Genomic DNA, 57,671 nt, shown 5'->3' with positions numbered 1-57,671 from the left:
TAAAAATGTTAATTCGGCTCATAAAGTAGGTGATCCCGCTCATAAAAGCATCAACCCCGCTCATAAACCCCCCAACCCCGCTCATAATCCCCATAACCAGCCCTATAAGCCTATTAAAAATTCCTCAATCTTTAAAATTGTTTGATTTTTTTACAGTTTCATTGTACGCTAGTTAATGTAAGTGCTTACATTACATATAAAGGAAAGGGAGGAAGAACATGAATTCTACTAAAAATCGGTGGTTGATTGCTTTATCGGCGATTGCCATCCACCTTTCAATCGGCGGGGCCTATGCGTATAGTGTCTACACGAAGCCAGTCAGCGAGCAGATGGGCTGGTCAGCAACAGAAGTAACGATTGCTTTTACGATTATGATGGCACTTGCGGGGACATCGGCTGCTTTTTTTGGAAAGTTTGTTGAAAAGAATGGTCCTCGGAAATCGGCTTTGGTGGCAGCTGTATTATTTGGTTTAGGTCAGGCGGGGTCAGGGGTCGCAATTGCGATTGATTCACTCCCGATGTTTTTACTTACATATGGTTTACTAAGTGGTTTGGGTCTAGGGATTGGATATATTTCTCCGGTATCAACCCTTGTTAAATGGTTCCCAGACCGTAGAGGTTTAGCAACGGGGATGGCTGTACTTGGATTTGGTTCTGGTGCTCTACTTACCGCCCCTGTCGCAGCAAATTTGATGAATTCAATTGGAATTGCTAATACATTTTACGTACTCGGTCTTTCATACTTTGTTCTGATGACGCTCGGTGCGATGTACATTGCACCACCGACAGAGGGTTGGATGCCAGAGCGGATGAAAAGGGATATTGCTTCAGGACAAAAAGTCATCAAAAAAGATCTACAACAGCTCACATCTAAGGAAGCGGTTAGAACAAAGCGCTTCTGGATGCTCTGGACAATGATGCTGATTAACACAACAGCCGGGATCATGATGATCTCAGTGGCGTCTCCAATGGCTCAGGAAGTTGTCGGACTCTCTGCTGCTGCGGCTGCAACGATGGTAGGGATCATGGGAATTTTTAACGGTGGTGGACGGATTGGTTGGGCGGCAGCCTCTGACTATATCGGCAGGCCAACAGTGTTTATCATTTTCTTCATCATCCAAATCATCGCCTTCTTCACATTACCTTTCACAACAAATATCTTCCTGTTCCAACTGCTTATCCTACTTGTGGTTAGCTGTTACGGTGGGGGGTTCTCTAATCTACCTGCCTTTATCGGTGACCTTTTTGGGACTAAGCAGCTCGGAGCCATTCATGGTTATCTTTTAACAACCTGGTCTCTAGGTGGGGTGTTTGGGCCAATGCTTGTTTCGACAATTCGAGATCAAACAAATAGCTACACGCCTGTTTTCTTTACATTCCTGGCGTTGATTATCGCCGCTTTCATTGTATCGCTCATGCTGAGAGCTGATATTAAGAAAACAGAGAAATCACTTGGGAAGCAACAAGGAGTGCAGGTATCATAGTTTGATGAGAAAACAGGTAGGAGCCTTTCCTACCTGTTTTCTTTATTTTTTGCGATTTTCAGAGCGTTGAAGTACAATCAATACAAGAACTACTAGGGGAGCCGGTTAGTCCGGCTGAGAAAAAAGAAGCACTTTTTGACCCTTGGGACCTGATCTGGATCATGCCAGCGTGGGGAAGTAGAAGCAGCATTTGTCTAGCCTACTTCGACCAGGTTCCTAAGTGGAATGAGGTCTTTTTTTGTTCCCGAAAAATGGAGGAGGATGGCAGATGAAGATTTCAGAACAGACGGTATTAATTACAGGGGCGAGTCGCGGATTAGGTGCCGATATCGCGAGAAGCTTTGCAGGAGAAGGGGCAAACGTGATTGTAAATTATTATCAAAGCGAAGACCTTGCCCATAAATTAGTGGAGGAGCTAGGTGAACGAGCAATCGCGATCCAAGCTGATGTACGTGATCAGGAACAGGTCAAGGCGATGGTTACAAGAGCGAAGGAGCATTTTGGACAAGCGATTACAACGGTTGTTAATAATGCTTTAGTTAATTTTAAATTTGATCCTGTTGCTCAAAAGAGTGCGGATGATTTAGAGTGGTCTGATTTTCAAGTGCAGTTAGATGGTAGTGTGAAGGGTGCACTGAATACGATTCAAGCATGCCTTAAGGATATGAAGGAAGCGAAGTTCGGACGAATTATGAATATCGGCACTAACCTAGTTCAAAATCCAGTGGTTGCCTACCATGAATACACGACAGGCAAGGCAGCCTTGCTTGGACTAACAAGAAATATGGCGAAGGAGCTTGGAGCATATGGTATTACCGTTAATATGATTTCAGGCGGACTTCTTCGTGAAACAGATGCAAGCAGTGTGACTACAGCGGAGGTTTTCGGGATTATTGAAGCAACAACACCATTGCAAAAAGTGACCAACCCAGCGGAGTTAGCAGATGTTACCTTATTCTTTGCCTCACCATGGTCAAGAGCCGTAACAGGACAGAATTTGGTTGTTGACGGTGGACTTGTAATGGATTAATAAAGGAAAATAGCCAGCAGCTCATTATGAGTTGCTGGCTGTTTCTTGTCTATTTTTCCTTCAAATGCTCATTTCTACCCTCTGCCCCAACACTCATCGATTCACCAGAATTTGCGTTATCTTTAGGCTCAGCGAATGTTTCATTCTTAGAATCACCTAGGTATGGCGATTTGTGCTTTTTCTGAAGATCATACAACTTATCATAATCTTGATTAATCATTATGTACCTCCTCATCGGTTTATTTGATCCAAGGATAGTTTTCTTCTTATTTTTGTATTTATGCTTTAAAGGAAATTAAGAAGGGGGAGGGAATGAAATGTGGATGAAGCTGGTGAGGTTCATAGAGTAAGGAATTTGGCTCATAACTAAGTGAGTTCGGCTCATAAAGTAGAGGATCTAGCTCCAAACTAAGTATATTAGGCTCATAAAGTAACAGAATCCAGCTAAAAAAGGATCCTACAGAAGAAGAGGCTGGGACAAAAGTGATTTAACTAATAGAAAACCCGAACAATGGTAGTTAGCGGACATAAGCCGCTCCTGAAATATACTTCGCTTTCCGCGGGAAGCCGGTGAGCCGCATCACGCTACGCCTGTGGGGTCTCACCTTTGGCTTTTACATCCCGCAGGAGTCTACGTATATTTCATCCGCTACATGATTGCTTTGTTCGGTATTTCAGTTAGACACTTTAGTTATGTCCCAGCCTCATTGGACCAGTTGGAAAAATCACACAAAAAATTATGACATTATTCACCAAACTTTTACACTTTTCACACTGCGTTAGTATTCCTCAATTAAAATGAAAGCGTACAAAAAAAGGAGGAATGAACTTGTCTAGAATACGTTTATTACTTGTTCTTTTAATCATTTTTAATGTTGTCAGTCCTGCGTTTTCAACTAATGTAGTAGAGGCAAATGCAGATGGTTCTCGTACGGTGCAAGGAACTGAGGAGATCCAGTTAAGTTTAATTGGGCGCTATAACGGTGGTGCTGGAATTGATAATGGTGGGGCAGAGATCGTTGCTTATGATAAGAAGTCGAAGCAGGCTTTTGTTGTAAATGGTGGTCGTAGTTCGATTGATATCGTTGACCTATCCAATCCTCACAACTTAAATTTGTCGAGTAACAATCGAATTGATGTAACAGGACTCGATTTAGGTAATGGATTTGCCATTGGAGATATCACGAGCGTAGCTGTTGCTCCGGGTGGTGAGTTTATTGTCTTTTCAGTACCGGCTAAACCAAAGAGTAATAATGGACGAGTTATTCTAGCTAAGGCTAACGGAGATGTAATTAGTCATGTTGAAGTTGGTGCACTGCCTGATATGGTAACATTCAGCCCAGATGGCAAGATGGTTTTAGTTGCTAACGAAGGTGAGCCGAATGATGATTATACGATTGATCCAGAGGGCTCTGTCTCGATTATTAACGTTGAGAATGGTCCGACTGTCAGCCAGTCTGCCGTAACAACAGTTAGTTTTAATCAATTGTCACCTGACCATATTGATAAGGATGTTCGCATTTTTGGACCAGGTGCAGACGCGACAAAAGACTTTGAACCTGAGTATATTACTGTATCTAGTGATAGTAAGTTGGCATATGTCTCCTTACAGGAAAACAATGCAATTGCTGTCTTGGATCTGGAAGCAAAGCAGTTTAAGCATGTACATGGCTTAGGATTTAAGGATCATTCATTACCAGAAAACGCACTCGATGTATCAGACAAAGATAAGCAGGTTAATATTAAACCTTGGCCCGTCCTAGGTATGTATCAGCCTGATGGTATTACAATGTATGAAGCTAATGGAAATAGCTATATCGTAACGGCTAATGAGGGTGATGCCCGAGATTATGATGGCTTTTCAGAGGAAACACGTGTGAAGTCATTAAAAGATAAGGTGAAATTAAATGCGGACAAGTATCCTAGTTACACACAAGAAGAGCTTGACGAACTAGTAGCAAATGGCTTGTTTGATGATGATCAGCTTGGGAGACTACGTGTAACAAGTGAGATGGGACAAAATGAGGATGGTTTGTATGAATCTCTTTATAGCTATGGAGCTCGTTCATTCTCAGTTTGGAATGCAGATACAATGGAGCTTGTGTTTGACAGCGGAAGTGATTTTGAAAGAATCATACTAGAGAGAGTAGGTACAGAAAATTTCAACGCAAATCACACTGAAAATACAGGTGAGAGTCGTAGTGACGACAAGGGTCCAGAGCCAGAGGATGTCAAGATAGGGCAAGTTGATGGTCAGCGGTATGCATTCATAGGGATGGAGCGCGTTGGTGGAATTATGGTCTATAATCTTTCCGACCCGTCGAATCCAGCATTTACGACATATTTCAATAGTCGTGATTTTTCGAAGGACCCGATGAGTGGGGAAGCAGGAGACTTAGGCACAGAGGGGCTTATGTTTGTTGCAAAGGAAGACAGTGCAACAGGTAAGCCATTACTTTTAGCGACAAATGAAGTATCAGGAACAATGTCAGTATATGAGATTTCATCGTCTACACCTGTCGAGCAGCCTGGAAATGAACCATTCGAATTAACGATTATGCACACAAATGACACCCATGCCCATTTAAATGATGTAGCTCGACGCGTCACAGCTGTGAATTCAGTCCGTGCCGAAGTGGAAAACTCTTTGTTACTAGATGCGGGAGATGTTTTCTCTGGAACATTATTCTTTAATCAGTATAATGGTTTAGCTGACGTAGAGTTTATGAATATGATGGGCTATGATGCGATGGTACCGGGGAATCACGAGTTCGACAAAGGACCGGCAGTCTTTGCGGAATTTATTAAAAAGGCAAACTTCCCAATTGTAAGTGCGAATATTAATTACGATCAAGAACCTGCATTTAATGATTTGTTTGTTGATGCAGTCGGCCAGTCAGCTGAGGATGGCAAGGTGTATCCTGCGATTGTAAAGGAAGTTGACGGAGAACAGGTTGGGATTTTCGGTTTAACAACAGAGGATACAGCATTTATCTCAGGTCCAGGTAAAAACATTGTGTTTGAAGATTATATTGCCAAAGCAAGTGAAACGGTAACGATGCTTCGTGCTGCTGGAATCAATAAAATCATTGCATTGACTCATCTTGGTCATCGTTTTGATTTACAATTAGCTGAGCAAGTTGAAGGAATCGATATTATTGTTGGTGGCCACAGTCATACTGAGTTAACTGAGCCAGTTGTACTCGGTACTGATTCAGAACCAACTATCGTTTTACAAGCAAAGGAATACGGTGAGTATCTCGGTCGTGTCGATGTTACATTTGGCACTGATGGAGAGCTACAAAAGTGGAACGGTCAGTTACTTGCTGTTGCTGGTTTTGAAGAAAATGCCGACGCAGCTGCACGCTTGAAGGAGCTTGAACAGCCGATAGAAGACTTAAAGAAAGAAGTAGTTGGCAAGACAAATGTCTTTCTTGACGGAGAACGCGAAGCCATTCGATCAAAGGAAACAAATCTCGGAAACTTAATTACTGATGGAATGCTTTCGAAGGCAAAGGAAAGTGGCCCTGCGACAATTGCTTTCCAAAATGCGGGTGGCATTCGTGCGTCAATTGATGAGGGCGATATTACGTTAGGTGATGTGTTAACAGTATTACCTTTTGCGAATAATCTTGTCACTCTAGATTTGACAGGAGCTGAAATAATCGAAGCCTTAGAAGTCAGTGTTAGTACAGCAGGCGAAGGGCACGGACGTTTTCTGCAGGTTGCAGGTCTACGCTTCGCCTACGATATTGAAAAACCAGCCTTTGAGCGAGTAACGGGTGTTGAAGTGGAGACGGAATCTGGCTACACGCCAATTGTTCCTAGTGACATGTACACTGTTGCAACAAATGCTTTCATGGCAGATGGTGGCGATGGTTACTCGATGTTAAAAGAAGCAAAGGATGAAGGCCGGATGACTGAGCTTTACATACCTGATTATGATGTATTTACAGAGTATGTAAGTGAACTAGGTATCGTTGGCAGCGACTATGCTGAGGTTGAAGGTCGTATTATTGAAGGCACTCTTCCAGTTGAAACAGAGGTTCCGGTTGTTGAACCAATAGACGGCGAAGAGGATCCGACAAGCGGAGAAGAAAAGGATAACAACAAAGATCAGGATCAGGATACTTCTGCTGGTACAGACAAATCAGAGGGTTCTAAGGGAGAAAAACTTCCTGAGACAGCAACGAACTTCTTTAACGGATTGATTATTGGATTTTGGATCATGGCAGTCGGCTTGAGCTTGTACTTTTACCAAAGAAGAAAGCAGCAGATGCTTTTATAGAATTCTAAAGAGAGTATTCCTTTTACAAAGGGATGCTCTTTTTTGTTGGGTTGTTATGGGCTTTTATTTTAGGGAAAGCCAGCCAGTGTGGGTGCGGCTCATAACCTAGTGAATCTCGCTCATAAAGTAGCAGATTCGGCTCATAACATAGCAGATCCCGCTCATAAAGTACGAGATCCGGCTCATAACAAGAGCCACCACCTCAATATGACAGTTGCATTAGCTGGAAAGAGGGGTTGCCTCTATGAGAATGAGAGAGAATCGGCTGGAATTTCATTAAAATCGTTTATTTTTGGAAGTTTATTTAATGAAAAGCCAGCCGGTGTGGGTGCGGCTCATAACCTAGTGAATCTCGCTCATAAAGTAGCAGATTCGGCTCATAAAGTACGAGATTCGGCTCATAACAAGAGCCACCGCCTCACTATAACAGCTGCATTAGCTGGAAAGAGGGGTTGCCTCTATGAGAATGAGAGAGAATCTGCTGGAATTTCATTAAAACCGTTCATTTTAGGAAGATTATCTAATGAAAAGCCAGCCGGAGTGGGTGCGGCTCATAACCTAGTGAATCTCGCTCATAAAGTAGCAGATTCGGCTCATAACAGAGCCAATCCCGCTCATAAAGTACGAGATCTGGCTCATAACAAGAGCCGCCACCTTAATATGACAACTGCATTAGCTAGAAAGAGGGGTTGCCTCTATGAAAATGATAGAGAAGCTGCTGGAATTTCATTGAAATAGTTTATTTTTAGAAAGATATATTGAAAAAGCCAACCAACAGAGGGCAACTCATTAAAACCTCCACTCACTTTTACAACATAGAAACAAATCCTTTATCTCAGCTTTACTTTAAATTAACAAAATTGTTTTATAATATAAACATAAGTTAGTTAAGTAAACAAAAGTTTAAATGTGAGGTGAGTTACTTGGGGAAGCCAATTGTGGAAAATAGAACAAGGACAAGCATACCTTCTATTAAATTGCAAAGAGAAATCAAGCGATCAAAGGGCCTTCGTGCGAATGAATGGAAAATTGCGATGCTCTATGCGTTGCCTGCTATTCTATTGCTTTTGTTGTTTCGATTTTGGCCATTGTTTTTTGGTGTGTATATTAGCTTTTGGAAATGGAGCTTTGTCCCAGAGCAATTTTTAGGATTTGAAAACTATGTACGAATGTTTACAACGGATTTCGTTTATTATGATCCGCTATTCGGATGGTTAATTGGCGATTTAGCGAAAAGCCTTTTGGTTACGATTAATTATGCTGTTGGTACGATTCCGATCTCAATTTTTCTTTCCTTTATTATTGCTTATTTTCTTTTTAATTACTTCAAGAAATTTGGACAAGGTGTCTTCCGGACAATCTTCTTTCTTCCTTATATTACTTCTCAGGTTGCAGCGATATTAGTTTTCAAATGGATTTTCCATCCGAATGTCGGGATCGCTAATGCAACGCTTGTGAAATTGAATTTACCGCCGCAGGAATGGTTAACAGACCCTGAGCCTATTTTCAGTAAGCTTTTATCGATTGTTGGTTTGTCATGGCCCTCCTCAATACCTGTTGAGTTAGGTGGACCGAGTCTAGCATTGTTGATTATTATGCTATTTGCTATCTGGAGCAGTATTGGGTTCAACGTCCTTATCATGCTGGCGGGCCTAAGCAATATCCCGAAGGAGCTCTATGAAGCAGCGAAAATGGATGGAGCCAATATTTTTCAACTTATGAGACATATCACATTTCCGTTGTTATCACCGACCTTATTCCTGCTGTTAATTGTTTCTGTTGTAGGTTCCTTTGAATCGTTTAATGCCTTTTACGTATTTTCCGGGGGAGAGGGTGGACCTTTAGGATCGACGATGTCACTGCCGCTTTATATATTCAGGAACTTCTACGTATATAAACAAGTTGGATATGCATCTGCTCTGTCTGTGTTGTTGTTTGTCATCCTGTTCCTATTAACCTGGCTTCAACGAAAAATATTAGAAAAGCGTGTTCACTATGATCGATAGGAGGGGCAAAAGAGAATGAGAGTGGAACGAATGAAACAGAAAAGCTCCAAGATGATTGTATTTGTAATTTTAGTAATCTTAGCATTGATCTGCTTGTTTCCGTTTTTTTGGATGATTATCACTTCCTTTAAAACACAACAAGAAATCAATCTAATGCCACCTACGATAATTCCGAATGACTGGCAGATTATCGAGAACTATTTCGCGGCTTGGACGAAGCCAGAATCAACGTTTGGGCGATATTTCATCAACACCATCATTATTGCAGGATTCGGAACGATTGTTCAGCTAGCCATTTGTATCCCAATTGCTTTTGCGATTAGTCATTTTAGATTTAAAGGAAGAAACATCTTATTTTTGTTAATTCTCTCTACAATGATGATTCCTTATGATGTCACATTAATTCCTAATTTCATTACAATACGTTCTTTTCCCTTGGCTGGGGGAAATGACATTTTTGGAAATGGTGGCCAAGGCTTCTATGATTCTTATTCAGGTATGGTGTTACCGTTTCTAGCAGATGCTTTTTCCATCTTTTTGATCCGGCAAGCCTTTTTAACAATTAGTAGAGACTACTGGGATGCCGCACAAATTGATGGGATGGGACACTTCGGCTATCTCTGTAGAGTTCTCGTTCCGTTAGCCTGGCCGAGTGTTGTCACAGCAGCCTTACTTGGGTTCATTGGTAAATGGAACGGTGTTTTGTGGCCACTCCTTATTACATCAAGTGAACACCTAAGGCCACTTCAAGTTGGTCTATTGAATTTCGTTAGTGAAGAAGGTCATTACTATCATCTATTAATGGCTGCAGCTACCTTCACTGTCCTACCAATCATCATTCTCTATTTCATCACTCAACGTTGGTTTAATGATGGAATTGGGTCAGGTTTAAAAGGTTAAAAAATTTAAATGAGGTGAAAGAATGAACTGGTTACCCGACATTAAAGCAATCATTTTCGATCTCGATGGAACAATGTATCAACATAAAACATTTCATCGCTCCTTCTTAAAGTACTTAATTGAGGATACGAAATGGGAGGAAAGCTATGATCATCTACTCCTTGGAATGGAGAAGGTATTTACAAATGAAGCGTTATTTAAGATGGGTCATTACTATTTGAAAGATGAGCAGCATTGCGACACATTAGAAACGGTTCTGAGCTTTCATGGAATTGAGCAGGTAGAAGCACATGCAGCTGACTTTATTTATGGAGGCGATGCGTGGAGTATTTTAAATATCTTTGCTAATCGATTACAAATACCAGAGGAGCAACGATTTAAGGCATTTAACCAAATAAGACAGGAAATGCTAGTAGGTCAGGATCCGGTTATTTTATCAGATAAGCTAAAGGCTGCAATTGCTTCTCTGGATGGGATCAAGCGTAAAGTGTTAATGACAAATACTCATACAGAATCAGGGCATGAATTTATCGAGCACTTACAAATCACTTCACTATTTGATGAAATTTATTTGGATTCAAAAAAGCCTTTAGGGATTCAAGAGGTAATTAAAAGTTTGCTAGTCAGAGAGGGTCTACATCCACATGAGATCCTATCGATTGGAGATCATCCTTGGAATGACTTATTACCGGCGAAAAAGCTTGGTTGTCGTACATTACTTATTTCACCATATGAGTTAGTTGGCAAGTCAGAGTGGGATGCAACTGTTTCTTCATCTGAGGAAATGGCAGTAGTTTTAGGTGAAATCTCGCAAAAAGAAAGAGTTTCATAATTTTAATAAGGGAGAGGTTTTAAGATGGAGCATACAATTACGTTTTATGGTGGAATCAATACAATCGGAGGTGTCCACATCCTCATTTCAAACGGTAAAAAAGGCTTACTTTTTGACTTAGGTGTTACATGGGCTTGGGGGTTGTTCGGTGGAAAGACACTTCCAAGTAGTGAACGGGCACTTCAGCATTATCTGTTGAGCCGTCTTGCGCCACCGGTATTATCGGTTTTTAAGGATGAGCAAGTTCAAGATATTTCTGAAGACATTTTGAAGGATTTATGGAAAATCGACCAATTACCAGAGCTAGAATCTGTTGATGTATTTGTCAGTCATATTCATCAGGATCATATGGCTCTTCTCCCGTTTTTAAAAGAGGAGACCAAAGTGTATATGCATTCAGATGCGAGTGCTGTCTATAAAGGAGTAGCTTCCTCAGGCGAATATCCGTATACCGACGCATCGATTATTCCACTGCATAACTATGAGGTAGTTCAATTGGATCATGACTTCTCATTTCAAATGATTGAAGTAGATCATGATTCCCCTGGCTCGTCTGGACTCATCATCACGGTTGGTGGACGTACGATTGGCTTCACTGCTGATTGGAGAAGACATGGACGGCATGCAGATCGAATTGATGACTTTATCGTTCGATGCCAGCAGGAAAAGGTTGAAATGTTAATAACAGAAGGGACAACGCTAAGAAGAGAGTCCTATTTTAACGAACCAATCATGAGAAAAGAGTTAGATGTGGCAGAGGAGTTTGGTCGTATTGCTCAAGACGCAAAAGGACTGCTTTATGTGAATATACTAGCTCGCAACGTTGAGAGAGTAGCTGACTTTATTGTGAAAACAAAGGAATTAGGGCGAAAGCTTGTGATGGATGAGAGAACGGCTCAACTCTGGTTCACTGCAACAAGAGAGGGCATTTCTTACTTACCAATCGATCATCCTTCGAGACTCCTAGAAAATGAAGTGATTCGCTTACTTCAACTAGGAGAGGACTCAAGTGACTTGCCATATGAACGCATCTCGTTACAAGAAGTTTATTCTGCGAAAGAGAACTTTGTCGTCTATTTAACAGAAGAACAAACACCTCTATTAGCTGATTTTGAAATGCTAGGTGACAGACCCGTTCAATCTATTTATTTTCATGCTGATGGCAATCCATTAAACAATCAGGATCCTATTTTAAATAACTGGCTGAAGCTTTATTCGGTTCACTATCATTACTATGGCACAGGTGGACATGCTTCACCGCAGGATATTTCAAATATGATTGAGGCGATTGATCCAAAAGTGGTGGTTCCGCTTCATAGTATTCATCCAACCGTTTTGAATAGTAAAGGGATTCAAAAGTACTGTCCTGCCTATGGTGAGACAATGCAACTAGCTAAATTAATCAAAGATGATGTCGGTAGCCTAGTGTAATCTTGCACTATTCTATACAAAAAAAGTTTCTATTAGGAGGATTTTCATGTTAAAGAAATTACTTTCTGTCATAATGATGGGGCTCGTATTAATCGGTGTTATCGCATGTTCTTCTCAAGATTCTTCATCAGAGGTAGAAACAGAGGTTAATGCAGAGGCAACAAGTAACAATGAGGTAGCAGCGGAAAATAAGTGGGACCAGATGGAGCTTGGTGCAGATGGACCTGTGGAAATTGACTTCTGGCATATCCAAGCTACAATTTACGGGGAAGCTGTTCATGAAATTGTTGAGGAATTCAACAAGGAATACGAAGGAAAGATTATCGTAAATGAAGTCTTTCAGGGAATGTATGATGAGCTTAACAAGAAGGTCGGAGCATCATTAGTTGGTGGTGGTTTGCCGAACGTCTCTATGGCATATGAAAGTGATACATTGGAATATATGAAAGCAGATCAAGTAAAAGAATTGGATGAATTTATCGCGAGTGAGAAGTATGGTTACACGGAAGAAGAATTAAATGACATTAATGAGGGAGTATTGGCTCGTCAACAAATTCCTCAATATGACGGGAAAACCATGAGCTGGATTCATGGGAATAGTTCGATGGGTACCTACTATAATAAAGCGATCCTTGAAGAGGCAGGGTTTGAGAAGCCTGCTGAAACATGGAAGGAATTTGAAGAACAAGCACTTGCAATCTATGAAAAAACGGGGATTCCTGCCTTTGCTGTTAATCCAAATTCGCTAGGTGGAAACTTCGCTATCTGGTTGCGTACGTATGGTATTGAGCCACTTGCAGTTGATGGTAGCTCAGTTGATTACGCAAATGAACATGCACTTGAACTATTGAATATCATTAAGAACCTTGTTGATAAGGGTGCGGTTTCATATGCAGAGGATACGGAACAGGAATTCACAAATGGAAGAGTAGCAATGGAGCTTGCAACGACAGCGAGATCTACTACAAAGATTGATTTGATTCAAGATAAGTTTGAATGGGGAATTTCATTGATTCCACAAGGAAACCTTGACACGAAATCAACAGGATTATGGGGCGGGAACCATATCATGTTCAACTCTACACCAGAAGAGGAGTTAGCTAGCTGGGTATTCATGAAGTATTTTGCAAGTGCAAACGCACAAGCAATCTACGCAGCTAAAACAGGCTATTTCCCAGCAGTAGAATCAGCTCTGGAAACAGAATTACTTTCAGAAGATTTTGCATCAAACCCACAAAAAAGAGAAGCATTTGAAAATGTATTCCCACATGCACGAATCACGACACCGTCAGCTGGAAGTCGTCCAATCAATGATGCTGTTAGTGAAGCAATCACAGCGACTTTGAACGATGCAATCAGTGTTGAGAATGCAGTTAAGAAAATGCAGCAGGATGGAGAGGCCGCATTGAAGCAATACCAATAATAGTCATAGCTGAAGGGCTGGGCATAACTAGTTTCAATTAATGAAGAAGGTGAATTTGAGTAATCTCAAATTCACCTTCTTCCTTATGACCCAAAGTATTTTTTGTAGCCTTCCTCTAACTGACTTAGAGTAATGTTCGTATTGACGGTTGAGTAGTCACTAATTGTAATCATGGACATAACTGCTCCATATTCACATGCTGTTACCAGGTCATACTGTTCTTTTAATCCCAAAATAACCCCAGCCATAAAAGCATCGCGATTGCCAGTCCAATCTAGCACCTCTTCCGTTGGTTGTTTAATCCAATGAAATTGCTGATCCTCTGTATATAAGTAAATTCCCTTCTCTCTCATATTCATTAAGATGTTTAGGACCCCTTTTTGTTGCTGGAGATCGTGACATGCCGTCCGAATATCTTGTTCTGTCTCTACCGGATATCCAAGGAGTTCCGCGGCTTCGAAATTATTAGTGCAGAGTAAGTAAATACCATCTAGACGAGAGGGAACCAAGTCAGTACGTGTAGAGGAAGCGATAGTTGTACAGACGCGGATGCCTTCACTTTGAGCTCGTTGGATAACTTCAGCTGTAATATGTACTGGATAATTAAAATCTAAAAATAATAGATCTGCAGAAGACATATGGTTCCAACGCTTCTCAAACATATCAAGACTTAAGGATTCATAAAGATGTAAATCATCAAGACCTAGCAAAAGCTTCCCATCAGAATCTGAAATAATCGTATAAGAACCAGTGTTATAGTTGTTTAGTCTTAAGCTTTGACTAACATCGACGTTTGCTTCTCTCGTATAGTTAAGCAGCCAATTCCCTTGTTCATCGTCACCGACACAGGTAATGAGCGTGGTATTACAGCCTAACCGGCCGAGGTTTTCTGCAACATTACGTGCAACGCCGCCTGGGAACCTATGATAGAAAACGGGATTGGAGGTACCGAACACAATCTTGTCTTTTGGGATTGCCTTTCGATCGACAGTCGCTCCGCCGACACAAACAATTCGGTAATTATCTTTTATTATGTAAGCTTTACCCAAAATAATCCCTTTCTTCATCATGTTCGAAATATAAACAGCTACAGCCGAACGAGATAATTGCAAAGCCTCAGCCATTTCATTTTGCGAGATATACGGGTTTTCACGAATCATTCTTATAATTTCTTTTTCATTTATGTTCATGTGAGTAGCACACACCTTATTATTATCTTACCTTAAGTATAGTGTATTAGAAGGATAAATGAAATGTAGTAAAAAGGAAATAACATCCAAATTAGATTTAGTTTACTGTGAAACTAGTTCATGTTCCTGATGAACAATTCCCTTTACAACGTGTATGATTAACTTACTAGAATAAATGTCAAGTAAGTCCTAGATTCATCAGAGTAACTCAACGGGAATAGGATACAAGAAGAGCATGAATAAGGAAGTGATTATTTGAACTATATTCGATTAAAAACGGATCTAACGCCAGAGCATATCGAAAATAGACTTTCCCATCAACCAGAGATAGTTGAGATCCATTTAAATGAGAAAGATCTGTATCAGCCAGAGCGGATTGAGGCGGCTATTCAGTTATTACAATCAAAGGGAATCAAAGTCTACCTCCATCACCCACCCAAATTTCAAGGGGGATATTTAGATATTATCAGTTCTGATCCAAAGCGTAGGGAATTTTATGATTGGTCATCGAAACGTTTAGTGGAGATCTGCCAAAAGTATAAAGTGAAATGTGTCATCCACTGTCATTATGCGAATTCGGAAGGTTCAGATTACCATGACGAGAAGAAGCGAATCGAAATGAAAGGACGGATCGAGGAAATTCTAGAAATGTCTGGTGATGTTTTTTTGTGGGAGGATACAATCGGAGGGATTTTCTCAGCGGAAAATCCGTTCCTGTTTACTGAGTTCATTGAGCCATTACAATTACCTCTCAATATTGATATCAGCCATTCGTTTATTGCTGTAAACGGATCAAATCTTAAATTGAAGAAACATTTAGAGGTTTATGCAAGGCATGCCGAGTATTTCCATCTAGTTGATAGCGAAGGAAAGACGCACGACTCCCTGCCACTAGGGACGGGGAAGATTGACTGGAAGATGGTAAAGCCATTTGTGGAAAAGAAGGATTTCATTTTTGAAATCGATCTAAGGAAATCCATGCATTTAGATTGTAAGCCAATGGTAGAGAGTGCGAGGTATTTTGCAGAGGTATAGAAATAGGTGTTTTAGGAAGGCGTTGAGAAGAGCAGCCGCTGTTGGTGCTGTGGCTCATATTATAGTGGATTTGGCTCATAAGTTAGTAGATCAGGCTCATAATCCAGCGAATTCCGCTCATAAAGGTCTTAATCTGGCTCATAATATAGCGAATCTCGCTAATGACGGTATTGAGCAAGTGAATAAAAGCCAGCCTGCTGTTAGATAAACCTAATCTATTAGAAATGATATAATAGAAAAAATTGCAAAGAGCAAGGCATAGGGGGCTATCGAAATGAATACGATTATTTTTGATGTCGATGATACATTATATGACCAGGCCGCATCTTTTCATCGAACAGTTAGAAGGCTGTTTGATCATCCTTTTACAGATGAGGAAATTGACCGGCTTTTTAGATCGAGTCGCAAGCATAGTGAGATATTATTTGATAAAAGTGAAGCGGGACTAATTTCAACATATGAATGGCAGACTGGGCGAATTATTGCTGCATGCCAAGAGTTTAATATACCGATTAATGCAGAAAAGGCTGCTACGTTTAATGAGGTGTATGTCGAAGAACAAAAAGAAATTATGCTCTATACGGAAGTCGAGGAGCTGCTAGATCTGCTCATCAAAGAGGGAAAGCAACTTGCCGTCTTAACAAATGGTGAGGTCAATCATCAAGCGATGAAGATTGAAAAGCTTGGTCTAGATCGCTGGATACGAGCGGATCACACGTTTATTTCAGGAGCGATTGGCCATGCCAAACCGAAAAGAGAGCCTTTTCTTTTTATTGAGGAGAAGCTTGGACTTGATCGAAGCCAAACGGTGTATATTGGTGACTCATTCGAAAAGGATATAATCGGAGCCAAACAGGTTGGTTGGAAGGCAATTTGGATGAATCACCGCAAAAGGCACGTTCCAGATGGAGCTATATTCCAGCCTGATAATGAAGTACATAGTGCAATAGAGCTTTTGAATCTGTTTAAAGCCCCCCAATCCCCTAAAACATTCTGACTAGATATAAGAAACGAAAACGCTGGAAACAAGAGGACATTTCCTCTCATTTTCAGCGTTTTTTGTTAGTTTCTTATAAGTTCACCACGTCTTTACACACCGAGAAGTAGGGTGCCAATTACATGATATAAAATTGGAAACAGAAACAGAATGAAATTTGAGATCATCCCAATTAACGATAACATATCCTTCTGTGCCCTATACGAAACGAAGCCTATGGCGCCTCCAATTGGACAAAGGATAATCGGCATAATAACTGGCAGTCCTTGAATGTTTTCAATAGGAGCTACTCCTACGAAAAAATTAATGATTAGTAGAAGCAGTAGTACAGGAATTAAGATGGATACAATTCCGGCAAGGCTTCTTTTCATTAGTAAACCTCCTTCTAAAGGTTTTTGATGCCTTGATTTTAACATAAGTTTCCTTTTGCTATGTTTTCTGTAAGGGGAGCGAGATTGCAGCTGCGGCTCATAAAATAGCAAAACCCGCTCATAAAGTACCAGATTCGGCTCATAATCCAGCTAATCCGGCTCATAATAGCCCCAATCCCGCTCATAAAAACAGTACCGCCCTCTAAGCAACAGCGTTCATCATTGAAAAAAGCCGACAAATGAGCAGGAGCTTCATTAAAATAACTCATTTCAGTCAAACACAACCACACTCATCATAGATAGAAAAAAAGTATAAAATAAAGGGTTTCAATACAAAGAACTAGGGAACTAAGTAAGTGAAACTGTCGTCTTATAATTAGGTTAGGAATTAAAAGGAAATTTATTTACTTTAATGGAAAAAAAGGTAATAATCGAATAAGGGCCGTGCTCTGTGAATAGTCTGAAAGGGAACAAAAGTCCGTACATAAAGGTGGTTATTTTAATAATGAGAAAAGCGTGTTTATTAGTAACTACACTAGTCATCGCAGTAGGGATCATCGTTGGATGTTCTTCTACTACAGAGGAAGTGCAGTCGGCCGCGGTAGAGAAGGTCGAGGAAATCGAGGAAGTGGTTGAGCCTGAACCTGTTCGTGAGTATTTTCGTTTCAAAAGTGAAACAATAACTGAGGAAGATTACGAGACTTATGTTGAGTCAAAAGATGAAAGCGGAAAGGTATTTTCAGAACAATTCACGGAGGTGGACTTCAATCGCTTCCTGCGAACAGAAATGCTAGTCATTTTTATGGAATATGAGCTAGAAGAGGGCAAGATAGAACTGGAGAAACCAGAAGTCAGTGAATACGTGAAGGCGAATACGGGTGGTAGTAAGTATGAACATATTCTACAAGTATTAACTACCAAGTTGGAAGAATACAAGACTGATATTAGCTATGGAATAGAAGTTGAGAATGTAATAGAGGTCAAGGAGTAAGTATATAAAAAAAGTAACTACAAACTCAAATGAGTAGGTAGTTACTTTTTTGCTTCAGTAAGTGCCTTTAATGCACCATCATCTCGCGTTTTCCTTCTGTTCCGGTTGCTTTATCTTGTTTGATAAATAGAGCTAGGACCGCACCAACAAGTGCTAAAATGGAAGCTGTTAAGAAGATGGCATTAAAACCACTGAGGGAAGCATTCTCCAAAACTTGTTGCTGTGCAGCTGCCTCAGAAAGTCCTTCTAACTCAGACACCTTTGGAACGTAATTTGCTCTCGTTGTTGTCATGATTGTAATTAATATCGCTGTACCAATTGCTGCAGATACTTGCTGCATCGTATTGGCCATCGCTGATCCGTGAGCGTTCCACTTATCAGGGATTTGATTGAGACCAGCTGTCATAACAGGCATCATTGCCATTGATAAACCGAACATCCGAACGGCATAAATTGTTGCTAAAGCGGTAAATGACGTCTCCATCGTTAGGTTCGTGAATAGGAACGTCGTCACTGTCACGATGATAAGTCCAGGAATCGCTAGCATTCTAGCACCGATTTTATCAAAAAGCATACCAGTAATTGGTGACATAATCCCAATCACAATGGCTCCTGGTAAAAGCATTAAGCCAGACTCAAGTGGTGAAAATCCACGCAGGGTTTGCATATAGAGTGGCAAAACCGTTTCTGCTCCGATCAATGAAATCATGACAATCATTGTGATGACTAAAGATAATGAAAATGTCGGGAATTTAAATACTCTAAATTGCAAAAGCGGTGTCTTAATCACAAGCTGACGCCAAATGAACAATCCAAGGGAGATCGCCCCTCCAATAATCCAGGCTAGTACTAACGGATCTGTCCAGTTACTGTGACCTGAGCCACCGTGACCAGCACCACCAATACTTACACCGTATAAAAGTCCTCCGAAGCCGAATGATGATAATAAGATAGATAGAATATCAATTTTCGGATAAGTAAGCTTCGTCACGTTTTTCACGACAAAGATCGCAAGGATGATTGTGAAAATAACGATTGGTAGGACGACATAGAATAAGCCTCTCCATGAAAAATGCTCAAGTAAGTAACCTGAAAGAGTGGGACCGATTGCTGGACCGAACGAAATCACGATCCCGGCAAGACCCATGGCTCCACCACGCTTTTCTCTTGGGATAACCGTCAGAATAACTGTCATCATAAGCGGAAGCATGATCCCAGAGCCCATTGCTTGAACAACACGAGCCGTTAATAACAGTGGGAACGAGTGCGACAAGGCTGCAATTAATGTTCCAAGACCAAAAAGACTGAAAGCTGTAATGAATAACTTTCGTGTTGAAAATCGCTCAATTAAAAAAGCAGTAATCGGAATCATGACCCCGTTTGTTAACAGATAAGCCGTTGTTAACCACTGGACTTGGTTTTCGTTAATACCGAAGTCGACCATGATGGATGGTAGTGCGGTTGCAAGCAAGGTTTCATTTAATATCCCTACAAATGCCCCGATGAGTAAGCAAATTAACATCGGTCCTAATTTCAATTCTTCTTTAGGCAGTTCTGCCATTTAAATCCCTCTCCTTCACTCCTACATTTCTCTTAGTGTTTTCTCGACTTGAAGAACAAATGGCTTCAAATTGTCTTGCTTCTTTATATAGTCAGTCAATGCTTCAATTAGAAAGCTTCTTGGGGAACTAGCGTTGCATTCCTCGGCAAGACTTTCAATTGAAGACATGAGCTTATCTTTTTCAACTGTCTCTAAAGATAATTGCTCGCCTTCCTTCTTCAGTCTGGTCAGATGCTCGGTTAAGGTCTCCTGTAAACCGACCTTCGTCGGTGTATCTCCAATGCAGAGCTGTTCTTTTGTAAGCACAGGTTTGATCGTATGACCCGAGTCCACAATCGCTTCTAGGCTTGCCGAGATCATTGTTGCTACGTCGGGAATGGGTACCGTGACTTGATGAAACATCATCAAAGACATATATTCTCTGAGCATGCCTTCGCAAATAACGATTAAATCCCAGAGGAAATCAGAGGCCTTGTCACCAAATGCCTCAACCAAGCTTTGCTTATGCCAAGCGACAATCTCTGTTCTGAATTCCTGCATCAATTCAGCAATCACATTCTTTTCATTATGCGGAAATTCTTTAAATAGAATTAAAAAAATTGAACTGTTCTCCTGCATTTGCTGCAGTTCGACTTCAAGTCGTTTTCGTAAAATGTCTACGCCAGTCAGCGAGTCTGATTTCTGAATGGTATAGCTCTTTTCAAACATTGTCCGGTGACTATCCTTTACCATCTCAATAAGCAGGCTCTCCTTCGAATCATAATGCTTATAGAAGGCACCCTTCGACACTCCACATCCCTGAGCAATCTCCTGGACTGAGGTGAGATGATAGCCCTTTTCTGAGAAAAGCTCTAATGCAATCCCCTTTAAATCTTGCTTTCTACTAATTAGAACCCCTCCTTAAACTAATAGGTAACCATATGTAACCGATGAGTCATAACGTCCGAAGATAACTGTAAGTGAATACCATAAATTTGTCAAGTGAGTGAACTTTGTTGAGGAGTTGGTGTGTGTGAATGAGCCGGATGCGGGGGTTTATGAGCGAGATTGGCAGTGTTATGAGCCGGATCAACTACTTTATGATCCGAATTCGGACATTTATGAGCCGCAGCGAGTGTGGCTTGATTTTGGTCAAAAAAATGGATCTATTTTAACTAAATGCCATCAGTTTAAAGGTATTTTCAGAGAAGTAGCAGTCGCTGAGTCAAGATTTAGCAGAATACTAGAGAGAGGTCCGCTGTTTTAAGCGAGATGCGGGAGTTTATGAGCGGGATTGGCAGTGTTATGAGCCGGATCAACTCCTTTATGATCCGAATTCGGACATTTATGAGCGGCGGCGAGTGTGGCTTGATTTTGGTCAAAAAAATAGATCTATTTTAACTAAATGCCATCAGTTTAAAGGTATTTTCAGAGAAGTAGCAGCCACTGACTCAAGATTTAGCAGAATACTAGAGAGGTGCACTGTTATGAGCGAGATGCGGGGGTTTATGAGCGGGATCAGTTGTATTATGAGCCGGATTAATTACTTTATGAGCCAAATCTACATTATTATGAGCCGCACCTTCATAATCACAATACTATTGTTTAATCTCAGCTCTCCTGGGTAAAGGTCTATTACTAGACAAATGGATTGAGGGATATAGATGAAACGGACGCGCCAAGTATTATTTCTTATTGTATTAGCAGTGACTTTTTCTATAGCGACATTTACGGAGCTACCAATTAGTGTGAAGGCCGTTTCTATTATCATATATGGCTTGATTATTTTATCGATTATCTATGTATTGATACTTGAAAATCGCTCTCCATATCGAACGCTACTTTGGGTGTATGCCCTTATGTTTCTACCGGTTATAGGGTATATGTTCTTTCTTTATTCGGGTCAGCTAGAGGTAAGGGGCCATCTCTATCGGCAAAAACGTGAGCAAGCAAGAGAATTATTGAATACGAGTCTTTCCTTTAGATCGTCATCTTATTGGGATCAGTTAGATGAAAGGGAGCAGTGTTTGTCGCAGTTGATCAAGACATTCGGTGATAACCCCATTAGCTTCCATTCAACGACAGATGTTTTGAAAAACGGTGAGGAAACCTTTTCGGCAATAAAAGAAGCGATTCAAAAGGCTGAGAGCTATATTCATCTTGAGTACTTTACCTTTGAGTCGGACGAGATTGGCCAAGAAATGATTGATTTATTATGTGAAAAAGCGGGTCATTCTGTTGAGGTTCGGCTTATTTATGATTCATTTGGAAGCTCATCCTTATCTAAAAAAGCGATCAAGCAAATGAAGGACGCGGGGATTGCTGTTGCTAGCTTTGAACCCGTTCAAGCAGGTTTTCTGACTCAGAAGCTTAATTTTAGGAACCACCGGAAGATCATCGTGGTCGATGGCGATGTTGGTTTTGTTGGTGGGTTAAATATTGGTGATGAGTATTTGGGACGTGACCCGAACATTGGGTTTTGGCGTGATACCCATCTTGTTTTAAAGGGAGAAGTCGTGAAAACTCTCCAAAAAACCTTTCTATTGGATTGGTCCTACACAGCTGATGAAAAGTTAGTTGATTCAAGGTACTTTGAATCAAAGAAGCTAGAGGATAGTCCTGGGGGCGTGCAAATTCTTGCGAGTGGTCCAGATTCACCAGTTGAAGGGATTATGGGTGATTTGTATTATGAGCTGATTGCCTCTGCGAAAAAGTCCGTTTTTATTGCAACACCTTACTTCATTCCAAATAAAGCGCTGCGAACAGCATTATCTATGGCTGGGAAAAAGGGAATCGATGTCAAAATCATCACCCCTGAGATCAATGATAGCTTTTTAACGAAGCACGCCACTCGCTCTTATTTTACTGAGATGCTTGATTATGATATTGAGATCTATTTGTATCAAAAGGGCTTTCTTCATGAAAAGATGATCATGATCGATGAGGAGTATGGGTCAATCGGAACAGCGAACTTTGACCTAAGAAGCCTGCACTTAAATTTTGAAATTAATGCTTTTCTATTTGAAACGGAAAGTGTCAAAGACCTCGTTAAGCATTACAGGGAGGATTTGCTTGATAGTCAAAAAGTCGAGCGAGAGACGTATGAACAGCGAGGAATTCTCGCAAGGACAAAGGAATCATTTGCTCGTTTGTTTTCTCCGATTTTGTAAGTGTGAATAGACAAAAGCAACCCAGGATATACGTGAGGTGTATAGTGTGGGTTGCTTTTTCGTCGCTATGACTGACTTATTGTAGAAATCCTAATTCACAGTCAAAAGACTACTAGTTGGACGTTGTTCAAATCTGGATCTTTTTAAAAGAAATAGTGAATAGATAAAAAATGCTATGTTAAGTAGTAGGAAAATAGTAAGCCATATTAATGGATAGTCACCAGAATGAACGCCGTATTCTCCTGTAGCTGCATATTCAACTGCATCCAAGAGAAAGTGGAAGGCAATAGCTGGGAGTAAGCTCTTGTTTGCTAGCACCATAGCTGTGAGGGCCATGCCAGCAAAGGATGCCCAGGCGAACTGGAAAAGAGCATATGTGAGATCACCGCCAACGAATATATTGCCAAGATGTGCAGCCCCGAATAAAAGAGAGGGGACGATAATTGCAACTGCAGTTCCAAATGGTAAGATCGCTCGTAGTAATATACCTCTGAATAGGATTTCCTCATTAATTGCGACACCCGCCGCTGCAATTAGGAGGAACGGTATATGTCCCCAAGTTGGATCAAAACCTAAGTAATATACTAGTGTGACCGGAATCATAAGTGTTGGCAACCAAACATACCATTCTTTTAAAGAATTCGGCAGTGTTAACCCAATTTCCTTTTCAATTTTAACCCACTTCACAGCCCAAATTGCACAGGTTGCGTAGATGACCATCACTAACCAACCTAAGTCCTTTTGAATAGTCAGGCTCGGATCAAAGAGCTGAATTCCCTTAACAGCGGCCATTCCAATTAATCCTCTGCCAATCATCACAATAAGAAATAACAGCAAACCATGTCTGTATAAAAACTGTTTCATATGAACGTCTCCTCTTTAAAATCATTTTGTAGCCTTATTATTAATTAAAAACGGTCACACCAGGTAGTGAGTCTAGTCATAAGAAATGGCATATGACTTTTATGACTAAAGCTATCTCAATTTCTTTGGAAAAGGAAAAGAAGAAAATTTGTGGAATATAGTAGAATAAAATCGAAAAAAAGAGGAGCATTAGAATGCTGCCAATCTATAAGGAAACCCACTGGGTGTATAAAACAGCATATATTACTAGGATTGGCTGGTTTATATTTCATTTAATCGTCTTGATCTTTTTCTTAAATACAATGCCTTATTTCTGGCTAGTGCTACCATTGTTCTTTGCTGCCTTTTTGCTACCACAGTGGGCTGGGAGTGAGAAAAATTGCTTTGGTGTTAAGTATTATCCGTTTATAGAACTTGGACTAAGTGGACTATTTCTGATTGTAGGCTGCTATTTATTAGGTGAGTATTCTTCTTTTTTGGCCTACCCTGCCCTTTGTGCGGGAATCTATAGTATTGGAAAAGATAGATGGTATCTTTTAGTTGGTTTTTCACTTATCCCTTTTTTAGCAGTTGCAGTTATTGGGCTTGAACATTTGGGGATGGGTGTAATTGATGGTCTTTTCTTTTTTAGTGTTGGTGTTGCCATTGCGAAGGTGTTGGAGAGTGAAAGGAAAACACAGCTCCTACTTGATGAAAACCTAAGACAGAATCAATTATTGGAGGAGTACGCAAGGCAAATTGAAAAAGTGACCCTACTTGAGGAGCGTAACCGACTTGCAAGAGATCTTCATGACACAATCGGCCACACCTATACGTCTGTTATTATGGGGCTCGATGCGACCTCTATCCTATTAAAAACCGCCCCAGTACAGGCAGAGGAACATGTGCATCGGTTAAGTGAGGTAATGAGGGACTCCTTGGAAGAGATCAGAAGTCATATTCATCAAATAGCACCAGTGGAGGATAAGGAGGAGCTTTCTGCACAGCTGAAGAGAATTGCGAGCGAGTTTGCACAGCATACACGAACAGATATTGAATTTGACTCAATTGATCAAGTCAATGTTAATATTTCCTCACAAGGAACGGTCACGCTTGTTCGCTGTCTCCAAGAATCCTTAACAAATGCGATCCGACATGGACAGGCATCGCAAATCAAAATTACAATATATGTAGAAAATCAGTCCCTGAAGCTAGTAATTAAAGACAACGGTATTGGTATTCAAGAAAAGGATTATGGATTTGGTTTACTTGGGATGAAGGAGCGTCTAGAATCGCTTCAAGGTAGGCTGACAATTGAGTCATCCCAACATGGCGGAACATGTGTCAATTGTTATGTACCAGTAATAGACTACGTACAAAGGAGAATTGAACATAATGATAAAAGTGCTAATTGTGGATGATCAAGAGCTTATTCGTGAAAGTCTTTCAATTGTTCTTAGTGGTGAAGCTGACTTTGAAGTTGTCGGCGTAGCTGGAGATGGTCTGGTGGCATGTGACTTAACTGGAGAAAGGTCTCCTGATGTCGTGTTGATGGATATTCATATGCCTATTATGAACGGGGTAGAGGCAACCTCCAAGATTAAAAGCCTTTATCCAAACGTAAAAGTGATGATGTTGACCACATTTGGTGAACTAATATATGTTCGGGAGGCATTGGCTGCAGGAGCGGAGGGGTATTTACTAAAAGCAATCAATCCAAAAGATCTTGCAGCTGGTATTAGGCTCGTCCATCACGGTGGTACACTTATTACACAGGAAATTGCTAAGCAGCTAATTTCAGAATGGATTCATCCCAAAGATCAATCTACGGAACTAAAAAACCAAAAAAATAGCTACAAGCTAACCGCTAGAGAAGTAGAAGTGCTAAATGAACTTTCTAGAGGAAAATCTAATCGAGAAATTGCACAGAAGCTTTACCTTACAGAAGGAACGGTTAAAAACTATATCTCAAGTATTTATTCTAAGTTAGACGTAACAGGAAGGCACCAAGCAGTATTTAAGGCTGTGGAGGAAGGAATTATTTATCCCTAGATCGATTTATCTACGTGAGTATGCAGAAAAAAGTGAAAGAAGTTAGGATGAATTGCTCAAATAGTGGTATGGTAAGTATAAAAGGCTTTGTGTTATCTAGAAGGGGGTAGAGGTCATGTCGAGAGCATTGAAATGGATCACTGGTTTATCTGAAGCGGTTTTGGGGATTCCGATCGTTGGAGCGGCAATTGTTATTGGAAATGGTTGGATGCCGCTCGGAATTATGCTGATTTTACATATCATAACCTTGTTTGTCACAAAAGGTGTAGGTGGTAGAACGAGAGGAAGTATTCTTGGGATTATTACGTCGTGCCTAGCTTGGATTCCGTTTGTCGGAATGATCATGCACACCGTTACAGCTGTGTTCCTATTGTTTGATGCATTTAGAAGAAGATAAATTAAATAATTGAACGAACGTTATGAAATTGAAAAAGGTAGAATGCTAAAGGTCACTGAAATAGGTATGCTTTACCTATCTTGGTGGCCTTTAAGTGTCTAATTAGATAAGGAAAGAAAGGATGCAGACCTATGACGATGCATTTAACAGAACAGCTTGCTCAAGAAATTGTTGACCGGACGATGAGCATTCTTCCCTACAATTAGTTATAGATTAAAGATAACTGAGGAGGGACTCAAATGGATATCCAAGTAAGTGCACTAGGAGCGATTGTCGGTTTAGTATTAGCTATCATTCTAATTTTTAGAAAAGTGCCGCCTGTCTATGCATTAGTCGGAGGAGCGATGGTTGGTGGCCTGGTAGGCGGGGCATCTGTGACGGAAACAGTTGATCTAATGATGGGGGGAGCCCAAGGAATTATTCCTGCTGTCCTACGAATTCTAGCAGCCGGTGTCCTTGCAGGGGTATTGATTGAGTCTGGTGCAGCCGCTTCGATTGCCGAAAGCATCGTGAAGAAGATCGGGGAGAAAAAAGCATTGCTGGCTCTTGCGTTGGCTACATTAATTCTTACTGCGGTTGGGGTATTCGTAGACGTAGCTGTTATTACCGTTGCTCCAATTGCTTTAGCGATTGCGAGCAGGGCAAATCTATCAAAGACAGCAATCCTACTGGCGATGATTGGTGGAGGGAAAGCAGGGAATGTCATGTCGCCTAATCCGAATTCAATCGCCGTTGCAGATGCATTTGAGGTGCCACTCACATCTGTGATGGCTGCGGGGATTATTCCGGGGCTATGTGGATTGGTTATTACTTATGTAATCGCGAAGAAACTAGTCAATAAAGGTTCAATGGTTTCACTAGATGAGCTAACACAAACAAATGAGACGAAGCTCCCAATATTTGCTCTTGCAATTGTAGCACCTCTTGTCACGATTGTGCTACTTGCCTTACGTCCGATCGCTGACATTGTGATCGACCCGATGCTTGCACTTCCAGCAGGGGGAATCATTGGTGCACTCGTGATGGGCAAAATAAGGTATATCAATCAATATATCATTTCTGGATTAAATAAAATGTCTGGAGTTGCGGTGTTACTTTTAGGGACAGGGACATTAGCTGGAATTATTTCAAACTCTGGTTTAAGGAATGTGTTAATTGATGGCATCGATGTTCTCGGCTTGCCTTCGTATGTATTGGCACCTGTTTCAGGGATTTTCATGTCAGCAGCAACAGCTTCAACGACTGCTGGTTCAGCTGTTGCGAGTAGTGTCTTTAGTGCAACCTTAATCGAGGTTGGTGTAGCGAGCCTAGCTGGGGCAGCGATGATCCATGCTGGTGCGACGGTTCTCGATCACCTCCCACACGGAAGCTTCTTCCATGCAACGGCAGGTAGTGTACTAATGAATTTCCAAGAGCGCTTGAAGCTAATTCCTTATGAGTCTCTCGTTGGTTTGACGATTGCGATCGTATCAACATTACTCTTTGGCGTATTTAAATTATTTTTATAGATAAGGAGGGGACGTTGTGAAGAAAATTGTGATTGCACCTGATTCATTTAAAGAAAGCTTAACCGCATTAGAAGCAGCAAACGCAATAGAAGAGGGCTTGAAGGAAGTGTTGCCCGATGTTCAGTATGTCAAAATTCCGATGGCCGATGGCGGTGAAGGCACAGTTCAATCCTTAGTAGATGCAACGGCAGGAACGATTGAAAATGTGACTGTGACAGGTCCACTGGGTGAGGAGGTAGAGGCGTTTTACGGATTACTTGGAGACGGTAAAACAGCTGTGATTGAAATGGCTGCAGCATCAGGTCTTGAGATTGTTCCAATGGAAAAGCGAGATCCAATGTCGACAACAACATTTGGTACCGGACAATTGATCGCGGCTGCACTAGATAAAGGGGTCGAGCGAATGATCATCGGAATTGGCGGAAGTGCAACGAATGACGGTGGAGCTGGAATGGTGCAGGCCTTGGGTGGAAAGCTATTGGATTCTCAGGGTGCACCTATCCCATTTGGAGGAGCGGGCTTAGCGAAGCTTGATCGAATTGATCTTTCAGAACTCGATCAACGACTTAGTGGGGTGAAAGTAGATGTCGCCTGCGATGTCGATAATCCACTAACAGGGCCTAAAGGAGCATCCTCAATCTATGGTCCACAAAAGGGAGCAACAGCGGAGCAAATTATCCAACTGGATTCGAATTTAGCTCATTTTGCCGAAGTGATTAAACGTGATCTTGGCAAGGACATAAAGGACATACCAGGTGCAGGGGCAGCTGGAGGATTAGGTGCCGGATTACTAGCCTTTCTCCCTTCCGAGCTGAAGCGGGGTGGAGAACTGGTCATCGAAGCAATAAAGCTTGACGAAGCTGTGAGTGACGCTGACTTAGTCATCACCGGAGAAGGTGGCATCAACCATCAAACGATCCACGGCAAAACCCCAATCTGCGTAGCGCGTACTGCAAAAAAGTATGGTGTACCAGTTATTGCTCTTGCTGGGAGCTTAACAAATGAGTATAAAAATGTACACAACCACGGAATTGATGCTGTATTTAGCATTGTGCCAGGTGCTGTAACGTTGGAAAAAGCACTTGAGCATGGGTATGAGAATGTGAAGAATACTGCTCGGAATGTTGCTGCGGTTGTGGGGATGTTTAGGAAGGGTTGAGGTTTTGTGAGCCAAACTGTTATTTAACAGTTTGGCTCTATTTTGGTTTATCTGTAGTGGCTGGCTTTTTTATTCATTAAGTCTTTATAAAACTAGTATGTTACCGAAGTTCCAGCCGATTCTAACATTTTTTCGGAGAAGAAGAGCTTTTAACTGCTGAAATTGACTGTTTATCAAGGGGCAGAGCTGTTTATGAGCCGAAGCTGGAGGTTTATGAGCGGGATTTAGTTAGTTATGAGCGGAATCTGTGGAGTTATGAGCCGGATTTGGACTATTATGAGCCTCAGCCGAACTAGCACTATCTTTTAATATCTTGAACTAAATCTAGATTAGTTAATTGGTATAGCGATTTAGAACTTAGTAGCTGGCTTTTTATTCATTAATGGGTCTAAAACGACTATGATGCTAAAATTCCAGCCGATTCTAACATTTTTTCGGAGAAGAAGAGCTTTTTAACTGCTGAAATTGACTGTTTATCAAGGGGCAGAGCTGTTTATGAGCCGAAGCTGGAGGTTTATGAGCGGGATCTAGTTACTTATGAGCGGAAGCAGCAGAGTTATGAGCCGAATTTGGAATATTATGAGCCACAGCCGAACTAGGAACTAGCATCCTTGTACAAAACTTTCTTTTAACAGTTTGGCTCTTTTTAGCAAATAAATTTGGTTTTAATTCAATATAATCCTTCAAACCACTAAGTAACCCAAATTCCAGCCAATTTCTCACATTTTTTCAAAGAAGCAAACCTCCCGAACTGCCAAAACACCAATTTTAACAAGAGGCAGAGCTAATTATGAGCGTGAATGAAAGTATTATGAGCAGAATCCAGATACTTATGAGCCGAATCAGCATACTTATGAGCCAAATCCACACGATTATGAGCCACAGCCAAAAACACCCTCCACAACAACCTCTCCAACCAAAAAAAGAAGCAACCACCACAAAGGCAGTCACTTCTTCTTCTCATTAAATCAATCCAAACACAAATGTAGTCTTTGCAAAATACTTCTCATCCTTCTCCAAAATAACCGATGGAAAACGATCATCATGTACAGATGCTGGTGATGCTTGGGTTTCTAAGCAAAGGCCTAGGTAACGCTTAGATGGTCCTTCGGCTAACTGAAGTGAGTCGTCTAGCATCGTTGATGTATAAAGGACCATGCCTGGCTGATCGGTTTTGACGATGAGCTGTCGTCCGCTTTCTTTTTCCTTAACGATGACATCTTGCTCATTGTTTTGATCGAAGAGGAAGTAATGATCGTAGCCGTTTCCTCCGACAACGTTTTGCTCGAAGTTAGAGTTAATTCCGTCTTTAATTTGACGACCGTTGCGGAAATCAAACGGTGTGCCATCGACAGCAGGGATTTCCCCTGTTGGGATAAGGGCTTCGTCTAGCTCGACAAAATGACTCGCATCGATTGTTAGCTCGTGATCTTTGATATCATCCTTTAAATTTCCGCTTAAATTAAAATAAGAATGGTTTGTTGCAGTTAGGACTGTTTTTTGATCAGCGGAGCCCTCGTATGTGATCGTGAATTCGTTTTCATTGTTGAGCGAATAAGTTACCTTCATCTCGACTGTTCCTGGGTAGCCGTTCTCGCCATCTGGACTTGTGTGAGTCAAGACGATACCAGCTTCATTGCTGTTTTCGAAAGGAGTCGTATCCCAAATTACTTTGTGAAAGCCGGGCTCGCCACCATGGAGATGATTCTCGCCGTTATTAGCAGGTAGATTGTATGTCTTGCCATCTAGCTCGAACGATGAGCCCTTGATTCTCCCAGCAACGCGGCCGATTAACGCCCCGAAGTAGTTGGGGTTGCTTAAATAGTCTTCATAGTTTTTGTACCCTAAAACGACATTTTCGAATTGCTGATGCTGATCTGGAACGAGAATCCTTGTAATAATTCCGCCAAAATTTAAGCAGCTTACTTCCATGCCCTGATCATTCTTGATCGTGTACTCCAACCAGTTTTGACCAGCGACGGTTAATTGTTCAGACGTTACTTGCATATGCATCCTCCACTTTTAATCATTTAGAGATTTGATAAACGCTATGAAAGCCGTTTGGCCACGTTCATCGGTTTTGAAAACTCCTGAGTCCTCTAATACTCTTGCAAACTTTTTCCCGAGTTCTACATTGACGATTTCATCGACAATGCTTGGGTTAATCTTACCATATTCTGACTCAATTTCCTCTACCCATTTTCGGTGGTAATCAGCAATAGCTGTTTGACCGTCGATTAAATAACGACGAATGTCATCTAGCTCATCCTTCAATCTTGGAGGAAGAACAGCAAGACCCATCACTTCGATTAAGCCGATATTTTCTTTCTTAATATGGTGTACATCTTCATGTGGATGAAACAGGCCTAATGGATGGTCTTGTGTTGTACGATTGTTTCTAAGCACAAGATCCAGTTCATAGACATCATCCTTTTTTCTAGCGATTGGTGTCACCGTGTTATGTGGTGTTTGATCCGTATAGGATTTGATTCCCACCGCTTCATCACTATACTGCTTCCATGTTTCAAACACATGAGCAGCTGCATCAATTAGTGTAGCTCGGTTTTTACTTTTTAGTCGAATGACTGACATTGGCCACTTCACAACACTTGCCGTAATATCCTTGAAGCGATCAATTGTAAATTCGAACAAATCACTAGCCTTCGTCATCGCAAATTGATAGTTTCCGCCCTGGTAGTGATCATGGCTTAAAATACTGCCACCGACAATGGGGAGGTCGGCGTTTGAGCCGATGAAGTAATGTGGGAATTTCTCGACAAAGGCCGTTAAGCGTTCAAATGTTCCACGACTAATCTTCATATCACGATGCTCACGTGCGAAAACGATACTATGCTCGTTGTAGTACACATATGGAGAGTACTGTAGCAACCAATCCTCACCTTCTAACGAGACTTCGATAATACGATGATTGGAACGTGCGGGATGTCCTGTTCTGCCTACATAGCCTTCATTTTCGACACAAAGTAAGCATTTGGGATAGCTAGATGTTTTCTTCAGGGCACGTTCTCTCTTAATTTGCTCAGGATCCTTTTCTGGCTTTGATAAATTAATCGTAATGTCCAAATCGCCATAATCTGAGGTGGCTTTGAATTGGATGTTCTTTTTGATCCGGTTCATTTGAATATAGTTACTGTTTTTACTTAATTGATAAAAATAGTTTGTTGCTTCTTTTGGGGCTAGTTGATATTTGTCATAAAAGAGTTGGTTGATCTCTGAGGGCTTCGATAGGAAACAGTTCATAATTTGAGCACTTAGGATCTCTTTTTCATCGAAGACATCTTCAATGACATTCTCTCTAATAGCATATGCAATAATATTTTCGACTAAATCAGGAATCTCTTGATCTGCAGATGCTGTAACTTCTTCGTAAGTTTCGAGCTTCAATAAGCCTAAGATTTGATTACGAACATAGATCGAGTCACTGCGTTTAATCAGTTGAACATCAATAGCCTTTTCAAGTAACTGATGAATGTCCTGATAAATTGTCATTGTTTACACATCCTCCCGGTATCCGTTTGGTTTGCTTTGATGCCAGTTCCACGCATCTTCAATGATCTTCGTAATATCTGTCTTTGTTGGATTCCAGCCAAGTATTGTTCTGGCTTTCTCAGATGAGGCAATTAGTGTACTTGGATCACCTGCACGTCTTTCGCCAACCTTGACCGAAATTTCCTTCTCTGTCACTTTTCGAGCAGTATCAATAATCTCTTTAACAGAGAAGCCTTGACTACTTCCTAAATTAAAGATGTCGCTTTTCCCGCCGTCCTTTAGATAATCTAGTGCTAATAAATGAGCATTAATTAGATCTTCGACATGGATATAATCACGAATGCATGTGCCGTCAGATGTTGGATAATCTTCGCCGAAAATGGTGATATGTTCACGCTGTCCGAGTGCTGCTTGCAGGACGATTGGGATTAAATGTGTTTCTGGCTGGTGATCTTCACCAATCTCGCCGGTTGCTCGTGCACCTGCTACATTAAAGTAACGAAGGGAAACATAACGGATACCATGGGCAACCTCGCACCATTTCATTACTTTTTCCATCGTCAATTTTGTTTCTCCATACGTGCTCGTTGGGATTGTGCTCATCTGCTCTGTAATTGGAACGGATTCCGGTTCGCCGTATGTTGCAGCTGTTGATGAAAAGACAATTTGCTTCACATCAAATTCCTTCATCGCTTGAAGCAAAACCTGTGTGCCATAGACGTTATTGTTAAAGTATTTTAACGGATCCTCCATTGATTCGCCGACAAGTGAGTTTGCAGCGAAATGAAGCACTGAATCGATGTCTTCCTTTTCAAATACACTTCTTAAAAAGTCAATATCGCGAATGTCGCCATTATAAAAGGTCGCATCAGGGTGTACTGCGTTGCGATGTCCTGTTTCAAGACTATCAATAACAACAACCTTTTGGTTTCGATCAATTAATTGATACACTGCATGTGATCCGATATAGCCTGCTCCACCTAATACTAATACGCTCATTTATCGCACTCCCTCTTTAGTAATTTCTTTTGCTCCATCACCAATTGTTGCAACATAAAAGGTCGCATCATATCCGACGACTTTTTTGTATGCTTCATTTACATTTTCCTTGAAGCTTTCTACTTGATCCTTCTGGGTAATCGCAATTGCACAACCACCAAAGCCAGCACCCGTCATTCTTGCCCCGAGCACACCTTCCTGCTTCCAGGCTGCTTCAACAAGTGTATCTAGTTCAATTCCAGTAACTTCATAGTCTTGCTGCAGGGAGATATGAGATTGATTGATTAATTGACCGAATTGCTCAAGATCACCTTGCTTTAATTTCTCTAATGCATCTAATGTGCGTTGGTTCTCATAGACCGCATGCTTGGCACGCTTACGGTCAATTTCATTTTTAATTAAATGCTTTGATTGTTCGAATTGAGAGGAGGTTAATTGTCCTAGGCTTGAGATCTCAAGCTCTGACTGTAGATCCTGAAGGGCACGCTCACATTCACTTCGACGCTCATTATACTTGGATTCTGCTAATTCACGCCGTTTGTTCGTATTCATAATCATAATAATGTGGTTTGCAAGTTCAACTGGGGCATATTCGTATTGTAGGGTTTCACAATCAAGCAGAATTGCATGATCTTTTTTGGCCATACCAATCGCAAATTGATCCATGATTCCACTATTTACACCAATATAACTGTTCTCAACCTTTTGACCCAATTGAATCATCCGGATTCGGTCAATTTTGAGGTCGAATAAGCCTTCAAGCATGACGCCTGTGACGAGCTCGACGGAAGCTGAGGAGGATAACCCTGCACCATTTGGGATATTACCAAAGAGCAGAACATCAAATCCTGTTGGGATGCTGAGACCTGCTTCCTCGCTCATAAAACGAAGCATGCCTTTAGGGTAATTCGCCCAAGCGTGCTCTTTGTTGTAATTGAGGTTTTCTAGCTGACATTCAATCATACCGTTATCAGGGAAATTTAATGAATAAAAGCGGATCTTTGAATCATTTCGTCTAACTGCAAGTGCATAGGTCCCAAAGGAAATCGATGCAGGGAAGACGTGCCCACCGTTATAGTCTGTATGTTCACCAATTAAATTGATTCGTCCAGGGGCAAAGAACTGCCTAGGGACTTCTGTTGTTTCAAAAATCGTTTGGAACTCTTTAATAAGGTTCAGCTTTTCCATATAAAAACCCTCCTTCACAAATTAGGTGAAAACTTACTTAATTAAAATAATTTATAAAGTCAGTTTATCATATGATAAAGATCTAAATCAAGATACTGATGGAGTGAATTCTTGAGCTGGACTAACTTTTTTTGAAATTGTTTAGTGAGCTTGAAATGTCCATGTGAAGAGGGTTTTGGGCAGTTTCAGCAAGGGGAATGTGTGATTGGATGTTTAGTTTTCTCACTTGCGGGAACTTGTCTTATGTAATCAAAATTTGAGGAGGCTAATCATGAAAAAGAATATTATTGGTGGCGTATTTAGAAACCAAGAGGAAGCAGTTCCCGCAATTGAAGGCCTTCACGATTTGGGCTACACGAAAGAAGAGATCTCAGTATTCGCTAAGGATAGTGATGATGTCGATGGTATTGAACATGCAACAAGTGAGGATGTAACGAAGCAAAGCAGTGGAAGAGGTAAGAATGCCGGTAAAGGCTTTGGTATCGGTGCAGGAACAGGCGGTGTTCTCGGTGGTATCGGCGGGATTATTGCTGAAATCGGGTTACTCACGATTCCTGGTGTCGGTCTGTTAGCGGCAACTGGTCCAATTGCGACAGCACTAAGTGGTGCAGCAATCGGTGCCGGCGGTGGTGGTCTTGTTGGGGCCTTAACTGGTGCAGGTATCCCAGAAGAGCACGCGAAAGAGTATGAAAAATATCTCGACAATGGTAACATTATCGTTCTAGTCGAAGCGGATGCAACTCGTGAAGAGACTGTCTATAATCACTTTACACGTGCAAACTCATTAAACACTCACACGTATCCAGAATATTTACAAACAAGAAGATAACATAACACCCCTGGTAGAGAGCGATCTCTCCAGGGGATTTTTTTTTATTTCATAAGCTCTATGGATAAAAAGACCAAACAAACGAATACTATTTTTGATTTTACATAACGGAGGTGTCGCGATTTAGAGAGGCTTGGGTATGTGGAATTGGAATTGAAGGTGTTGGTTTTTATTAAAAAAATGGAGGCTAAGAAATGAATAAGAAAATGGGATTAGTTATGTTGGTTGCGGTCATGTTCATGTCATTTACAACAGGGGTATTTGCAGCAGAACAAGCAGGTAACCAAAAGGACATCGTTGATACAGCTGTGGAGGCCGGTAGCTTCAAGACATTAGCTGCAGCACTAGAAAAGGCTGACTTGGTTGAGACATTGAAGGGAGAGGGTCCATTTACGGTCTTCGCTCCAACAGATGAAGCGTTCGAAAAGCTACTAGCTGATCTAGGAATTACAGCTGAGCAGTTACTTGCAAGAGAGGATCTTGCTGAGATCCTTAAGTATCATGTGGTTCCAGGAAAAGTACTTTCGAGTGATTTGAAGGATGGAATGAAGGTGAAGACAGTAGCTGGTAAGAAGGTAGAAATCTCACTTGATCCAGTTCGAGTGAACGATGCCAAAGTCGTTCAAGCCGACATTGAAGCTTCAAATGGTGTTATTCATGTTATTGATGCTGTCTTAGTGCCTGAGAAGTAGTAGAAAAATTTAAATGAGATAAGGCCCCAGTGCTATAAGAGGCATTGGGGATTTTGTATTTCTTGCTTTGATAATGATCCGTACAACCAGCTTCTCTTGGATTTCGATTTGCCCTTCCTTTAAGAAAAGGTTTCTCTTTTGGAGAAAAAGGGTATTTACCCTACAAGTTAGGAAATATGTACTAACTTTGACCAGAAGAGGAAAAAAGATGTATTAATGTAAGCGTTATCATGTATAATGACAGTAAGACAAATGACATCAAGTGAACAAAAAAATCAGAGAGAAATGAGTGGGTATTATGGTTGAACAAGAAAATTTATTTAAAGGATTATTTTTCGGTACAGCAATAAGTCTCCCTATTTGGCTTCTGATGATTTTGGCATTTATTTTATAAGCTAAGAAAGCACTGGGCAGCGATGCTCGGTGCCTTTTGTTTTTTATAGAGGAGTTCTACAATAGGTTCTTTAGCTGCTTTTCTATAGTATGATAGAGGGAGATAGTGGAAGCACCGGATTGTGGTTGAAGGAGTAAGTGATGATTTCGATAGGAACCACCCGATTTGCCTGGGAGGAGAGGGAAACGCTCCACCGGAGGATGTCGGTGGAGAGCCTGGATATGAGCATTTCCTTGCAACAATCAACGACAAAGATCATCCTGACTTTAGTGAGTTGCAACATTGGGGAAGCATACAAGGATATCGTGAATTTAATATGGAAAATGTGAATAGAAGATTAAGGTCTGTATAAATGATTTGAGTAATAGAATAAGCTTTTGTAAGAAGGTCATTGGAAATTTCCGGTGACCTTTTCGGCATGGTCTGAACCAATACAGGAGGGGCACGGGTAGAATGTTGTAATGTTAAGTTGGATCACTCGCAACATAAATTAAATAAACGTTACACTGTTTAATAGAAATGAAAAAGGTAATAGAAAGGGTAGGAGCTAGAGTTAGGAGGGGATCAAGATTAAAATAGGGAAACACAGATTTAACTTAGTTCTATGGGTTTCAACGGTAATGATTTCTCTGTTTATTATTTTTGGTGCAGGGTGGCCTGATCTTCTGTCGCAGTATGCGGATCGGGCATTTCAATGGACGACAACCTACTTTAACGGCTTTTATCTACTTGTCAGCTTATTTTTTATTGGGTTTTGTTTGTTTTTAGCTTTTAGTTCTTATGGGAAAGTGAAGCTTGGCGATGAAGCTGATTTACCGGAATATACATATTTTAATTGGATTGGTTTGTTATTTTCTGCTGGTTTTGGAGTGGCTCTTGTTTTTTGGGGAGTGTCAGAGCCTGTAAAGCATTATTTGTCTCCACCACCTGGTTTTGAAGCGGAAACAGAGGCGGCTCTTGATGCTGCTATACAATTTTCGATGTTTCACTGGGGCATTCATCAATGGGCTATCTTTGCGGTGATCGGTCTTTCCATTGCCTATTCTAAGTTCAGAAAAAAAAGAGCCGGACTAATTAGTACAACGGTTGAACCGTTAATGAGGAATAAGCTAGGAAAGATAAAAGGCTGGCGTGCCCTGATTGATATTTTGGCTGTTTTGGCAACTGCTACAGGGGTTGCAACGACATTAGGTCTAGGTGTCTTGCAGGTAAATGGTGGCTTACAATATACATTCAACGTTCCAGATACTACTACAACACAGATTGTGATCATTGTCCTTCTGATGATTGCGTATATAGCTTCTTCTATTACTGGGCTACAGAAAGGAATTCGAATCTTAAGTCTAGCCAATTTAAGTATTGCTTTCTTCTTACTACTCTTTGCATTTTTTGTCGGACCTACCAGCTATCTCTTTAATACATTTGTTTCAGGGCTTGGTGGTTATATTCAGAACTTTGCTGGGATGAGTGTTAATGTAAATGCAACTGGAGAGAATGCGTGGCTGAATGAATGGACGATCTTCTACTGGGCATGGGCGATGGCTTGGTCGCCATTTGTTGGAACATTTATTGCACGAGTTTCAAGAGGAAGAACAATTCGGGAATTTGTGCTCGGCGTGATGTTTGTTCCACCGTTAGTAGCTATTGCCTGGATGGCTGTATTCGGTGGCGGTGCCTTATTCTTCGAGAGGGTTGAAGGATTCCCGATTAAGGAGGCTGTTCAAGAGGATGTGACGAATGGACTGTTTGCGACTTTAAGCTATTTTCCGTTTGGTATGGTTTTATCTATCGTTGCGATTGGTTTAATTTTCATGTTCCTGATTACATCAGCAGATTCCGCGACATTTGTGCTTGGAATGATGACATCGAAAAATCATTTGAATCCTAGTTTAACAATCAAAATTATTTGGGGTGTATTCATAGCGGCAATGGCACTTATTCTGCTTATGGCAAGTGGCTTAACTGCCTTACAAACCGCTTCCTTAGTTATTGCCTTGCCATTTTCGATTATTATGATTCTGATGTGCTTCGCATTATTGAAAGAGTTAAAGCAAGAATAGGAGTCTCTTAGGCGTAAAAATAGAATCCCATATCACAAAGGATATGGGATTCTATTTTGCTATTATTCAAGTAAAGAGCTCATGACAGATTCACTCCAGATTGCTTGTCCTCTTTGATTAGGTAAACCATCCTCGACGTATAACTCGAGTTCTTTATCACCAGGAGTAGGCCAATCCTCCCAATGGTTGATGTATGTATAGCCTGCATCTTCGACGGCCTGACGAATGCGATCAACAAAGGCGAGGTAGGCATCATCCGCGAGCGGGTTAGCTGGAAGAAAGAGCACGGTTGTTTCTGGTAATTGCTCTTCTATCTGTGCGAGGAATACCTCAAGATGAGCAAGTGACTCCTCTGCTGAAATTTGATCGAAATCGTTCAACGTCACCCATTCGACTAGTAATAAATCCGGTTCATTTTTGATGATTGTATTTAAATTGTCTTCTCCCACTGTTACATCAGAAGTCGCGTCTTCAGTATTAACAATTGATAAAGTGACCTCTCGTTCTGGAAAAAATGGTTCAAGAGAATAGGCCAGCAGCTGGGGGAACGAATCGTTTTTGTCAACACTACTTAATGCCTTAGAACCTACAACAGTTACGTTTACTGTTTCAGTACCTTCTTGAGCAATTTTACTTAATATCCCGGTTCGCTCAATCGTGCTTTCTTCTTGTTCAGAAGAAAGATTCGAATCTCGTTCCATCTTATGTGCCTCCATCTCGCTCCAATGCTCCTTGGACTCAGCAGCAATCGCCTCCAATTTATCCTGATAGAGAAAATGACCAAATACAACAATACCAATACTAGTAATAATTGCTGCGTAATAAAAAAATGCTTTCATAGATAATCCCACCTTTTTCCTATTTGCTAGATTAGTAACTAAACTATAACAAGGTCAAGCTGTGAAATAAGAAGAACGATGTCAGCAATATCCCTGTTTCGCACGACAAAATTAGTGAAAGAATGACGTTTTCTTTTGGGGACTATGAGTTGAAATAATCAAAAGCCAGCCGTTGTAAAGGCCATTTCAAAGAGGAAGAGGGTGTTTCAGCTTTTGATACGGCATCTTGGCCGGTGTGCATCAAGGCTTATGAGCGTGAACCGGGTAGTTATGAGCCGGATCAGCACTTTTATGAGCGGGATGGGAAGAGTTATGAGCCGAATTTAGGGTTTTATGAGCCTGGGGGATGAGTGGCTGGAACTTCATTAAATAAATTAGTTGAAATAATGTAAAAGCCAGCCGTTGTAAAGGCCATTTCAAAGAGGAAGAGGGTGTTCAGTTTTTGATACGGCATCTTGGCCGGTGTGCATCAAGGCTTATGAGCGTGAACCGGGTAGTTATGAGCCGGATCAGCACTTTTATGAGCGGGATGGGAAGAGTTATGAGCCGAATTTAGGGTTTTATGAGCCTGGGGGTGAGTGGCTGATACTTTACTTAATCACTATCACTTAATAGACAGTTAGAATGAAAAAAAGAGCAACACCTTTAAGGTATCGCCCTGCTAGATTTATAGATTAGCCGTAGGATTAAGAGCCTGCAGCGATGGTATCGTCTTCTTTTTTCTCTTTTGATAAGAACCAACCGCCCAAAGCAATTAGGACAAGGACCACATAGAACGTGATTTTCCATTCCGGTGATTTTGCGAATCCGACTGGTAAAATGGCCAGATCAGGGTGAGACAATGTAAATACTGCTAGCTTAACTCCAACCCACCCAACGATAACGAATGCAGCGATCTCAAGTCCTGGTCGCTTATGAAGTAAGGTTACAAAGTAATTAGCTGCAAAACGCATGATCAGTAAGCCGATTAAACCTCCAGCAAAAATCACTAGAAATTTCCCACCATCTAGTCCACCAATTTGCGGAAGATTTGTGTTTGGTAATGTGACAGCTAATGCAACTGCCGCAAGAATTGAATCAATTGCGAAGGCGATATCAGCTAATTCAACCTTAAATACAGTCATCCAAAAGCCTGATTTTTTCTTCTCTTTGATTCCAGCTATTTTCTTTTCTCGCTTGACCAATAACTTTCTGAAAAGGTGATTTAACGCTATGAAGAAGAGGTAAAGTGCACCTAGGGCTTGAACTTGCCATACGTCAACAAGGAACGAGATCGCAAACAGTGAAGCTAAGCGGAAGACAAAGGCACCCGCGAGTCCATAGAACAATGCTCTCTTTCTCTGCTGTTCTGGAAGATGTTTAACCATAATTGCAAGCACGAGTGCATTATCGGCTGCCAATAAACCTTCGATCGCGATTAACAACAGTAATACCCATGCATATTCAAACAAAATTGAGAATTCCAATTAAAACATCTCCCTTAATTGTCAGTTGGTTGGTGAAGAAAATAGCGTAAATCTTCTTAAGATGATGATTTTATTATATTGCTATACTTGATCACACGAATGTTAAAGGATTTTTATAATATCGCAATCCATACTTTCTACGCCTTTATTAAAGGTGAGCTTTGTATCAAAACGATAAGATATTTCATCTGATGAAACCGGAACTTCAGGTGGCACTTTAAAGGCAAATAGAATTTCATGTTCTTCAGTTGAATTAATTTGCCTCTTGCTAAGAATGGTTTTAAAGCCCACAACCTTTTCAGTTCCTTTAGTCTGGTTAATTAATACTAAATCACTATCGATACGACTAACTTGTTGCTGAATGGTCCCGCCAATGATTTTAAGACATCCTTTAATATTTTCTCCTGGTCGATATGTTTTTTTGGGTAAAATAAGATCTACCTTTGCTGAACCCACTCCTAAGCGAGACAGGTACTTTTTAATCAACCTTTCCACCTCCATATATTTTCCGAACTAATTATTTAATAGTATTCCTGATATTCTTACACCTTATATTCTCTCCTTTGTATGGATCTAACTCTTGTGAACAGAGTGTTTTTTCGTCCGCAAAAATCAATTAAATGTCTAAACGAAAACAAAAAAACCTTTACCATAAGTGGTAAAGGTTAATAAACATAAATAGACCTTTACCGTTTATCAGGTAAGGTCTTGCTAACAACGTAGGTTGCCACCAGAGCCGAGAACAATAGTTCCGAAATGACGACTCGAATGTAAAAGCTACTCCCCTTAGGAGATAATATTCATCTGTTAAGATCATAATATTAGATACTGATTATTCTGTCAAGTGAATTATTAAAAAAATGCAAGTTTATGGATTTTTATAGCGTTTTAGCTATCTGTCGTGTTCCTATCTATAGGGGGATAGCAAGAGTGAGGAGTTTTGTTATATTTATTGTTCATGAAAATACGAAATTTCCTTTTAGAACCTATCTTTTCTGTGTAACTCGAGGAACAGATATTAACATCTCAACGAAGTAACAGAAGCCACTGAAGTTGTTAGTAATAGAATGAGAAAAAGACTTAACGCAGATGGGTTAAGTCTTGTTTATTTAGTATAGCTAATAATGGAATCCTTGCTTCGTGGAAACAGACTTGAAAACATAATAAAGCTACAGCTGCAAATCAGTTTCTAGCTACAAACATCGACCACAGAGAACGGAACTAACCTACAAAAAGCCTTACGGGATAGGAGAGAGTACTAGGCAGTACGGGTTACTGACTAGTAGTCGGATTATTTACTGTTAGAGAGTCTATTTTCGACAGAACATATTCACAACTTTTATCATCTCCAATTTGCTTGAAAACCCATACGGCATCTTTGTAAATATTAAGAATATCTGATGTGACTTTCCCTTCAATTTTTGATAGTGTTTCAGCTTTTTGATAGTAAAGATGACCTAGGAGAAAGATAGTTTTTTCCTCTTTGCATAGTGCAATCCCACTATTTGCGAATTTCAAAGCTTTATTGTAATTTCCTAAAAAGAGTGAAGTTCTTGAATAGTTATAGTAAATATTTGCTAAAGTACCTTTGCCTTTTTGATAAACTGATTTTTGGGCGTGACTCAGTATATGCTCATACAATTGATCAGCCGCACTCCATTTATTTAAAATTCCTAAAAAGATAGCTTTGCTCGTTAATATATCTAATTCCTCTATGGAGTAATTTTTCTTAGTCGTTTTTGAAAGGGCGAGTGCTTGATCTATTAGTTCTAAAGCTTTTTCAACCTCTCCTTCTAAGTAACAGACACAGATGGCTTCACGCCATAGCAAGTACCTCCGTAAATGTGGTTCTTGAAAGTGAGGGTTTTTTTGTTCAAGTTTGACAACACGATAAGCTTCTTCAAACTTTCTTAACTGAATTAAACTATTTAATTGATCACAAACATCGTTTACATAATTAATATTTAATAGTTCTGTTTCTTGAAAAAAATAATCAATTGTTACACCTAATCTTTGACTGATTTGATAAAGTAATTCGGCAGAAGGATAGATTTCTTCATGTTTTTCTATCTTACTAATCATTGCTTGAGAGCATATATTTTGGGCTAGTTCTGCCTGGGTGATATGTAGGTATTTTCTTAAATCTTTAATTTTATTTCCAATGTTATAGTTCATAGGTCCACCTCCGAATTATGAATATAGTTATAATTTTTCAAGGAAAAGCGAGTATGAAGGAAGAAACTAATTGAATGATGAACTCTTTAACTTATAATAGGTATTACACCATAATTTAATTGCTATTATAATAAGTGTATCAAATAAAACAAATATTGGGAGATGAAGAATGATGAGAAAGTTATTTTTAATTAGTTTAATTGCATTTGGTTTGGTATTTAGTATTGGTTTTAGTAGTCAACCGGTCAATGATCTTATTAAAGTGCAAGATCTAGGCGAATTCCATAAGTAATCAATCAACAAGCATAGAATAGCACATATGATCTTTTAGATGTATCTTTCTGTGCCATGAAATTTTAATGAGAGTTTTTTTAAAAGCGTGAGTTAGAACCAACGAAAGGAAGGTGAAGGAATGATTCAGAGTTACAGACTAGAAGGTAAGCCAATCTCTTTCTTTATGGAGGGGGACGATCCGAATTCTATGATGGCAAGAATCAATTCATTATCTTCCTACCCTCTACCAACATTTAATCCAAGTGATTTGTTGAGGGAGAAGGTTCTATCGAATGTGGCAAAAGCTGAATTCTCGGGTGGGACTTTTTCCGTCTTCTACGGAATGACGACATTAGTAGATACGTCCAAGATACTTGTGGATGTTATTACTGATCGAAAAGTGATCACAATGTGTGTGCAAACGCATCTGACTGAAACTGGACTTCTCTTGTTTTACTTACCGTTTGATAAGAGAATGTTTGGAGGGCATGATGTGTATGCTAGGTTCTGTAATGCTGAGGAAATTACTTATACACTTTGCTTGCAGCGATCTAGAAAGCTTCGATTACTTAAATAAAAAGAAACCAGAGCGAAAGGCTCTGGTTTCTTTTTTTCGTGATGCGATAGTTTATTCCTTGAAGTCCCAAAGAATTCCTGGCTCCTTATCTTTGAAGGAAACATAAACATATTGCACAAACTGAAAATGTCCGTATTTCGCTTTGTATTCCTTTGTTACTATGATCTCATAAACCTCTATTGGATCGGAGTCATTCGTCATTTTCCAATCTACTATTTTGTTTGGCTTAGTTAAGGAATATGTAAACGTGTCGGCTCCAAAGTGCCCCATGAATGTATGGATGCGGTCTTGGATATAGTCTTTTTGTGAAAACCTCTTCTTCATTTCAGGATGAAATAACTTCCAAGATGAATCATAATCAGCCTTCTGTTCCTGCATATAGAAGCTATCCACGAGGTTCTTTGCTTGCTTAGCCTGGGTAGGAACGAAAATAAAAATAAGGACACTAATGATAGCTGCAACTCCAATCAAAGGAATAAAGAATTTAAGCGGTGATGATTGCCTCCGCTGCATACAACAACCTCCTCAACTTCTAGGGTTGTTCAATCTTATTCGTTAGTTGGAAGGAATATGTACAGGGAGTGGTTGTTCGTACATGAGAAAGGTGGAAACGAGGTGTGGCTCATAAAAGCATGAATTCGGCTCATAACTAACTCAATCCGGCCCATAAACCAGTGCATCCGGATCATAATGACCTCAATTCGGCTCATAAAGCCAAAATTCCACCTACCCACAAGCTGCATCTGAGCAAAATAAGCCTTCTCTTCCAAGAAAGAGCTCTCAAATTGGCTGGCTCTTCGATTCAATGAGTGATTTACAAGACTTATATTGAATTAAAAGCCAGCCATCGAACGGCCTCCCGCTCATAAAAGCATGAATTCGGCTCATAACTAACTCAATCCGGCTCATAAACCAGCACATTCGGATCATAATGACCTTAATTCGGCTCATAAAGCCAAAATACCACCTACCCACAAGCTGCATCTGAGCAAAATAAGCCTTCTCTTCCAAGAAAGAGCTCTCAAATTGGCTGGCTCTTCGATTCAATGAATGATTTACAAGACTTATATTGAATTAAAAGCCAGCCATCGAACGGCCTCCCGCTCATAAAAGTATGAATTCGGCTCATAACTAACTCAATCCGGCTCATAAACCAGCGCATTCGGATCATAATGACCTCAATTCCGCTCATAAAGCCCAAATTCTACCTACCCCCAAGCTGAATCTGAGCAAAATAAGCCTTCTCTTCCAAGGAAGAGCTCTCAAATTGGCTGGCTCTTCAATTCAATGAATGATTTACAAGACTTATATTGAATCAAGAGCCGGCCATCGAACGGCCTCCCGCTCATAAAAGCATGAATTCGGCTCATAACTAACTCAATCCGGCTCATAAACCAGCACATTCGGATCATAATGACCTCAATTCCGCTCATAAAGCCAAAATTCCAACCTACCCCCAAGCTGAATCTGAGCAAAATAAGCCTTCTCTTCCAAGGAAGAGCTCTCAAATTGGCTGGCTCTTCGATTCAATGAATGATTTACAAGACTTATATTGAATTAAAAGCCAGCCATCGAACGGCCTCCCGCTCATAAAAGCATGAAATCGGCTCATAACTATCCCGATCCGGCTCATAAACCAGCGCATTCGGATCATAATGACCTTAATTCGGCTCATAAAGCCCCAATTCTACCTACTCACAAGCTGCACCTAAGCAAAAATGCATCCGCTCTTCTAGAAATAGCACCCAAACTGACTGGAACTCCAATTAAATTAATTAATTAAAGGTCATATACCGAATAAAAAACCACCCATCGCCCTTCATCCACCTCTAAAATCATCCACATACAAATCGCATATAAAAATTTTTCTTTCCCAATGTAAAAACGCTATAAATCTTATATAATATAAAAAGATTGATATTTATTTCGACTTACTAAATAATAATAGTAAATAAAATAACACTATAATTGAGTGGATTTTTTATACTCGAATAGGAGGTTACATAATGGAAAAGTCTGAGAGGTCTTTTGTGGTTGAAGAGGCAGAGATTTTGGAGATCGGTGCGGCTTTGTCTGAGGGTAGGTTGACTTCAGTGGAGCTGGTGCAGCTTTATTTAGAGCGAATTGAGCAATACGATCATCAGCTTAACGCGATTGTAGCGGTTAATCCGGATGCATTGACGGTAGCGGCTGAGTTGGATGCGAAGCGAGGCGAGGCTAAGCGGGGGCCATTGTACGGGGTGCCGATTTTGCTGAAGGATAATATTGAGACGAGTGACCAGATGCCAACGACGGCTGGGGCACGTGTTTTAGCAAATAATTATGCGACAGAGGATTCCTTTGTAGCGAAGCAGCTAAGAGAGGCTGGGGCAATTATTTTGGGGAAGGTGAATTTGTCGGAGTTTGCCAACTTTATCTCGGATAAGCTTCCTAATGGATTTAGTGGCGTGCGTGGACAAACAAAAAATCCATATCAACCAGGTGTGTTTGATACGGGTGGATCGAGTTCGGGAACAGGTGCAAGTATTGCCGCGAGCTTTGCTGCAGCTGGGGTTGGCTCAGAGACATCTGGCTCAATTCTTAGTCCGGCGAGCAGCAACTCTCTTGTTGGGATTAAGCCGACACTTGGTTTGGTTAGTCGAACGGGAATGATTCCACTTGCTCATAGTCAGGATACGGCGGGACCGATGGCAAGGACGGTAACGGATGCGGCTATCCTTTTAACTGCGATTGCCGGTTTTGATGAAGAGGACCAGGTAACGGCACCGAGTACTAGACATGTACATAACTATACCGATTTTTTAAAGAAGGACGGTTTAAAAGGAGCTAGAATTGGTGTCGACAGAACGACGATGGAGTGGCTCACAGATGCCGAAAAAGACATCATGGAGCGTGCGATCGATGTGATGAAGGAGCAGGGTGCCATTATCGTTGATCCGATTAATGTTCCATTGCCAACACATAAGTCAATTGTGCTGCATCATGAGTTTAAGCATGATTTGAATGCATACTTGAGCAAGCTTTCGAGTGATGTTCCTGTCCGTACTTTAGCAGAAGTGATTGCATGGAATAAGGAGCATCCCGAGGCGATTCCTTATGGACAATCGATTTTAGAAGCGGCACAGGAAATGAGTGATGATCCTAATGATCCAGCGTATTTAGCTGATCGTCAAGAGGATTTGGTTCAATCTGGTGAAAAAGGGATTGACCAGATGTTTAAGACATTTGAAATAGACGCGATTTTATTCCCGAAAAATTACGGGGCAGCGGCACCAGCGAAGGCAGGATATCCTTCGATTACCGTTCCTGGTGGCTATACGCCAGAGGGTGAACCGGTTGGGGTGACATTCTCCGCAATGGCCTACAGTGAGCCGAAGCTAATTGAGATCGCTTATTCGTATGAGCAAGCAACACATAACAGAGTTGCACCAGTACTTGATTTTATTGAAAAAGGAGACAATTAAAATGCAGTTTAATGAGTATCAATACAGCAGACCGGATATTGAAGAGATAGAGGTAGATTTTAAGGAATTGGTTGAGCAATTTCGCACAGCGGAATCGTTTGAAGCTCAAGATAGCGTGATGTCAGCGATTAATGAGCTTCGTTCAGAGTTTGAATCAATGAACCAACTTGTCTATATTCGTCATACAATTGATACCGAGGATGAATTTTATAAAGAAGAAAATGAGTTCTTTAATGAAGCAGGACCGACGTATCAAGGGCTCGTGACAACATACTATCATGCGTTGACAGCATCTCAATTCCGTCCACAGCTTGAAGAAAAATGGGGCAAACAGCTTTTCCTTTTAGCAGACAGTGAGTTAAAAACCTTTTCCCCGGAAATTGTCAAAGACTTGCAGGAAGAAAACAAATTGGTAAGTGATTATGTAAAATTATTAGCTGCAGCGAAAATCCCCTTTGATGGGGAGGAACGTACTCTTTCACAGCTAACACCTTATCATGAATCAACAGACAGGGCGATTCGCAAGGAGTCTAATGAAGCGAAGTATCAGTTCTTTGTAGAGAATTCGGCTCAATTAGATGAATTATATGACAAGCTTGTTAAGGTTCGTACAGGTATTGCAACGAAGCTCGGCTTTGCCTCATTTACTGAGCTTGCCTACGCTCGTTTAGGTCGTACGGATTATGATGCTGAGATGGTAGCAAACTTCCGTGAGCAGGTGAAGGAGTATATCGTGCCACTCGCGACAAAATTAAAGGAGAAGCAGCAGCAGCGTATTGGTGTTGATACATTTGCGTATTATGATAATAGCTTCAGCTTCAAGAGTGGAAACCCCGATCCAAAGGGTGACGCAGAGTGGATCGTCGAGCAAGGGAAGAAAATGTACGAGGAAATGTCACCTGAAACGAATGACTTTTTCACGTATATGGTCGATCATAATTTAATGGACCTCTTAAGCAAAACAGGTAAAGCAGGCGGGGGCTATTGCACCTATATTAGCAAATACCAATCACCGTATATTTTCGCTAATTTTAACGGGACAAAGGGCGATGTTCGTGTTCTTAAGCATGAGGTTGGTCATGCGTTTCAAGTGTTTGAAAGTCGTCAATTTGACGTGCCAGAGTATAACTTCCCGACATTAGAGGCTTGTGAAATCCACTCAATGAGTATGGAATTTTTCGCTTGGCCTTGGATGGAGCTGTTCTTTAAGGAAGACACCGACAAGTATAAATTCTCTCACTTAAGTGAAGCGGTATTGTTTATCCCTTATGGTGTGGCTGTTGATGAATTCCAGCATTATGTCTACGCAAACCCAGAGGCGACACCTAAGGAACGTAAGAAGGCGTGGATAGAGATTGAAAAAACGTACTTACCACATATTAATTACGACGGAAATGAGTTCTTAGAAGAAGGCGGCTTCTGGCAGCAGCAAGGTCATATTTACAAGGTGCCTTTCTATTATATCGATTACACGCTAGCTCAAATTTGTGCCCTGCAATTCTGGAAGCGAGCACAGGAAAATCAAGAAACGGCGTGGAAGGACTACCTACATCTATGTAAGCAGGGTGGAAGTCAATCGTTCACAGAGTTGGTAAAGGAAGCAAATTTAATCTCACCATTTGAAGATGGTTGTGTAAAATCAGTTATTGATGAAATCGAAAGCTATTTAAATTCAATTGATGATAAAGCACTATAATCATATTCAACCAGGAACTTTTAGAGCAAAGTTCCTGGTTATCTTTTTAGAGGGTTGTTAGGAGGTGTGCCTTGAACAAATTTGTCTTTGCGATATTAGTCATTGTCACAACAAGCCTAATGGGGTCCTCATTTACAATCGGAAAAATGGCTCTGGCTTATTCGACACCCTTGTTGTTAGTCGGACTTCGTTTTCTGCTAGCAGGTCTAATCATGGCAACGATCGTCAAGCTACTCAAAAGACCGCATCCGACTCTCGGTCGTGATTGGCTCAGAATGGCGATAATCGGGTTTGCTCAAACGACTGGTGTGATGGGGTGTACTTTTGTTGGACTCCGGACGATTACAGCTGGTGAAATATCGATTTTAACTTTTACGAATCCACTTTTGGTTATCATCCTAACGACGATCTTTCTAAAGAGTCGCTATCGCTCGAGGCAGTGGATTGGTGTGGTTATCGGCTTCATCGGTGTCTTTCTCACATTAGGAGCCCATCTCGATCTTAAGTTTGGAACAATGCTAGGTTTGTTAGCTGCTGTTTCATGGGCGATTGGAACATTGTTGATTAAAAAATGGGGAGGCTCGCTCGATATTTGGGTGCTAACAGCCTATCAAATGTTTTTTGGTGGTGTGGCCCTGCTTCTGCTGAGCATTGTGTTAGAGACTCCAGCCTTTGCCATCAATCTTCAATCAGTATTGTTATTAACGTGGCTCGCAATTATGGCCTCGATTGTTCAATTTGCTGGTTGGTTTTTCTTATTACAAAAAGGAGATCCAGGTAAAGTAAGTGCCTTTCTCTTTCTAGCACCTTTTTTCGGTGTGTTATCGGGCTGGTTCCTATTAGATGAGCAAATTAGCTGGTATGTCATTGTTGGTGGATTGCTTATCTTTGTTGGCATATTTCTAGTGAACTGGCAGAGCAAGCCTGTAAAAGCAGGTGAAGTTAGTATAGAAAGTTGAAAGCTTCTAGTATTATGAGGTTGGTTTTGCTAGACTAATAGCAGATGAGTTCTATGTGACTAGAAGGTGGTGTTTTATATGGATATTGCATTACTATCAATGGCCCTAAGTCAGGGCAAGGCTCAACAACAAGCATCAATATCAATCATGAAAAAGGCAATGGGTACAGCCGAACAGCAAGGCGATGCATTACAAAAGTTAATGGGATCCGCTGATGCCACAGCGATCCAACAAGCCGCACAGCCACATCTAGGTGGAAGTATTGATATCAAACTATAGTAGTGATGAAGCAACCTGTAGAGGTTGCTTTTTTGTTTGCGGTTGTTAAAGTAGCTGGCATTTTATAAAAATAGATCATTATATAAAGTGTAATTAATGGAAAGGAGCCAGCCGGGGAGGGTGCCGCTCATAACTAGGTGAATCCGGCTCATAAATCTGCTGATTTGGCTCATAATCTATGCAATCCGGCTCATACGTCTCCCAATCCCGCTCATAAAGTGATTTCTCCCTATGAAAAACGCGACAATCAGCATGAGTGTTGCCCGTATCTTTGAAAAAAGCTATTAAAGTAGCTGGCTTTTCATTAAAAAAGATCATTTTACAAAGCCTGATTAATGAAAAAGCCAGCCGGGGAGGGTGCCGCTCATAACTAGGTGAATCCGGCTCATAAATCTGCTGATTTGGCTCATAATCTATGCAAATCGGCTCATAAGTCTCCTAATTCCGCTCATAAAGTGATTTCTCCCTATGAAAAACGCGACAATCAGCATGAGTGTTGCCCGTATCTTTGAAAAAAGCTATTAAAGTAGCTGGCTTTTCATAAAAAAAGATCATTTTATAAAGCTGATTAATGAAAAAGCCAACCGGGGAGGGTGCCGCTCATAACTAGGTGAATCCGGCTCATAAATCTGTGATTTGGCTCATATTCTACGCAATCCGGCTCATAAGTCTCCCAATTCCGCTCATAAAGTGATTTCTCCCTATGAAAAACGCGACAATCAGCATGAGTGTTTCTCGTATCTTTGAAAAAAGCTATTAAAGTAGCTGGCTTTTCATAAAAAAAGATCATTTTATAAAGCCTGATTAATGGAAAAGCCAGCCGGGGAGTGTGCCGCTCATAACTAGGTAAATCCGGCTCATAAGTCTGCAGATTTGGCTCATAATCTACGCAAATCGGATCATAACTCCAAATTCCTATTGCTCCATTAACTCATCAAGGGAAACGCTTTGCTTATTTTCTGGATTGTCGATTGGATGGATGGTGGCGACTCCATTGCTTTGGTCGACATGCTCGATATAGATGGGTTGGCCTTTATAGGCGACTGTGATCATGTTTGGTGAATCAGATATTTCTTGTGCTCGTTGTGCATTCATTTTTTACACCTCCTTTCTCTCACCTTTTTCTATACTATTTGTTCAGAAATGCCTGGCTATGCAAATAATTTCAAATTATTGACAATTTTTCACGCTAGTAACTAAATGTTGTATAATATTTACATATATAAGCGAGGAGGCTGAAGGTATGTCAGTGATTACAAGTAAGGTTGGTGGGATTTTCATACCTGTAAGTGACATTGAAAAGGCACGGGAATGGTATTGTTCTTTATTACAGATTGAACCGAGTATGGAGATTATTTCGGGACATTTGTGCTGCTTGCCAATGGATAATAACGGATTAAATGTCGTGTTAGATAGTAAGGTTTATACGGATGATAGCTATGCCAGAACACCGATGTTTCATTTTAATACTGAGGACATTCATCAAGCCTATCAATTTATGAAAGAAATAGGGGTTGAGCTTGTGACAGAAATTGAGCATGGCCATTGGTTTAATTTCAAAGACCCTGATGGCAATATGTTAATGATTTGTCAAATAAACTAATTACACCGTTGCTACCTGAGATGTGAAATGAAACCTTATCTCATTGAAGATGGCGTCACTGCATATGCCGATGTTGCGGAGTTCTACTGGCCTTTTTTTGATGACCGAAATGACTCTAGCTATGAACAGCTGACAATCACGGTCCATCCACCTGAACCGACGAGTGGAAAAATCTATTACTGTAATGATGGGCACCCCGATGATAACTTTGATGATTTGGTTTTTAAAATAGAGATAATCAGATAAAATTATTAATATTTAAATATACAGGGCTGTTTTTTGACAGCCTATTTTTTATAATACGATGGAATAACTTTTTAGCTTTACAAAATAGGGTAATGGCAAATTAAAGTTGGATTTGTAGTTCTTTATTAAGGGTACGGATAATCTTCCTAGTAGGAATGGTGCTTTTAATCAAGCCAAAAGGGATGCTGGTATTCCAAAAGGACAACAACCAGAAACAGTTAACCGTCCACCGATGCGTCTTGCTGAATATGAAGGCGGACATGTAATTAAAGATACAAAAGGGAATGTTATTTATACAAGAGAATATTACTTTACTAATAACTACGGCAAAAGGGTAATAATCCAAGATCACAGTGCAGGTCATTTTAAAGGTGGTCAAGGTCCACACTTTAATGTTAGACCTGCTGGTAAACCTCGTACAGGCTCCTTCCCTGGAACTTATGATCATTATCCTTTTATCAAATAATTGATGGAGGTGAAAAAATGTGGTACAAAGTTTTAGATGGTAACAAATTTATATCAAATTTATACGATGAAATACCTCAACTAATTAATGTTCGAATAGAAGCAATTAAAATTGAAGAAGAAGGTAGAAAAATATCTATTAATTTTAATATGCCAAAGTTTGCGGATAATCCTCCTCGAAAGTGGAGTGATTTAAATTATAATACTGTATTTGTTGAACTAGACTTTTTTGATGCACAAGACTTAACTATAAAGTCTAACAAAGATAAATACAGGGGAAATATTAATGTAGAATTAGATGAGGCAGGAAAGTTTGAAGTTAATATATCTGGATCAGTTGATATGAAACTTAAAGCTGACCACGGTATGATACAGTCTGTAAGTGGGTATATTGATACCTTAGTATAGATTAACTAATTAAACCTTGATAGGCTGCTTGCTTATCAAGGTTTCTTTTATCCGTCCGCCCCCCTAATATTGGAAATTGCTAGTCATTTGAAGTAACTTTACAAATGTATTAAGAGTGCTCTTTGTTGCAAATCCCTTAGTGCATATGCCTTTTAAAATTGAGTTGTTAAGATTACAACTTAGGGTAAAGGTAATGCTACCGACTTTTACGTTACACCTAAAGGAGAAGCGATACCTGCTACAAGAAGTGGCTTTAATTTATCAAAAATGACAGAGGAGAATGGAAAGTATCGTGGGAATAGTAGTAATGGACCAGTGAGAGTAAGGATTGAAGATGCTCATAAGCCAAGTAATAACCCTAACGTAAAAATGAAACCAGACCACGATATTCCACATGTTCATGTAGAACATCGTAAAAATGGTCTAACCGGTCCGTGGGGGCAAGGAGACCCTTCAAATAATACTTCTTTTCCACAATTTTGGTTAAAATAGGAGGGTAGGATATTGGATAGTACGATAAAACTAATAAATGGTAACAGTTGGGCTGATTGTTCATTAGTTAAATTAGAAATTGAATATGACAAAATAGAAGTTATCGTTACAAGCGACGAAAATAATAATGAAGTTAAGATTATTTGTAAGGATTAAATTGGTTTTTCATATGTTGGTCACTGGGATGAGTCAGTAATAAAAGATATAAATGTTGAGACAAAAGGAAGTCTTATTTATGCATCTATACAAACTATAAAACACCACTATGGTGAAAAACCTTTACCTGGTGGAGGAAATAAAAATATTATAGATAAATGGTATCAATTAAATATAGAACTAATTGATGGTAATAAAATCAAAATTGCATGTAAGGAAATTGAGAATTAAGAGTGTTAGAAACTAATAATTAATGCAAATCAATTTGGGCGGTTATCGTTAAAGATAACCGTCTTTTTTAGTGGTATGGGGTAACTAATAAACCATTTTTTATCGATAGATTAGCAATAACCTATGTAAACTCTAAATGATATTTAAATAAATTATATTGTACGCACATTGACTTTAAAATGTATAACCTAATTTATGTTTTTCATTACATTAAAAAGGCGTATTATCATCAGTTACCACCATTTTTATTCTCAAATAAGATACCTTCGCTTTCTCCCTGCCTTTTAAAATTTTTAGCAACTTTTACGTACATAGAACGATGACTATAACAAGAGGCTACTCCACCTCGATTAACTCCTGAATGTCAATGTCTAACACTTTGCATACCGTTTCTATTGTTGATAGATACACTCTGTCCACATTGTCTGAACAAAGGTGACTTATTGTATTAGGGCGAAGCCCTGTCATACGTGCTAATTCACGCTGTGAAAGGTCACGTTCTTTAAGGATTTCTTTAAGTTTGATTGATATTGGCATGATAGTTCCCTTCCTCTTTTTAAGTTACTTTTACGATACACAATAAATTTGTATCGGTAAAGAGGTTGATTGTATCGCTAAAGCCGCATACAATGGATTTATGTTTATTATAGCGGCTAAGCGTTACGTTAATCCTAATTTGCGTAACGGAGGGGGAAATATCATGAATGTAATCGGATATATTCGATATCTACACAAGGACAAGCAAGGGATGGATACAGTCTTGCTTACCAAGAGGATGAAATAAAAGCGTATTGTCATGCTCAAGGATACACGCTTTTACGCTTGTTTAAGGACGAGGGTATCAGTGGGGCTAAAGTAGATGAAGAAGCGTTAGAAGTGGATAGATTAGGCTTTCAGGAGATGTTGGAGTATCTCTCCCACCAAGATGTGAATTATGTTGTCACACTGACTCAAACCAACAATCCACTATAACCGCTGTATGTTGGAACTTGTGTAAATCTAATCCTATATAAATATGCTTATCTCTTTTCATCAGAAGACTTCACCCCTATTTTAGATTTTAACCTCTTTCTGTTTTCGAGAATCACTTATATTTTGCATAACTCTTTTATGTTCCTTACGATCAAGATTCGTATATAGAGCAGTCGTCTCAATGGAAGTATGACCGAGTTGATCACGTAGCAGTACAATATTACCACCACTGTTTTTCAAATGTTCTCCAGCAAAAGAATGACGTAGTTTATGTGGACTTAACGATCGCTTTTACATTGTTAATCGAAACGGATTACTCGAGCACGAGGAGAAGCTTGTTGAGTGGCTATTCGATCAGATTGGTGCGAAGAATGAATTTAGCTTTGAGGACTTAACTACTTATACAAAAAATAAGAAGAATCATACAAAGTACCAGCAACTACAAGCGGCCTGGAAGAAGGCAGTAAGAGCAGAGTGGAAGGAGGCAAATCTATACGAGGATAAATCTAAGTATCGTTTGCTTATCACCTGCTTAAGTTTGGTCCTTGTTCCGTTTGCATTTTTGTTTGTCATTAATGACTTGCTTGCTTTCTTTTTAGCGGCATCAGCAATGGCCGTAGCCCTATTCATATTTGCGATTAGCCACAAGCAGAAAACATGGCAGGGTGAACGGATTTATAGCGAATGGCAACGATTAAAAAAGAGAATCTCAATGATGGCAGATATCGATTGGCAGCAATTATCTGAGGATGAGCGGATGCGGGCATTTATCTACGGCTTGGGTGTCAATGAAAAGAGCCTTAAAAAGAAAAATGAATCATTAACAAAAATGTTTAAAGGCCCCGTTCATGCTGCTGGGCTACAAACATCGACCGTCTATGGCTTTGATCCATCCTTGATTATTGTTGCTACAGCTGCAACCTCAAATTTTCATTCTGCAGAACAGACGACGGCAGTTGATCATAGTTCAAGCACAAATGGCGGAGGATCAGGCTCTGGATCCGGTGTCGGTGGTGGTGGTGGAGGATCAGGTGCATTTTAATATCTTATTGAAATTAGCTGAAAAACCAAAGAAATCACTTCTTTGGTTATTCTTTCGTCCATTTTCATCATTAATTATTAATATATTCATAATTCACTATATATTGTTGTTAAGGAATGAACCCTGTCTTATAATGGTGAAGTAATTACCCGAATATTCCATCTAATTTGCAGTCATCTTTCTGAAATCGCTTACATTATTTGGGTGATTAATACTAAAAGGAAAGGAGCGAATGACGTTCAAGTATTAATCAAAAAAATGGGAGGGTATTTTAATGAAAATCGGTAATTGGAAGCATAAAGGAAAAATGATTCTTTTAACAATTGTGATGTTGTTTTCACTAGCCCAACCGGCATCGGCCGCATTTTGGAATTTATCTGGAGATCTGATGCTTCATGATCCATCGATTACGAGGGAAGGCAATACATGGTGGGCCTTTGGAACAGGTGAGGTTGATAAAACAGGAATTCGAGTGATGGTATCACAGAATGGTACAAGTTGGTCGCCAACACCAGTTATTTTCCCTCAACCACTTGCTTGGTGGAAGAACTATGTACCGAACCATACAGGTCCACAATGGGCTCCAGATATTCAATATTATAACGGCAGATATTGGCTCTATTATTCCGTCTCTTCCTTTGGATCAAACAATTCACTGATTGGTTTAACTTCAACAGCTAGCATTAGCTCTGGTAATTGGAGAGATGATGGCTTGGTTATTCGTTCGACAACATCAAATAATTATAATGCGATTGATGGTGACTTGGTTATTGATGCAAATGGTGATCCGTGGCTTTCATTTGGTTCATTCTGGTCTGGAATTAAGTTGACTCGTCTTGACAGAAATACAATGAAACCAACTGGACAGCTGTACTCAATCGCTGCTAGACCGAATCACCCTGATGGTGCAGTTGAAGCACCGAATATTACGTATAGAAATGGCTACTATTATCTATTTGTATCGTTTGATAAATGCTGCCAAGGACTAGATAGCACATACAAAATCGCTTATGGACGTTCACGAAGCATCACAGGTCCATATCTTGATAAAAATGGTGTTAACATGATGAATGGTGGAGGAACGATCTTAGATGCAGGGAATGAACGTTGGATTGGACCTGGTCATCAGGATGTTTATAATAACAATCTGATCATTCGACATGCCTATGATGCTGAAAATAACGGAATGCCTCGTATGCTGATCAATGATCTATATTGGGATTCCCAAGGTTGGCCAAGGTATTAATAAATAAAGGAAAAACCTACGAATTCAATTCGTAGGTTTTTCTCCTTGTGTTGGTGATTTTTCTGTTCGACCACTATTGATAAGCCAGCTAAATAAATAATCTTATTGAAGAGTGAAGCTACGCTTTTGCCAATTCGTTTGATGGTAGGCCTTGGCCAATCCAAGTTGTTCAACTTTGCTCTTTTCAACTCTCTTGATATCGATAGTTAATTCAATCGGTGAGAGTAAAGGGAATGGGGATAGAGAAATCGTTTCAGAATCAAGCCATTCACTCTGTATTTTTTTTCCATTTGCAAAATCAAACATCTCTCGGAAGCCATCCTTAAACCAAGGGAACTCCTCTTCTTTCGGCGTTCCAGGCTCCTGCATACAGACATATAATGAGAGGTTATCGCAAAATTGAATGAGCTTATAATGAAACTGGAGCGATTCCGAATCCGAATGATCGGGTGGTAATTGTTTTTTTATGTTGGCTTGCCTTGCTTGTTCATGAATAGTGAAATCAATGGCAGCAGGCTCCTTCGACCCATCTAAGAAAGAATGATAATGCATACTGCAAAGTAATCCCGCATATGGTGAATGGTCTTCAACTTCATCAATTCCTTTTTTGTAGAAGGTTAGCTTAGGAACCAGAGGAAAATCGATAAATGAATAGGGTCTGTGATCAGCGTCGTTCCAAAAAGGAGTTTCATCTAGGTCGATCCAAGCACGATCATGCTCTGTCACAGCATAAATGACCTCATCCCATTGCTTCATTCCTTTC

56 protein-coding genes, 2 pseudogenes and 1 riboswitch (1 of these 59 only partly in view) are annotated in these 57,671 nt (G+C 40.3%); of the genes and pseudogenes, 39 read left to right on the top strand and 19 right to left on the bottom strand.

What is annotated here, in order from left to right; translation table 11 throughout:
- The first annotated feature begins 218 nt into the window (after window positions 1–218).
- Both J7W16_RS03575 and J7W16_RS03570 read left to right on the top strand, forming a co-directional pair.
- Window positions 219–1,484: an L-lactate MFS transporter gene (locus J7W16_RS03575; RefSeq protein ID WP_210595808.1), complete on the top strand. Its 1,266-nt coding sequence runs from the start codon at window positions 219–221 to the stop codon at window positions 1,482–1,484.
- An 84-nt stretch (window positions 1,485–1,568) separates the two neighbouring features.
- A riboswitch (TPP riboswitch) is annotated at window positions 1,569–1,677 on the top strand.
- A 75-nt stretch (window positions 1,678–1,752) separates the two neighbouring features.
- The gene (locus tag J7W16_RS03570) at window positions 1,753–2,514 is read left to right on the top strand and encodes a 3-oxoacyl-ACP reductase (RefSeq protein WP_210595807.1); all 762 of its coding nucleotides are present in this window, start codon (window positions 1,753–1,755) and stop codon (window positions 2,512–2,514) included.
- A 49-nt stretch (window positions 2,515–2,563) separates the two neighbouring features.
- Here J7W16_RS03570 and J7W16_RS03565 read toward each other — a convergent pair whose 3' ends face one another.
- Window positions 2,564–2,734 carry a hypothetical protein gene (locus tag J7W16_RS03565; RefSeq protein ID WP_210595806.1) on the bottom strand — a complete coding sequence of 57 codons (171 nt, stop codon included), beginning with the start codon at window positions 2,732–2,734 and terminating at the stop codon, window positions 2,564–2,566.
- A gap of 609 nt (window positions 2,735–3,343) precedes the next feature.
- Here J7W16_RS03565 and J7W16_RS21865 point away from each other — a divergent pair.
- From J7W16_RS21865 to J7W16_RS03530, 7 genes are all read left to right on the top strand, one after another.
- The gene (locus J7W16_RS21865) at window positions 3,344–6,802 is read left to right on the top strand and encodes a choice-of-anchor I family protein (RefSeq protein WP_246879809.1); all 3,459 of its coding nucleotides are present in this window, start codon (window positions 3,344–3,346) and stop codon (window positions 6,800–6,802) included.
- A gap of 207 nt (window positions 6,803–7,009) precedes the next feature.
- Entirely contained in the window at window positions 7,010–7,540 is a 531-nt protein-coding gene (locus J7W16_RS03555; RefSeq protein WP_210595805.1) for a hypothetical protein, read from the top strand.
- Window positions 7,541–7,725: 185 nt separating this feature from the next.
- The gene (locus J7W16_RS03550; protein WP_210595804.1) at window positions 7,726–8,808 is read left to right on the top strand and encodes a carbohydrate ABC transporter permease; all 1,083 of its coding nucleotides are present in this window, start codon (window positions 7,726–7,728) and stop codon (window positions 8,806–8,808) included.
- Between the two features lie 15 nt (window positions 8,809–8,823).
- Window positions 8,824–9,708, top strand: a complete 885-nt coding sequence (locus tag J7W16_RS03545; protein WP_210595803.1) for a carbohydrate ABC transporter permease — start codon at window positions 8,824–8,826, stop codon at window positions 9,706–9,708.
- A 22-nt stretch (window positions 9,709–9,730) separates the two neighbouring features.
- Complete coding sequence (locus tag J7W16_RS03540) at window positions 9,731–10,540, top strand: HAD family hydrolase (protein WP_210595802.1); 810 nt, start codon at window positions 9,731–9,733, stop codon at window positions 10,538–10,540.
- 24 nt (window positions 10,541–10,564) lie between these two features.
- A complete protein-coding gene (locus tag J7W16_RS03535) occupies window positions 10,565–11,971 on the top strand; it encodes an MBL fold metallo-hydrolase (RefSeq protein ID WP_210595801.1) in 1,407 nt (468 codons plus the stop codon).
- 46 nt (window positions 11,972–12,017) lie between these two features.
- Window positions 12,018–13,394 carry an extracellular solute-binding protein gene (locus tag J7W16_RS03530; RefSeq protein ID WP_210595800.1) on the top strand — a complete coding sequence of 459 codons (1,377 nt, stop codon included), beginning with the start codon at window positions 12,018–12,020 and terminating at the stop codon, window positions 13,392–13,394.
- A gap of 83 nt (window positions 13,395–13,477) precedes the next feature.
- On the opposite strand, the gene J7W16_RS03525 is transcribed toward J7W16_RS03530, so the two are convergent.
- The gene (locus J7W16_RS03525; RefSeq protein ID WP_210595799.1) at window positions 13,478–14,584 is read right to left on the bottom strand and encodes a PfkB family carbohydrate kinase; all 1,107 of its coding nucleotides are present in this window, start codon (window positions 14,582–14,584) and stop codon (window positions 13,478–13,480) included.
- A 255-nt stretch (window positions 14,585–14,839) separates the two neighbouring features.
- Here J7W16_RS03525 and J7W16_RS03520 point away from each other — a divergent pair, with 255 nt between their 5' ends.
- The 3 genes from J7W16_RS03520 to J7W16_RS03510 all read left to right on the top strand — a co-directional run bounded on the left by J7W16_RS03520 (window position 14,840) and on the right by J7W16_RS03510 (window position 16,616).
- Window positions 14,840–15,619, top strand: a complete 780-nt coding sequence (locus tag J7W16_RS03520; protein ID WP_210595798.1) for a TIM barrel protein — start codon at window positions 14,840–14,842, stop codon at window positions 15,617–15,619.
- Window positions 15,620–15,641: 22 nt separating this feature from the next.
- Window positions 15,642–15,827, top strand: a complete 186-nt coding sequence (locus J7W16_RS03515; protein ID WP_210595797.1) for a hypothetical protein — start codon at window positions 15,642–15,644, stop codon at window positions 15,825–15,827.
- A 66-nt stretch (window positions 15,828–15,893) separates the two neighbouring features.
- Window positions 15,894–16,616, top strand: a complete 723-nt coding sequence (locus J7W16_RS03510) for an HAD family hydrolase (RefSeq protein WP_210595796.1) — start codon at window positions 15,894–15,896, stop codon at window positions 16,614–16,616.
- A gap of 92 nt (window positions 16,617–16,708) precedes the next feature.
- Here J7W16_RS03510 and J7W16_RS03505 read toward each other — a convergent pair whose 3' ends face one another.
- Complete coding sequence (locus tag J7W16_RS03505) at window positions 16,709–16,987, bottom strand: hypothetical protein (RefSeq protein WP_210595795.1); 279 nt, start codon at window positions 16,985–16,987, stop codon at window positions 16,709–16,711.
- Window positions 16,988–17,492: 505 nt separating this feature from the next.
- Here J7W16_RS03505 and J7W16_RS03500 point away from each other — a divergent pair.
- Window positions 17,493–17,978 (top strand): hypothetical protein, encoded by a 486-nt coding sequence (locus tag J7W16_RS03500; RefSeq protein ID WP_210595794.1) that lies wholly within the window; start codon window positions 17,493–17,495, stop codon window positions 17,976–17,978.
- Between the two features lie 67 nt (window positions 17,979–18,045).
- On the opposite strand, the gene J7W16_RS03495 is transcribed toward J7W16_RS03500, so the two are convergent.
- Entirely contained in the window at window positions 18,046–19,539 is a 1,494-nt protein-coding gene (locus tag J7W16_RS03495; protein WP_210595793.1) for an MDR family MFS transporter, read from the bottom strand.
- 21 nt (window positions 19,540–19,560) lie between these two features.
- Window positions 19,561–20,400: a TetR/AcrR family transcriptional regulator gene (locus tag J7W16_RS03490; protein ID WP_346726901.1), complete on the bottom strand. Its 840-nt coding sequence runs from the start codon at window positions 20,398–20,400 to the stop codon at window positions 19,561–19,563.
- Window positions 20,401–20,551: 151 nt separating this feature from the next.
- Here J7W16_RS03490 and J7W16_RS03485 point away from each other — a divergent pair, with 151 nt between their 5' ends.
- A complete protein-coding gene (locus tag J7W16_RS03485; protein ID WP_210595792.1) occupies window positions 20,552–20,785 on the top strand; it encodes a hypothetical protein in 234 nt (77 codons plus the stop codon).
- Window positions 20,786–21,182: 397 nt separating this feature from the next.
- Complete coding sequence (cls, locus tag J7W16_RS03480; RefSeq protein WP_210595791.1) at window positions 21,183–22,688, top strand: cardiolipin synthase; 1,506 nt, start codon at window positions 21,183–21,185, stop codon at window positions 22,686–22,688.
- Window positions 22,689–22,778: 90 nt separating this feature from the next.
- Here cls and J7W16_RS03475 read toward each other — a convergent pair whose 3' ends face one another.
- The gene (locus tag J7W16_RS03475) at window positions 22,779–23,552 is read right to left on the bottom strand and encodes a CPBP family glutamic-type intramembrane protease (RefSeq protein ID WP_210595790.1); all 774 of its coding nucleotides are present in this window, start codon (window positions 23,550–23,552) and stop codon (window positions 22,779–22,781) included.
- 194 nt (window positions 23,553–23,746) lie between these two features.
- Here J7W16_RS03475 and J7W16_RS03470 point away from each other — a divergent pair, with 194 nt between their 5' ends.
- The 5 genes from J7W16_RS03470 (at window position 23,747) to J7W16_RS03450 (ending at window position 28,647) form a co-directional block, all read left to right on the top strand.
- Window positions 23,747–24,952, top strand: a complete 1,206-nt coding sequence (locus tag J7W16_RS03470) for a sensor histidine kinase (RefSeq protein WP_210595789.1) — start codon at window positions 23,747–23,749, stop codon at window positions 24,950–24,952.
- The gene (locus J7W16_RS03465; RefSeq protein ID WP_210595788.1) at window positions 24,927–25,583 is read left to right on the top strand and encodes a response regulator transcription factor; all 657 of its coding nucleotides are present in this window, start codon (window positions 24,927–24,929) and stop codon (window positions 25,581–25,583) included. Before J7W16_RS03470 ends, J7W16_RS03465 begins: the two co-directional genes overlap by 26 nt.
- Window positions 25,584–25,698: 115 nt before the next feature.
- Window positions 25,699–25,980 carry a hypothetical protein gene (locus J7W16_RS03460; RefSeq protein ID WP_210595787.1) on the top strand — a complete coding sequence of 94 codons (282 nt, stop codon included), beginning with the start codon at window positions 25,699–25,701 and terminating at the stop codon, window positions 25,978–25,980.
- 239 nt (window positions 25,981–26,219) lie between these two features.
- Window positions 26,220–27,488, top strand: coding sequence for a GntP family permease (locus J7W16_RS03455; RefSeq protein ID WP_210595786.1), 1,269 nt, complete (start codon window positions 26,220–26,222; stop codon window positions 27,486–27,488).
- Between the two features lie 16 nt (window positions 27,489–27,504).
- Complete coding sequence (locus J7W16_RS03450; RefSeq protein WP_210595785.1) at window positions 27,505–28,647, top strand: glycerate kinase; 1,143 nt, start codon at window positions 27,505–27,507, stop codon at window positions 28,645–28,647.
- Window positions 28,648–29,610: 963 nt separating this feature from the next.
- Here the strand turns inward: J7W16_RS03450 and J7W16_RS03445 are convergent.
- Genes J7W16_RS03445 through J7W16_RS03430 form a run of 4 tightly spaced genes read right to left on the bottom strand, consistent with a single transcriptional unit; the run spans window position 29,611 to window position 34,344 of the window.
- Complete coding sequence (locus tag J7W16_RS03445) at window positions 29,611–30,654, bottom strand: aldose epimerase family protein (protein WP_210595784.1); 1,044 nt, start codon at window positions 30,652–30,654, stop codon at window positions 29,611–29,613.
- A gap of 15 nt (window positions 30,655–30,669) precedes the next feature.
- Window positions 30,670–32,157, bottom strand: a complete 1,488-nt coding sequence (gene galT, locus J7W16_RS03440) for a UDP-glucose--hexose-1-phosphate uridylyltransferase (RefSeq protein ID WP_210595783.1) — start codon at window positions 32,155–32,157, stop codon at window positions 30,670–30,672.
- A 3-nt stretch (window positions 32,158–32,160) separates the two neighbouring features.
- A complete protein-coding gene (gene galE / locus J7W16_RS03435) occupies window positions 32,161–33,156 on the bottom strand; it encodes a UDP-glucose 4-epimerase GalE (RefSeq protein ID WP_210595782.1) in 996 nt (331 codons plus the stop codon).
- On the bottom strand, window positions 33,157–34,344 hold the full coding sequence (locus J7W16_RS03430; RefSeq protein WP_210595781.1) for a galactokinase: 1,188 nt from the start codon (window positions 34,342–34,344) through the stop codon (window positions 33,157–33,159).
- A gap of 271 nt (window positions 34,345–34,615) precedes the next feature.
- Here J7W16_RS03430 and J7W16_RS03425 point away from each other — a divergent pair, with 271 nt between their 5' ends.
- From J7W16_RS03425 to J7W16_RS03410, 4 genes are all read left to right on the top strand, one after another.
- Window positions 34,616–35,173 carry a general stress protein gene (locus J7W16_RS03425; protein ID WP_210595780.1) on the top strand — a complete coding sequence of 186 codons (558 nt, stop codon included), beginning with the start codon at window positions 34,616–34,618 and terminating at the stop codon, window positions 35,171–35,173.
- Window positions 35,174–35,367: 194 nt separating this feature from the next.
- A complete protein-coding gene (locus J7W16_RS03420) occupies window positions 35,368–35,865 on the top strand; it encodes a fasciclin domain-containing protein (RefSeq protein WP_210595779.1) in 498 nt (165 codons plus the stop codon).
- 512 nt (window positions 35,866–36,377) lie between these two features.
- Window positions 36,378–36,611, top strand: coding sequence for an IS1096 element passenger TnpR family protein (locus J7W16_RS03415; protein ID WP_346726900.1), 234 nt, complete (start codon window positions 36,378–36,380; stop codon window positions 36,609–36,611).
- Window positions 36,612–36,822: 211 nt separating this feature from the next.
- Window positions 36,823–38,319 (top strand): BCCT family transporter, encoded by a 1,497-nt coding sequence (locus J7W16_RS03410; protein WP_346726899.1) that lies wholly within the window; start codon window positions 36,823–36,825, stop codon window positions 38,317–38,319.
- Window positions 38,320–38,381: 62 nt separating this feature from the next.
- Here J7W16_RS03410 and J7W16_RS03405 read toward each other — a convergent pair whose 3' ends face one another.
- From J7W16_RS03405 to J7W16_RS03390, 4 genes are all read right to left on the bottom strand, one after another.
- Window positions 38,382–39,158 (bottom strand): SGNH/GDSL hydrolase family protein, encoded by a 777-nt coding sequence (locus J7W16_RS03405; protein ID WP_210595776.1) that lies wholly within the window; start codon window positions 39,156–39,158, stop codon window positions 38,382–38,384.
- Window positions 39,159–39,844: 686 nt separating this feature from the next.
- Complete coding sequence (locus J7W16_RS03400) at window positions 39,845–40,624, bottom strand: TerC family protein (RefSeq protein ID WP_210595775.1); 780 nt, start codon at window positions 40,622–40,624, stop codon at window positions 39,845–39,847.
- A gap of 102 nt (window positions 40,625–40,726) precedes the next feature.
- The gene (locus J7W16_RS03395; RefSeq protein WP_419095809.1) at window positions 40,727–41,119 is read right to left on the bottom strand and encodes a sporulation protein; all 393 of its coding nucleotides are present in this window, start codon (window positions 41,117–41,119) and stop codon (window positions 40,727–40,729) included.
- A gap of 777 nt (window positions 41,120–41,896) precedes the next feature.
- A complete protein-coding gene (locus tag J7W16_RS03390) occupies window positions 41,897–42,799 on the bottom strand; it encodes a helix-turn-helix domain-containing protein (RefSeq protein WP_210595773.1) in 903 nt (300 codons plus the stop codon).
- A 169-nt stretch (window positions 42,800–42,968) separates the two neighbouring features.
- Between J7W16_RS03390 and J7W16_RS22100 the strand changes: the two genes are divergently transcribed.
- On the top strand, window positions 42,969–43,091 hold the full coding sequence (locus J7W16_RS22100; RefSeq protein WP_283246007.1) for a hypothetical protein: 123 nt from the start codon (window positions 42,969–42,971) through the stop codon (window positions 43,089–43,091).
- A 120-nt stretch (window positions 43,092–43,211) separates the two neighbouring features.
- A complete protein-coding gene (locus J7W16_RS03385) occupies window positions 43,212–43,649 on the top strand; it encodes a hypothetical protein (RefSeq protein ID WP_210595772.1) in 438 nt (145 codons plus the stop codon).
- A gap of 51 nt (window positions 43,650–43,700) precedes the next feature.
- Here J7W16_RS03385 and J7W16_RS03380 read toward each other — a convergent pair whose 3' ends face one another.
- Window positions 43,701–44,162 (bottom strand): hypothetical protein, encoded by a 462-nt coding sequence (locus J7W16_RS03380; RefSeq protein WP_210595771.1) that lies wholly within the window; start codon window positions 44,160–44,162, stop codon window positions 43,701–43,703.
- 1,493 nt (window positions 44,163–45,655) lie between these two features.
- Here J7W16_RS03380 and J7W16_RS03375 point away from each other — a divergent pair.
- The 4 genes from J7W16_RS03375 (at window position 45,656) to J7W16_RS03360 (ending at window position 50,047) form a co-directional block, all read left to right on the top strand.
- Complete coding sequence (locus J7W16_RS03375) at window positions 45,656–47,113, top strand: amidase family protein (RefSeq protein ID WP_210595770.1); 1,458 nt, start codon at window positions 45,656–45,658, stop codon at window positions 47,111–47,113.
- Between the two features lies 1 nt (window position 47,114).
- Complete coding sequence (locus J7W16_RS03370; RefSeq protein WP_210595769.1) at window positions 47,115–48,809, top strand: M3 family oligoendopeptidase; 1,695 nt, start codon at window positions 47,115–47,117, stop codon at window positions 48,807–48,809.
- A gap of 71 nt (window positions 48,810–48,880) precedes the next feature.
- Window positions 48,881–49,768, top strand: coding sequence for a DMT family transporter (locus tag J7W16_RS03365; RefSeq protein WP_210595768.1), 888 nt, complete (start codon window positions 48,881–48,883; stop codon window positions 49,766–49,768).
- Window positions 49,769–49,846: 78 nt separating this feature from the next.
- Window positions 49,847–50,047: a YjfB family protein gene (locus tag J7W16_RS03360; RefSeq protein WP_210595767.1), complete on the top strand. Its 201-nt coding sequence runs from the start codon at window positions 49,847–49,849 to the stop codon at window positions 50,045–50,047.
- A 915-nt stretch (window positions 50,048–50,962) separates the two neighbouring features.
- On the opposite strand, the gene J7W16_RS03355 is transcribed toward J7W16_RS03360, so the two are convergent.
- Entirely contained in the window at window positions 50,963–51,142 is a 180-nt protein-coding gene (locus J7W16_RS03355; protein WP_210595766.1) for a small acid-soluble spore protein H, read from the bottom strand.
- Between the two features lie 148 nt (window positions 51,143–51,290).
- Here J7W16_RS03355 and J7W16_RS03350 point away from each other — a divergent pair, with 148 nt between their 5' ends.
- The 6 genes from J7W16_RS03350 to J7W16_RS03325 all read left to right on the top strand — a co-directional run bounded on the left by J7W16_RS03350 (window position 51,291) and on the right by J7W16_RS03325 (window position 53,417).
- Window positions 51,291–51,650, top strand: coding sequence for a VOC family protein (locus J7W16_RS03350; protein WP_210595765.1), 360 nt, complete (start codon window positions 51,291–51,293; stop codon window positions 51,648–51,650).
- Between the two features lie 27 nt (window positions 51,651–51,677).
- Window positions 51,678–51,896 carry a DUF2207 domain-containing protein gene (locus J7W16_RS03345; protein ID WP_210595764.1) on the top strand — a complete coding sequence of 73 codons (219 nt, stop codon included), beginning with the start codon at window positions 51,678–51,680 and terminating at the stop codon, window positions 51,894–51,896.
- A gap of 232 nt (window positions 51,897–52,128) precedes the next feature.
- Window positions 52,129–52,362, top strand: a complete 234-nt coding sequence (locus J7W16_RS03340; RefSeq protein ID WP_210595763.1) for an HNH/endonuclease VII fold putative polymorphic toxin — start codon at window positions 52,129–52,131, stop codon at window positions 52,360–52,362.
- A 17-nt stretch (window positions 52,363–52,379) separates the two neighbouring features.
- Window positions 52,380–52,769: an Imm50 family immunity protein gene (locus J7W16_RS03335; protein WP_210595762.1), complete on the top strand. Its 390-nt coding sequence runs from the start codon at window positions 52,380–52,382 to the stop codon at window positions 52,767–52,769.
- A 315-nt stretch (window positions 52,770–53,084) separates the two neighbouring features.
- Complete coding sequence (locus J7W16_RS03330) at window positions 53,085–53,261, top strand: hypothetical protein (RefSeq protein WP_210595761.1); 177 nt, start codon at window positions 53,085–53,087, stop codon at window positions 53,259–53,261.
- 12 nt (window positions 53,262–53,273) lie between these two features.
- Window positions 53,274–53,417, top strand: coding sequence for a hypothetical protein (locus tag J7W16_RS03325; RefSeq protein WP_210595760.1), 144 nt, complete (start codon window positions 53,274–53,276; stop codon window positions 53,415–53,417).
- 567 nt (window positions 53,418–53,984) lie between these two features.
- Here J7W16_RS03325 and J7W16_RS03320 read toward each other — a convergent pair.
- Window positions 53,985–54,185, bottom strand: a complete 201-nt coding sequence (locus tag J7W16_RS03320) for a helix-turn-helix domain-containing protein (protein ID WP_197150028.1) — start codon at window positions 54,183–54,185, stop codon at window positions 53,985–53,987.
- A gap of 163 nt (window positions 54,186–54,348) precedes the next feature.
- Between J7W16_RS03320 and J7W16_RS03315 the strand changes: the two are divergent.
- A pseudogene (locus J7W16_RS03315) lies at window positions 54,349–54,596 on the top strand (recombinase family protein); the annotation flags it as partial.
- Window positions 54,597–54,701: 105 nt separating this feature from the next.
- Here the strand turns inward: J7W16_RS03315 and J7W16_RS03310 are convergent.
- Window positions 54,702–54,893 (bottom strand): annotated as a pseudogene (locus J7W16_RS03310) (tyrosine-type recombinase/integrase); the annotation flags it as partial.
- 22 nt (window positions 54,894–54,915) lie between these two features.
- Here J7W16_RS03310 and J7W16_RS03305 point away from each other — a divergent pair.
- Together J7W16_RS03305 and J7W16_RS03300 are read left to right on the top strand one after the other, a co-directional pair.
- A complete protein-coding gene (locus J7W16_RS03305; protein WP_210595919.1) occupies window positions 54,916–55,662 on the top strand; it encodes a DUF2207 family protein in 747 nt (248 codons plus the stop codon).
- A gap of 307 nt (window positions 55,663–55,969) precedes the next feature.
- Window positions 55,970–56,908, top strand: a complete 939-nt coding sequence (locus J7W16_RS03300; RefSeq protein WP_246879845.1) for an arabinan endo-1,5-alpha-L-arabinosidase AbnA — start codon at window positions 55,970–55,972, stop codon at window positions 56,906–56,908.
- A 102-nt stretch (window positions 56,909–57,010) separates the two neighbouring features.
- Here the strand turns inward: J7W16_RS03300 and J7W16_RS03295 are convergent, their stop codons facing one another.
- Window positions 57,011–57,671 carry the 3' portion of a DUF3891 family protein gene (locus J7W16_RS03295; RefSeq protein ID WP_210595757.1) on the bottom strand. Its footprint extends 101 nt past the window's final position, so the window shows 661 of its 762 coding nt (coding positions 102–762); the start codon falls outside the window, past its right edge — the gene reads right to left on this strand; its stop codon occupies window positions 57,011–57,013.

It is taken from the genome of Halalkalibacter suaedae, from assembly GCF_017939705.1.
GTDB classification, from domain to species: Bacteria; Bacillota; Bacilli; order Bacillales; family Bacillaceae_D; genus Halalkalibacter; species Halalkalibacter suaedae.
This window is presented reverse-complemented; position numbering and strand designations above follow the sequence as displayed.

Bases quoted from the DNA above. Each gene is read 5' to 3' on its own strand.
- J7W16_RS03355 (WP_210595766.1), bottom strand. From the start codon at position 51,142: ATGAATGCACAACGAGCACAAGAAATATCTGATTCACCAAACATGATC.
- J7W16_RS03360 (WP_210595767.1), top strand. From the start codon at position 49,847: ATGGATATTGCATTACTATCAATGGCCCTAAGTCAGGGCAAGGCTCAA.
- J7W16_RS03385 (WP_210595772.1), top strand. From the start codon at position 43,212: ATGATTCAGAGTTACAGACTAGAAGGTAAGCCAATCTCTTTCTTTATG.
- J7W16_RS03500 (WP_210595794.1), top strand. From the start codon at position 17,493: ATGAGAAAAGCGTGTTTATTAGTAACTACACTAGTCATCGCAGTAGGG.
- galT (WP_210595783.1), bottom strand. From the start codon at position 32,157: ATGACAATTTATCAGGACATTCATCAGTTACTTGAAAAGGCTATTGAT.
- J7W16_RS03505 (WP_210595795.1), bottom strand. From the start codon at position 16,987: ATGAAAAGAAGCCTTGCCGGAATTGTATCCATCTTAATTCCTGTACTA.
- J7W16_RS03445 (WP_210595784.1), bottom strand. From the start codon at position 30,654: ATGCAAGTAACGTCTGAACAATTAACCGTCGCTGGTCAAAACTGGTTG.
- J7W16_RS03575 (WP_210595808.1), top strand. From the start codon at position 219: ATGAATTCTACTAAAAATCGGTGGTTGATTGCTTTATCGGCGATTGCC.
- J7W16_RS03420 (WP_210595779.1), top strand. From the start codon at position 35,368: ATGAATAAGAAAATGGGATTAGTTATGTTGGTTGCGGTCATGTTCATG.
- J7W16_RS03335 (WP_210595762.1), top strand. From the start codon at position 52,380: ATGTGGTACAAAGTTTTAGATGGTAACAAATTTATATCAAATTTATAC.
- J7W16_RS03390 (WP_210595773.1), bottom strand. From the start codon at position 42,799: ATGAACTATAACATTGGAAATAAAATTAAAGATTTAAGAAAATACCTA.
- J7W16_RS03565 (WP_210595806.1), bottom strand. From the start codon at position 2,734: ATGATTAATCAAGATTATGATAAGTTGTATGATCTTCAGAAAAAGCAC.
- J7W16_RS03425 (WP_210595780.1), top strand. From the start codon at position 34,616: ATGAAAAAGAATATTATTGGTGGCGTATTTAGAAACCAAGAGGAAGCA.
- J7W16_RS03475 (WP_210595790.1), bottom strand. From the start codon at position 23,552: ATGAAACAGTTTTTATACAGACATGGTTTGCTGTTATTTCTTATTGTG.
- J7W16_RS03375 (WP_210595770.1), top strand. From the start codon at position 45,656: ATGGAAAAGTCTGAGAGGTCTTTTGTGGTTGAAGAGGCAGAGATTTTG.
- J7W16_RS03405 (WP_210595776.1), bottom strand. From the start codon at position 39,158: ATGAAAGCATTTTTTTATTACGCAGCAATTATTACTAGTATTGGTATT.
- J7W16_RS03380 (WP_210595771.1), bottom strand. From the start codon at position 44,162: ATGCAGCGGAGGCAATCATCACCGCTTAAATTCTTTATTCCTTTGATT.
- J7W16_RS03430 (WP_210595781.1), bottom strand. From the start codon at position 34,344: ATGGAAAAGCTGAACCTTATTAAAGAGTTCCAAACGATTTTTGAAACA.
- J7W16_RS03540 (WP_210595802.1), top strand. From the start codon at position 9,731: ATGAACTGGTTACCCGACATTAAAGCAATCATTTTCGATCTCGATGGA.
- J7W16_RS22100 (WP_283246007.1), top strand. From the start codon at position 42,969: ATGATGAGAAAGTTATTTTTAATTAGTTTAATTGCATTTGGTTTGGTA.
- J7W16_RS03470 (WP_210595789.1), top strand. From the start codon at position 23,747: ATGCTGCCAATCTATAAGGAAACCCACTGGGTGTATAAAACAGCATAT.
- J7W16_RS03525 (WP_210595799.1), bottom strand. From the start codon at position 14,584: ATGAACATAAATGAAAAAGAAATTATAAGAATGATTCGTGAAAACCCG.
- J7W16_RS03510 (WP_210595796.1), top strand. From the start codon at position 15,894: ATGAATACGATTATTTTTGATGTCGATGATACATTATATGACCAGGCC.
- J7W16_RS03545 (WP_210595803.1), top strand. From the start codon at position 8,824: ATGAGAGTGGAACGAATGAAACAGAAAAGCTCCAAGATGATTGTATTT.
- J7W16_RS03570 (WP_210595807.1), top strand. From the start codon at position 1,753: ATGAAGATTTCAGAACAGACGGTATTAATTACAGGGGCGAGTCGCGGA.
- J7W16_RS03535 (WP_210595801.1), top strand. From the start codon at position 10,565: ATGGAGCATACAATTACGTTTTATGGTGGAATCAATACAATCGGAGGT.
- J7W16_RS03370 (WP_210595769.1), top strand. From the start codon at position 47,115: ATGCAGTTTAATGAGTATCAATACAGCAGACCGGATATTGAAGAGATA.
- J7W16_RS03340 (WP_210595763.1), top strand. From the start codon at position 52,129: ATGCGTCTTGCTGAATATGAAGGCGGACATGTAATTAAAGATACAAAA.
- galE (WP_210595782.1), bottom strand. From the start codon at position 33,156: ATGAGCGTATTAGTATTAGGTGGAGCAGGCTATATCGGATCACATGCA.
- J7W16_RS03320 (WP_197150028.1), bottom strand. From the start codon at position 54,185: ATGCCAATATCAATCAAACTTAAAGAAATCCTTAAAGAACGTGACCTT.
- J7W16_RS03555 (WP_210595805.1), top strand. From the start codon at position 7,010: ATGACAGTTGCATTAGCTGGAAAGAGGGGTTGCCTCTATGAGAATGAG.
- J7W16_RS03350 (WP_210595765.1), top strand. From the start codon at position 51,291: ATGTCAGTGATTACAAGTAAGGTTGGTGGGATTTTCATACCTGTAAGT.
- cls (WP_210595791.1), top strand. From the start codon at position 21,183: ATGAAACGGACGCGCCAAGTATTATTTCTTATTGTATTAGCAGTGACT.
- J7W16_RS03495 (WP_210595793.1), bottom strand. From the start codon at position 19,539: ATGGCAGAACTGCCTAAAGAAGAATTGAAATTAGGACCGATGTTAATT.
- J7W16_RS03465 (WP_210595788.1), top strand. From the start codon at position 24,927: ATGATAAAAGTGCTAATTGTGGATGATCAAGAGCTTATTCGTGAAAGT.
- J7W16_RS03455 (WP_210595786.1), top strand. From the start codon at position 26,220: ATGGATATCCAAGTAAGTGCACTAGGAGCGATTGTCGGTTTAGTATTA.
- J7W16_RS03345 (WP_210595764.1), top strand. From the start codon at position 51,678: ATGAAACCTTATCTCATTGAAGATGGCGTCACTGCATATGCCGATGTT.
- J7W16_RS03460 (WP_210595787.1), top strand. From the start codon at position 25,699: ATGTCGAGAGCATTGAAATGGATCACTGGTTTATCTGAAGCGGTTTTG.
- J7W16_RS03300 (WP_246879845.1), top strand. From the start codon at position 55,970: ATGATTCTTTTAACAATTGTGATGTTGTTTTCACTAGCCCAACCGGCA.
- J7W16_RS03530 (WP_210595800.1), top strand. From the start codon at position 12,018: ATGTTAAAGAAATTACTTTCTGTCATAATGATGGGGCTCGTATTAATC.